Consider the following 57,671-nt stretch of genomic DNA (forward strand, 5'->3'; position numbering starts at 1 on the left):
CCCGTCGGAAATGTCCTGCAGGAAATCAGGCCATGCGGCGTCGCCGAAGTATTCGTACGTCAGATCGAAACCAGGGAACTTGATCACCAGCGTGGCACGACTGCAATGCCCCGGACGCCAGCGGAATGCCGCCTGTTCGCTGAAGTTCATGCTATTGAGCTTCCACTGTTGCTCATCGCAGAACAGCGTCAACTGAGTGCCCACCGGCATTAGCCGCGCACCGCCGGGAATGGTGGCAGGCAGGCTTTTAAGCGTCAGTTCCAGCGGTTTTGCTTCCAGTGCCGCCATTTGAGCCTCCAGATCGGCCTGCTCATCTTTCAGGGCGGCCAGCGCATCGTCATTGCGGGTATTTTCACGTTCCGGCATCGCCAGCACGTCATCCGGACGCAACACGTGATTGACCATTCGCAGAAATTCCGGTGTCAGACCCGGTGTCTGCCCGTTGAATTCGCCCGCTTTTGGCCCGTTATCTTCAACCACCAGCACACTTTTTGCCGGTCCACGGATAAAGTCAGACAGGTATTGCCACGCCAGATCCTGTTGGTCGTCGTACTCCAGACGGCTGGCATTATTTTCCATTGGCCACAACACCCGGCTCTGCCATTGCTGTTCAAGCCAGCAGGCAGAACGCTGCATGGCATGCGCCACCAGCCAGTGCGCATCATTCTGATACAACGCCCACACCGCGTTGGAGGCAAAATCATCGCGTTCCGCCGACAGGCTCTTACGCAGCACGTTAAAACGGCTGTCGAGTAATTGCAGTGGATTGCTGTCGCCCGCCGCGCCGGTCTGGAACAGTCCGCGCGTCAGACGATCGCTGCTTTTCGGCGTAGCAAACACGTCCGAAACCGCCGCATGCAGACTGTTTTTCCAGGCATTCCAGTTTTTCACATTGAGATCGGAAAGCACGGGTGTCAGGGTTTTGCTGTCGATTTTCAGCAGTGCTGAAATTTTCTTCTGAAAAGACTGCTGGACCTTGCTGATACGCGGTATCAGCGCACCGGGTACCGACATAGCCTGTAACTGATTCAACCGGCGCAGCTCGCGCAACCAGGGCTCGGCATCCTGAGCACGGATGTCTTCTAGTTGTTCATTGACGTAACGGGAAAATTTCATTGATGGGCTGTTACCCTGATCGAGCGTAATCAGCGCGGTTTGCCACTCTTCGCTGGTCAGCTCCGGGGCGGGTTGCTGGTTCATCGCCAGCATCATCGTCATCCATTGCGTCTGGCGCAGCGCAGGCCAGTGCTGTTCAAAAGCCACTAGCGCAGGCATCGGGACCTGTTCACCTCCTGCGCGACGAATTTCCTTCAACCAGCCCTGAATTTGTGCGGTGCCCTGTAGCGTCCACAGACCACTGACCTGCGTTTTATCCTCAGACGAGGGCATGAAATCCGTCAGATTCACTGGCGTCAGATCGCCTGAAGGAGCCACCAGCCATGCCATCTGCGGATCACTGTTGACCAAACGTCCGAGCAATTCGCGCAGTACCACAAGTTGCTTGCCGCCTTCCGGCAACTGTAACAGCGCGCGTTGCAACACCACATCCTGTTGATAGGGTAAGGACACGGTGGCCCCGGTCATGCTCAGCGCCGCCGGAACCGGCGCCTGTTTTATCAGCTCACTGACCGGCTGTTTTTCCCACATGGCCTGTTTAGTGATAAGCGTGCTTGCCAGGTTCAGAATCAACTCGCGTTTTTGCTGTGGATCGGCGTCGGTGAACAGCTGCTGGTAGTTATCTGCTATCTCCCGCAGGTTCACCTTATCGCGTGGGGATGCAGCAAGAATGCTGGCCTCAAGCTGCGCATGGCGATGGTTGAGAACGGGAACAAAAGGTAAATATTTCAGCGGATGTGCATTCCAGTGTTCAATGTTCTCAAGCTGCTGAACCTGCGCCGTGACATCCATTTGCGCGGGCGAGCCCCCGGTGAGGCGGTTGGTGAAATAACCGGAAAACAGCACATAGGTTATTGCCAGCACACTGAAGGTCATCGCCCCCCATTTATGCAGATAGCGACGGCCAAACCCGACAGGCTCAATTTCACGCTGGCGGCTTAGTTCAGGCAGTAATCGGGCCATCAGGTCATGGATAAAGAAAGCCTGACGCGAAGCACTGTTTTTGCTGACAGGTTCAGTGGCGGTAAACCAGATACCACCCAGTGCTGCGGGCTGAAAGTAAGCGTCCGGCTCACACAGGGCGGCCAGATAACGTTGCAGTGCAGGTTGCAATTTCGGTAGCTGTTCAGGGAAATCCATCAACGCCAGCGTGTCGCCATCCGGTTCGCCGCCCGAAAGCATGCTGACACGCACTTTATCCAGCCCGTCTTTCACGCACGTAAACAGCGGATCCAGCAAGGCCGGATCTTTCCCGTCGACGACAGGCGAACGGCGCCAGTAGTAACCCAGCGGTTGCTGGCGCTGTTCGGCGGAGAGATTATTGGCCCAGTGGCTGAAACCGGGCACCCGGTCACAACAAGTGATAAACAGATACACCGGCAGACGGCGTTTGACTTTACTGACCAGCGGTTCGATCTGCGTGCGGATATGCCGCGCATGCAGATGCAGTTCCGCGTCATCTTTTTCGAGCAACTCACTGACCGACACGCACACCACGATGCCACCCGGCGCAGGCAGACGGGCACACCAGTTCACCAGACGCAACCAGCCGCGCTCGAAGGCCGGGGTTTTATTCAGAAAATGGCTGGAGAGGTCGAGAAAACCTGCGGAACGAAAAAACCACCAGCGTAAGGTTCGGGTCGGCACAACCAGAGAACTTTCCGGTTCATTAGAAAACAGCGGTAATCCTGCACCGGCCATCAGCGTCGTTTTACCACTTCGCCCGCCAGTGAGTATAAACCAGGGTATTGGCTGTTTGCGTCTTCTGATGCGCTTAATTACCGCAGCCCCGGTTTTCCAGTGTTCGAATAAAACATATTCCAGCCGGGTGAGTTTAAATCTTGCCTTCAGGGAGGAGATATATTTCGCCTGCGCCATACCGGAAACAGATCCCCAGACAAACCGGGAAAATAAAACGGCGAGGATCAATATCAGCCACAAAATTAATGCATGCAGGAGTGTTTGTTCGAAAACAACAGACATGACAATACAAACAATAAGTAACAGGCACAGAAATAGTGTCCATGCGACAAAGGAAAGTAATTTTTTAAACATGATAGGTTACCTGAAAAATATCCCTAAGCCGGTGGACAAAATCACTAAATAGACGACAACAGGCAGTGCCAGTAACAGCCCTTTACGCTGGCGTAGTTTTTTCACCACCGTTTTATTTTTTTCGCCGCCGCCTGCGTCCTGTTCAACCAGCAAGGCATTGTTCGGCCAGTGACGCCAGGCTTGTGGCAAGCATTGCCGCTCATCCTCGATGCGCTGTTGCAAAAGCTGCGCATCCTGTGAGGTATATTTTCCGTGGAAGCCCATCAGCAGACAGAACAGATACACCATTCTCAGTTGTGTATTGGTTTTATCGGTTTGATCCAGCCGGTCGAAAAATGCCTCGCCGCCGACAGAAATATCAAAATAATATTTCTGCAACAGATTGCTTCGCCATTCTTTCACCCACTCCGCGCGGGATCTTAATACCCGCTCATCTACCCACAGCACCACCGCGAAATAAGCATCATCGCACTCTGCTTTTTCATGATGACGTTCTGACTCAAGCAGCGCCTGCTGTAATAAAGTAATAATTTTTTCGCGAAACTCTCTGTAATCAGAATATTCCTGCGGATTAATAAAAAACGCCGTCACATAGCGAAACAGCGGTAAATAACAATTGAGCAAACTCATCATGAAGGCACCACAAATATAATTTGCACCTGAAGATCTTCCGGCATGTCTGGCCAGTAGAAGGAAATGCTGCTGTGCTGCCGGGCTTTGTTCCACAATTCGCTATCCTGCTCGACAAGGAAATAATGCGAATCTCTGCGGTTTGGTACACCCCGCGGTGGCTGTGGACAACGAACTACCGGAATGCCCGGCAGAGCATGCTGGATCAGTGGTTCGATCATTCTTGGTGAAGCCAGTTTGATGCCACCCGGATTTTTTATCTGACGATTTTCCATCGGCATGCTGGCGGAACGTAACAGCAGCAGTACCGTTTCGGGATTTTTACTCTGCGCGCTGTCAAAGCTTCCGGTGAACACGCCCTGAAGATCGTTTTCCAGCGTGATATACGTATTGTCCTCAAGCACAAGACTGTTCAACAAGGTAATCAGCGTCTTACGGGCGCTTTCGAAACAACTCAGCAATTCATTGTGGTTGTAGGTTTGCAGTGAATTTTCACCGTCGTGCCACTCACCAAGGAAGGTGCAGCTGTCATTGAATGAGGAAAGATCGCCCACCAGCTGGCACAACACGTTGTAGACTTGCCATGGATGAACCTGGCGCGCCTGACAGAAATTTTTCAGTTGTGGCAACACACGGTTGAGAGAACGCATCGCTAACAACTGTGTCACCTGGTCGCCACGGTCGGCATCACTGACCAGTCGCTCTGAGCGTTTGTATTCTTCAAGCTTCCTGGCCCGCGCACTCAGTTCAAAATAAATAGTGTCAATCAGCTTGCCGAGGCTGAATGATCCAAAAAGTGTCACGGAAGGTGGCGAGAATGTCGGATCGAGGATCACCCGTTCGTTTTCATAACGCAGTCGGGTGAGTGGAATGCATTCGCAGTCAACCGCATCGTCTTTTTCAACGTCCGTCAGCAACCTGACGTTGTAGCACAGGCGTGCCACTGCAGCATCCGGCGCATGATCATAGACATCTTTCATCACCCGCTCTTCGCTGGTGTTGATCCAGCGCGTGACGGCGCGATCATGCTCTTTTTCCAGCGTGGTGACATTACTGTGCAGCGGATCAAAGCGACGTAAAGCCAGCCAGATGGTCAGCGGCTGATCGCGCTGTTTCCAGAGGTCACGGAAGTTGCGTTGTTCAACACGGCTGTTGCCGGGCAGTGAGAGCAAGGTACCGCCGGGCAAAATACAACGGATCTGCTCAACGCTGATCACGTAGTCGCTCAGTGCTGCTTCATTAATACTCACCTCAATCAGCCCGTGATTATAGGGCTGCGCCAGCCGCAAATGCTGCGCGAGGTTCCATTCATAATGCAGGTCAAGTGACTGAAAGTGCTGCGGCTGCAGATAAAGCCCGGAATGCCAGTAAATTTGCTGTTGTTCTGGATACATTATTTTTTCTCTCCGGCAACAGGGACATCTGCACTGACAATACTTTCACTGCCTAAGGTGACAGAAAGAGTGACCGGCGCTAAATGCGCCTGCCAGACAGGCTCCCACCAGCCAGTGCTCTCAGACTCTACCGGCACCAGTGCGCTGACCATGTGTTTCTTTACCGGGAACGGATAGTAGCCTGCGACCAGCGCCACATTGCGGGTATCTCGGGCGCGATCAATATGCACCGTGTTGGTTTGTCCCGGCATCATGACGTAACGATCCACCTGCAAAACGTCTCCTTCGCTGCCGGCACCGGCAAACAAGCTTTTCAGCGTCGCGGGATTACCCAGTATTTTATCCAGCGTCGGTTTATCCTTGGCTTGTAGCAGTAATACAGTACAGCTGTTGGGCATGTCGTTCAGGCTGTTCAGCCCCGGCTCAGCCCGCAGTTGCAGAGTGATAGCCCCATTCGCGAAAGGCGCAGCCACTTCGCTGATCGCCTTCTGACGGCTTTGCCCATCATCTGACGCGCAACCTGCCAGCAGCATGACACTCAGTATCAGCCCGGTCAGTCCCCTTTTCCCCCTCATTCTCTGCCGTGTCCTTTCAATACTTTGTTGATATCGCGCATACTGCTGTCATCCTGCAACATCTCTTCCAGCCATTCGGTCAACGTCATAGCCGCCCAGCGCGCCGCACGCTCCATCAGAAAAGGGACGGGGCTTGACGGTTCGGTCTGGCGGAAAAAATGGGCAATGGTCAGCATCTGGCTGATGGCCAGATCCCGTGACATCGTTTGTTTTTTGGTGTTATTCATCAGTGAACTGACGTCATTGGCTTGCTCATCTTCGTCAGGCATTAATACGTTAAGGGTCATCACGTCGTCATATGCCGGTGCCGCACGGTCAAACAGGCGTTTCACAAATTCCTGCATTTCGGCGACGGCACTACGCATCTGCCCCATTGCCAGAGAATCAGCCTGCGGATTCAGCTGACCATAGAGGGTTTCAAGCGTATCCAGCATAGTCATCAGTTGAGTTAACGCCTCGTTCTGTGCGGCAACTTTCTGCGGATCCAGTGTGGCAGCCCAACGGTTGAAGGTATCCATCGAGAAATCATCGTCACTGCCCCGTTCCGCAGCGCTGTCAGGTTTCATCGTCACCCGGTGCTCATAAGCGAGCACCTTGCGCCAGTGATCCAGCGTGCTTTCCGGCTGTCCAAACAGAGGATGACAATGCAGCATTTGCGCCAACTGGCGGTCCAGACGATTAATCATGCCATGGCGGATTATGACGCCGTCCTCATCCAGCTCCGGCCAGCCGGTTTGCCAGTAAGTTTGTATAAACGGTATCAGAAAACCGGTACCGTCCAGCAGGCCGCGGATCCCGTGCTGCTGGCTCAACCCTTCGATCAGCCAGCAAGCCACCTGCAAATCTTTGCTTTCTGCCTGCAAAACCTTCGCGCTTAAGCGAACGACTTTGCTCCAGTCGGCTTTACGCAATTCAGTGGCCCATTCGCCCTGCGGCAAATAGTCAGGATCGCTTTCCCGCGCCTCACGGATTTCGTTATAGACCGGCTCATATTCCATGTTGCGCCCGACAGGATGATCGCCGCTGAACGGGGCAAGCAAGGGCTCAAAATTCATTATCATTTCAATACACTCTATGAAATCAGTACGGTCGGGCAACCCGCAACAATGGTTCCGCCATGCGCTGTGCTGTCGCCCATCCGCGCTGCGGGTTTACCGCCAATCAGCACTTTCGTGCTGCCCATGATGACCGAATCCGGTGGTCCGACGCACACTGCCATCGAGCCCATAGTCGCGGCAGGCATACCTCCGATAAGTACGGTCGGCGTACCGGGAGTGGTCACCGGTCCGCCAACGTGTGGGATCGGGGGTAAGCCGGGTGTCACCATCGGGCAAACATGCATATCGCCAACGCGAGCAGCGGGCTGTCCCATCAGTAACCTCCCCCGGCAGCGTGCCACTCAGAAAGCAATGTCTGTGCTCCCTTAAGTGGTGCGTCTTCCGCCGCGATCGCCACGCTGAGCAATTTCAACGCACAATGAAGCATCAGACGGGACAAATGGGGTTCTGGGTACACCGCATCGAACTCTGCGGGTGTCATGCTGCCTTGCATCCAGAACAGTGACAGGCCGAGCGCGCCAACGGGGGTATCAAACCCGAGCTGTTCTGCCTGCTGGAAAATACGGAAACGCCGGTCATCATCAGGATTTGCCAGCCACTGATGGATTTCACTGGCACATTGCTGCATCGCGGGTTCCTGTGATTCAGGGCGGGCCAGCGCCTTTTGCAGGGTCCATGCCAACAGTTTCTCCTGCACAGAATCAGCCGCCACGCTTGCCAGCGCATCTTCCCAGCGTTCTGCGATCATCAGTTGCGCTGCGTTTTCAGCGCCGTTTTGCAGCGGGTTGTAAGCAGCAAGCGCTTCCGGCGTGAGTAGTTTTTCTTTCATGTTATTCATTTCCTCAGCCAATCATCGTCACGCCGCCCTTGATCTGGGTCATACCACTACCCTGAACAGTGACCATCGCACCTTTAAGTTCTGCCGTGCCCTTCCCTTCAATTTTGATCGTGGTGCCGCTCAGCGTAATGCCGGAAGGAGAAAGAGTAATTTTGCTGCTACCGACTTTTAATTCGATAGACTGGGTCGATTCAATAACGCAGGCTTTGTCCGCTTTGACCGTGCTACCGCCACCACTGATGTTTAGCTGATGGTTACCGCTGGTCAGGCTTTCCTGCAAATTGCCTTTAATATCCAGGGCATAATCACCCTGTTTGAGCGTCAGGCTTTCATTACCTTTGGTTAACTCGGTCGTGCGGTTCTCACCAATGGTTTCAGTGACGTTTTTGGTAATACGGGTGGTGACGTCGTTTTTCACCGTCAGCAGCAGATCTTTTTGCGAGGTGATGACCAGACGCTCTTCGCCTTTTTTATCGTCGAAGCGCAACTCATGGCCTTCTTCAACATTGCCGTTGAGGGAGCTGCGTGAAACGAATCCGGCGTGATTTTTCTCCTCAGGCAGGCTCAGCGGCGGTTTGTTTTGCCCGTTGTATACCGAGCCGGTCACCAGAGGATAATCAGGGTTGCCATGCACAAAGCTGACCGTAACTTCGCTGTTGACACGAGGCAGGAACATGGCGCCGAAACGGCCACCCGCCCACGGCTGCGAAACCCGCACCCAGCAGGAACTGCCATCGTCATGTTTGTTTTCGCGATCCCACGGGAACTGAATTTTGATGCGGCCATATTCGTCCGTGTGGACTTCTTCTGATTTTGGCCCGACAACGATGGCGGTCAGAATACCGGCGATTTCAGGTTGTCTGGTGAGGCACGGCGGACGCCAGGAAAGGCTGTCTTTCAACACAGTGAGCGCGTAGCCAAAATCAGGCTGCCCGTCATCAATGTTGCTTGATGCATGCATATGAACCGACTTGATTCGGTAGTTTCCCCGACAGGAAGGATGCCCGCTCAGAAGGAATTTATCGCCACAGCCTAGCCACCACACGCTGGCTTCGGCGTAAAACTGCTGGTTATCGGCCTCAAGCTGTTCCATCTTCAGCCGGGCTTCTGATTGCAGTAATTCGCGTTTTTCATGGCCGTGCGCGTCCACGTAGCTGACACCCGGCACGGAATATTCCGCTTCCACGGCTTTCGATTCGCCCTCCACACTGGCTGCCTGCACAATGTTAAAACCTTTGAGCATCACGGAAGAGGCCGCCAGTGAAGAACTGGCCACCCAGTTCAGGATACCGACGCCATCGCCTCGCCCCTGCAGTGGCATAAAGGGTAACTCCGCCGTTTTGCCAGACTGATGGCTGGACGGATGATCGGCCAGTACCAGCGTGTGTTGCCCGGCATCATGCTGGAAGAAGTAATAGATCCCTTCCTGCTCAAGAAGGCGGCTAATGAAGTCAAAATCGGATTCGCGATACTGAATGCAGTATTCACGCGGCTGATAAGTCGCACGCAGACGCAAATCAATGTGGCTGATGTTCTGCTGGCGCAGCAGCTTGCACACTAAATCCGGTACGGTAATATTCTGGAAAACCGCCAGGTTACGTCCGAGACGCAACAATGCCATGCGCGGTTCCAGCGTACCGGTGAAGGTACTGATACCATCGACATTATTGTCTTCTTTAATCTGTGTCAGCACACCATGCACGTAGCGCTTTTGGTTGCCACGACCAATCTCACAGGCCATTTCATGCCCCAGAAAACGCCCCATCTGCGGAGTTATTAACGACGTGCGAAACTGGACCTGATAGCTGAAGGTGTCAGAGAATTGTTCATCGCCCTCGATATACATCAGCGTCAGTGAATCAGCGGCATCGCCAACGAAACGGATAAACCGGTTGTCTTGTCCTGCTACTTTCGACATTTTTTATTTTCCTTCCCGGCAGACGGGTAAACGAATTTTATGCTGGCCTGCTCCCTCGGAGGCCCCGAGACAAATATCCAGCCCGAGTTGCCCGCACCCCAACGAGGTAACGACGTTCGTGGTATTTTCGATCAGCAGATCAATATCAAAATCCAGACCCGGACCAACGTATTCACGCAGATGCGACCACAGATTTTGGTAGTGCTTGCCCTTTGGCAAAAAAAGACCGGCGTTTTTCATCGGCACCGGTCCCAGTGTCACCGTAAAATGTGATTGTCGATCCCAGTACACGCTGCCCAGCATGGGAGCAGCGGCCAGCGTATGTGACGGTTCTCCCAGCCGGCAACACTGGGCCGGGTCCATGACCTGCCATCCGCCGGTAAAAGGCGTGACTTTCGCCGCCACGGAAAAGCGGTGTTTTAACCAGGTTTCAACGTTGAGCATTGAGCGTACTGAATGCGCAAATAAATCAGCAAACTGCTCCTGCTGCAGAGATGGCGCACTGTTTGCCACGCCGGATAACGCACGGATGGCCTGACTCAGCGGCCGTGTTGCACTGAATTCTGCCATGGCGTAATAGTGATATTTCTGCCAGGCGAGATAGCGCAGGCTATGTAGCCGGTGGTTAAAAATGTCCAAAAAAGCTTTGGCAGTTTTGTCCCCATGGCGGTAATAGCGGTCGATCATCCACTCGGTGTATACCGTGGGTAACGCGCCCAGTGCCCCCGTCAGTCCCTGGGCGGCCACTTCAACTTGCCAGCGCTGCTGATCCAGCGGAGTTACCGACGTAATGTCACCTTTCGGCGCATCCAGCGAGAGCGGTGAAATGAAATCAAGTTGCGCTTCGAGCACCTGTTTGCTGTCTTTTCCCTGTGCTCTGGTCAGACTGCGTAACATCAGCCGCACCTGTTGGAAAAAGTTATGCGGACTGAGGATTTTGCTTAGATCCATGACAGCCTTCCTGCCCGCACAGGCCACGTCCGTGGAGTTTCACCCGGTGAGTCAATGCAGGTGATTACACGGGTGAAACTGTTGACCGGTGCGTACAACGCCAGGAAACAATCAATAAAGCGACACAGCAGGAAGTACTCAACTTCTTCGGCCGCTTCGCTGGCAAAGGTTATGCGGATCTCCATCCCCCGCGCCATGGAACGGGGGTCCAAAGGCGCCAGCCGGGTAACAACCGGGCCAGACTCGACATGCAGGATCAGGTTGATCAAGCGGGTAATGCCCGGATTATCGACAAAGTTGTAAAGCGCCAGTGATTCCCTGAGTACACGGGCGCCTTCCGGCCCACTGATCAACATATGGTTGAGCGAAAGCTGAGAAATCAAACGCCAGCGCGTAGCCTGCTTAGCCGGTGGCCTGACCGGCAGCGTCGGGCGTGTCAGCGCAATAATTTTCATGCCCGCAATCGGCAGCTCTGATTCGAAATCGCCTTCAGGAGCGCCGTTGCGCATGGCTGCGGGAATCTCACGATTGGTGCAGGTCAGGTTCATGCTGACAATGTCGCAACCGGGCGCTAACGGGCTTTCTCCCCGGTCAGAAAAAGCGATAAATAACGATGTGGCGACACCGTCATTTTGCATGGTTTCGCGGCGCATACATTGCCAGAACAAACCGGTTTCACCGTCACTGGCGGAATGGTCCAAACCAAACAATGGATAAACAGGCCGGGACTGTGTTTCATTGCCCAGTTTGCGCATCGCCGACACGCCGTCTACAGACCAGACTTCCATCGCATCCTGGTGACGAATGTCAGGGATAACCGGATATTCCGCCGTTTCGTGATCAGGTGAAATCGGTTCGGCCCGATGGGCGAAAAGATTAACAGCAGGCGTGCAGTTGAGCAGAAACAGGTTTTCGTTCACCGCACCAGCTATTTTCTCCAGCTGGCGCGCTATCATGCAGCGGTTGAATTTCACCACCAGTGAAAGCTCGCTTTGACTGCCCGCCACCATGCCAGCAGGCAACGGCATATCAATAAAATGAAACTTTTGCGGGAAGTAAAAATAGTCCTGCAACAGGCTGTGAGTGGGCGAAACCCGTGAATCACCCGCAAGCAAGCCTTCATTTTCACCGAAGCCTGCGGCACGTATAGTTTGCGGCGACAGCGTATGACTCTGCCCTTGCTGGAAAACTGTCAGTGACTCAACTTCGCTGCACAGCAAGGTATAAAGGATGTTGACGATGCGACTGGCGCCGCTGAGATGCAACCTCAGGGAATCCGCCGCCAGTGTGGCACCGGGCCAGACCGATAATTGTATTTTCAGACTCCAGCTCATGTCATCGGCATCCAGATGCAGGCTGACGTTATGCAGACTGACAGGTTGAAGCGTAACCGGATAAGTGGTGCGAAAACGGCAGACCTGTCCGTTCACCGGACGGGAATATAATGCTGTTCCGGCGTCAATGCGGTTACTGGCTGTCAGCGCACTGACTTTGATATCTGGCTGCATTTGTACGACGCAAACCGAAGGAAAAGGACGCAAAAATTGCGGAGCCAACACCGTCAGCAATGCATCAGTCACTTCCGGCATATCCTCATCGAGACGTTGCTGAATCTGCGCCGTGACTAGCGCAAAGGATTCAATAATTCGCTCAATATGCGGATCTTCTGACGTACCTTCTGACATTCCTAAGCGTCTGGCGACTTTTGGAAAATGGCGGGCAAACGCCTTTCCCTGAGTTTTGAGGTAAGCGAGTTCATTCTGATAATAAGAAATTAATTTTTTCGCCAACATTATAAATACTCGTTAATCACGCAGAGAAAATTGACTGATGACATCGTCCCACATTAGACGGTAGCGAACTTCACCATTGAATGTTTCAGCATTAATAATGAATGAACAAAGACTTCCCAGTTCTTCACCGGGGGTCACGCAGACGTTTTTCAATCTTGGTTCAAAGCGTTGTAATGCCATTTCAATACGTGATTGCATAATGGCATTGCGCTCAAGACGAGGCGTATCACTGGAAAAAACGTCACTGACTCCATAATTAAGTATCGACTCATTAATCAGTGGAATATTATCAATGCGGTAACTTCGGGGGCGCGAAGACAAAAGCAGCAATATTTCATCAATGAGTGTGCTGCTTTTGTCTTCTTCCTCAATAAGGTCATTTTGATCTTTTGGGTTATTGTCAGATAATTGCTGTAATAAGCTCTTCATCAATAAGCCTTAATACAGTGCACGCTTACAGCGTGCACTGTTGTTTTAAAAATTACAGCTTAGTGTTCTCAACCAGATTCCAGCCCACAGGACCTTGTTTGCTGGTTTTACCGTCTGGCTCAACCATATTAGTTTCGAATGTCATCTGACCAAATACAAAGCTCAGATTTTCACTCGGAACATCCCCTTCTGAATAAGCGTTGAAATTGTAGCTGTTCAGTACACAGTTTTTATAGGTCAGCTTGAGTGCTTCAACCAGTTTCTCACCCTGGAACAATGCTTTAACAATAACAATTTGCTTAACATTGCTGCCTTGCGCAACCATATTGGATAACTGAGTAGAGGTAGTATCCATTACTTTTGAAAATGAAATTGCATCAAAGTTGACGCCATCGCTGTTTACCTGACCGCTAGCATTATCAATTTTAGCTGAGCAGTAAACACCGAAATTCATATTCTCAACGGCAATCCAACCTTCATAACCTTTATTACTTACAGTGCCTTTAATACCATCAATTTGCATGAAAAGCGATTCAGTGGCCATTTTATATCCTTATTTTTACGATTAAGTATTTATGCACCCGTCGATGCAGGAAGTTCCGCTACCAGACGCAGCGACATGCTGAGTCCTTCAAGCTGGAAATGCGGTTTTAAATACGCAACGGCGCGATAACTGCCCGGAGAACCTGGTACATCAACAACTTCGACCACAGCCTCACGTAACGGATGGCTTGCTTTAATCGTTGGTCCTACATTATCTGAACCCACAACATATTGGTTGATCCAGTTCTGCAGGAAATTCTGGCATTCAGATTTGGACATGAAGCTGCCCACTTTATCGCGCACGATGGATTTTAGATAATGAGCAAAGCGCGACGTTGTCATAATATATTGCAACTGACTTGACAATTTGGCGTTAGCATTCGCCAGCTCAGAATCGTATTTACGCGGTTTATTGGTCGACTGCACAGCGAAGAACGCCGCGTAATCTGTACCTTTGCAATAAATGAGCGGAATAAAACCAAGCTCAGCTAACTCTTTTTCGCGACGGTCAGAAATTGCCACTTCTGTCGGGCATTGCATGACCTTTTCGCCGGTCTGCGAAATGTAATTGTAGGTCGGCAGTGACTTCACCAAACCGCCGCCTTCAACACCACGGATCGCCGCACACCAGCCGTGTTCCTCAAACGCCTCGACCATACGGCCCGCTAAATCATAAGCCGCGTTGACCCATAAATAGCTGGCTCCTTCATTATTTTCATCAATTTTTTCTTCGAAATTAAACGCGTCTACGGATACAGTTTTTGCACCGTAAGGCAGACGGCCGATAACACGTGGCAGCGTTAAGCCGACATAACGTGAGTCGTCACTCTGACGGAAGGATTTCCAGCGGGCGTAGTCAGAGGTTTCAAACAGTTTGCCCAGATCACGCGGACGCGGCATTTCGGAGAACGATCCCATCGCAAACATGCCAGGGTTCGCAGCACTCAGGAATGGCGCGTGGGCGGCGGCGGCAACATGTGAAATCTGTTCCAGCAGTTGCACATCTTCCGGCATACAGTCGAATTCAAAATCACCCACAAAAGCAGAGTAAGGGTCACCGCCAAAGGTACCGTATTCGCTTTCATAAATGCTTTTGAATAATGAAGACTGATCAAAGTCAGAGGCGGATTTAAAATCACGCAGCAGCTCTTTCTTCGTGCAGTTAAAGACACGCACTTTGGTGTTTTCCGTGACGCTGCTTTGCACCAGTTTGTGCAAACCACGCCAGGAAGATTCCATACGCTGGAATTCAGGTGCCTGAATAATTTTGCTGACCTGAGAAGACAGCAGTTCATCGATGGCGGCAATGCGTGCTTCGATGCTACCCACCAGATCATTGGAAACAATGACCGCACCTGATGCCACTTCCGACAGGAAGTTATCCAACTGGCTTTTTACTTTATTACGATCGGATTCCCGGCGGATGGCCTGAGTATTATCGATAATTTGATCGAGATAATCACCGGACTGCTCAGCTTGAGCTGAAGCATTCATGACCTGGATATCGCTCATTCTACTTCCCCTTTGGCAGGTTCTGCGTCTTTCGCCATACCCTCTAATAATTCAACCAGTTGCTCTTTCAGACGGTCATTGCTCGCAGTTCTGTTGCGCAAATCACTCAGTTGCTCGCGTAATTCAAGAAGTTTGCGCAACGGTTCCACCTGCATCGCCACGTTTTCAGGAGAGAAGTCATCCATAGAGTTGAATTCCAGTGCAATAGCCATCTGGCCTTCTTTTTCTGGCAACGTACTTTCCACCAGCATGTCCACAGCCGGCTTCATTCCTTCCATGACATTATTAAAGTTGTCTTTATCAATGTGCGTAAAACGACGGTCGCGCAGTGGCAAATCATCTTTAGCAAAATTCCCGATAACCCCCATCACCAGAGGTAATTCTTTTTTGGATTCAGCACCGCCAACTTCAACGTCGTACGTAATTTGAACGCGAGGGGGACGCGCTTTGCTCAATTTATATTGTGTATTACTCACGGATAAATCACCATAATGTTTAAAAGAGAGAATTAATATGGCCGTGATAATAAACAGTAATTATAGATTTTCACATATCCGATTGCTTACTAATACATTTACCTTTGCTAAAGTATTTTATTTTTTTCATAAAAAATAACAATATACAGGGTTATTTTAATTATTTGTAAATGAAAAAATAGAATCTATCGAGATTAGATTTCCTTATTTATAATAAGGAATGCTTGAATTTTTTATAAAAACAAGAAATACCACGAAATATTAAATGATAATTATTTTTACATTTCATTTTTGACATTCTCCATTCAACTCTTTTTTAAAGAAATAGTATGTGATAGGACCTGCAATGATAATTGTTTTCACGCCATACAAGGGTACGCATAACTTCACAACCTGTACCTGTACCTTCATCATCACATTCAGAATGCGGCGTCACTGGAGATCTTCGGCCTGGTGACGTTCTGTACTGTCCTGAAACAGTAAGATTTTCTGAATAAATCATACTCACTCTACATCGTTATGATGATTGATGTTTTTGATGCTTCTCATCGTAATTTTCATCACTTTTCGGGCATTTTGAACAAATATAGCCCGTGCTAACATTCTTAACCAACACTATAACATACTGAAAATAAAGGTTTTTCTATTTTGTTTTTTGTGGCAGACTGCGCATCTCAATTAATAAATAGCCTTTGGGATTACCGAAGGCCTGACTGGTCCGTTTTATGCAACTTTATACCATCCTCATTCTGGCGTTCGGTATGTCCATGGATGCCTTCGCAGCCGCTATTGGCAAAGGTGCCTCTCTGCACCGGCCACCGCTAAAAGAGGCGTTACGCACAGGGCTTATTTTTGGCGTAATTGAAGCGATTACACCGGTGATCGGATGGGGAATTGGTCTGGCGGCCAGCCAGTTTATTATGAGCTGGGATCACTGGGTGGCATTCACCCTGCTGCTGATCCTTGGTATCCGCATGATTGCGGAAGCCTTCAGGAAAGATAAATTGGAAGAAGATACGCAGGCACCACGTCGTCACGGTTTCTGGGTACTGGTCACTGCAGCTGTCGCGACCAGTCTGGATGCAATGGCTGTGGGCGTCGGTCTGGCCTTTCTTCAGGTGAATATTCTGGTGATGGCGCTGACTATTGGTGCCGCCACCACTATCATGGCGACATCCGGTATGTTGCTTGGCCGGTTTCTCGGTGCCGCGATGGGCAAATGGGCTGAAATTCTGGGTGGTGTGGTGCTGATTGGTATCGGTACATCAATTCTCATCGAGCATCTTGGTCTGCTCGGTTGAGTCTTCATCCAGCGAAGCTATTTTTTATAGTGCCGACTAACAGGCTACTTTTCGATTCCTCAGATAATTTATGTTTGAGATTATCTTCGCGCACAAAATCGATAAACGCCTGTAATGGCGCGGGGATCAGACGCCGGTCATTGTAGTAAAGATATGGCCCGGAAAACGACAGCCACCATGGTTGCAAGATAGCCTCCAGTTTGCCGCTGGCAATGGCAGGCCGCAGCCATTCTTCGAACAGATAGATAATACCCGCACCCGCCACCGCCGTTTCTACCGCCAGATCCACCGCGCCCCCTACACTCACCACCAGCGGGCCGCTGACCTGAACGCTGAGGCTTTCGCCCTCATGTTCGAACTCCCAGTCCGGCATAATCCCGCTGGCATAGCGACCACGCAGGCATCGGTGTTGTATCAGATCCCGCGGATGCGATGGCCGTCCATGCACATTCAGGTAATCAGGGGAGGCCGCCGCCGCATAACGCTGACGGCGCGGTCCGATGGGGATCGCCACCATGTCCTGCTCGAGACGTTCGTCGTAACGAATACCGGCATCGCAGCCATCACGAAATACATCCTGCACGTTACTTTCAGCAATGATTTCCAGCTGGATATCGGGGTAACGCCGGAGAAATTCGGGCACAAGTGCAGGCAAAACCAGCCGGGTTGCGCTGACCGGCACATTCAGCCGCAGTGTACCGCCGGGCGTATTGCGATAACGGTTGAGAGCATCGAGTGCCGCATCCACTTCATTCATGGCCGGGAGCAACCGCTCGAGCAGCGCCCTGCCCGCTTCGGTCAGCACCACCGCCCGCGTTGTGCGGTGAAATAAGCGAATGCCCAGTTGTTGTTCGGCCCGGCGCACAGCATCGCTCAGCCGGGATGCATTACTGCCTGTGACGCGTGCCGCTTCACGAAATCCTCCGGCTTTGGCCACTTCTACCACTGCGTGCAACAGCGCGATATCCATCGGCATTGTGCGTCACCCTGTACAGTTACTTCTGATTTAACCGGATAGTTGCACACTCACAACATCGCGACAATCATTTGATTGATCCCGAGTGACACACAGAGAATCGCGGTATTAATTAAACCGAAAGCTCCTCACGAAATACTAACGATCTTTAACACAATCTTTCCTTTACGCTGACGTTATGCGTGGAACTAACTTTTTAGGATTAAGTCTACCTTAGCAGTAAATTTCATTATGTCTTTATGACGGCCCTTTAATAGAACACCCGCATGATGATAATGAAGTTTATATATAATGATAAGAGTCAGGCATAAAGTTACATTCTTGATGACAGTGTATTTAATGAGGAAAGAAATGAAAATATTAATAATCAGACGGGAAAACATTGGTGATCTTATCCTTACAACCCCGCTGATTTCTATGCTGGCGAAAAATCATCACGTCGATGTGCTGGTTAATTCTTACAACAAACAGGTTCTTGAAGGTAATCCCGGCGTCAGTAAAGTTCATCATTATACTAAACTGCATCATGAAGGATCTTACACTCAAAAGATAAAAGCCATTTTACGCCGTGTAGTCACCACTTTGGCTATTCGGAAAGAAGGTTATGATGTAGCTATTGTGGCAGGGAACTGGAATAAAAGACCTTTGCGATGGGCAACATTATCACGGGCCAAACGAATCATCGCGATAGGAAGTGATTCGCCAGACTCTGTCACCGATAAAATACCTTATATGCGGGATGGCATGCATATGGTTGAACAGATGGCTGAACTCGCCAGGCCTTTAAATTGTCACGCCAAACCGGGGAAACTGGCTTTATGGGTGACAAAATCTGAAAAAGAACTGGCAGCTCACAAAATAAAAAACACTTACAATATGCCCTTATATGGTTTGCAGATCAGCGCCCGAAAAGAAAAACAACGCTGGCCCGTTGAGAATTATATCGAAATCGCGCACAGGCTGGCGCGTGACGAACCTTGCAAAATTATTCTTTTCTGGTCGCCAGGTTCAGAAGATAACTTGTGTCATCCCGGGGATGACCAGAAAGCGCAGTACATCATCAACGCCTGCAAAGATATTATTATGGTTCCTTTCGATACCGTAAATATTCGTGAACTTATGGCAGGAATGTCTCTGTGCCACCAGATAATCACCAGCGATGGCGGTGCATTGCACATTGCAGCGGGTGTGGGAAAACCAGTGGTGGCGCTTTTTGGTAACAGTGATCCGCAGGTCTGGGGGCCATGGAAAGTGCCGTGCAGAATCATTGCTGCTGCAGACGAAGAGGTTTCTCATATTTCAACCGATGAAGTTTATAACAATTTCGTTGCACTGAGAGATGAAGTGCTTACTGAAAATACAAAAAATGAGTAACAGCCTAAAACTCTATTTGTAATTTAATGGAAAAATAGTCCCTATCATCGCGTTGCGGGTAACCTGAACAGAAATGAAAGCCATCAAGATAAAAGTAATAAAGACGATATTGCATATCTATTGTTTTTTAACGAGAAGAAAAAAATATTCGCTGCAAGAGCGTGAAACATCACCGGGTAATATTGTCATTTACTCCACTACCGCGCTGGGGGACTACCTCATGAACACACCGGCAATCATGCATTTAAAGAATAGGTTTCCAGCCAGCAAAATAATACTGGTTACCAGTAAAAAAAATCACAGCCTGGTTGTGCAATATGATTGGTTTGACCATATTTATATATGGGATAATAAAGTTGTCAGAATATTACCTTTGTTATGTAAACTCAGAAAACACAAACCTGATATTTCCGTTATTTTACACGCACACTTTCCTTATGACATATTTTGTGCTGTTTTATCCGGCAGTAAAATGATTTTACGCGACCACTATGGCAGTGAGTCTCCCGAACTTAATCGTTATTTAGATCACTATTCCGGTTACTATGACGGACATACTATCCGGCGTAAATTGAAGCTACTCGAAACACTGGGAGAAAATACTGGCGACACGACAATGCATCTTCCCGTGATCAATACTCTTTTACCGCGTCAGTATTTACGCCAGCGCATTGGATTTCAGTTAGGGGCATCCAATGAGACCCGTCGCTGGCCGGTATGTTTTTTCAGTACACTCGCCTGTATGTTATTAGACAACGATCGGGATCTGGAAATCATTATCACAGGCACAACATCCGAAAAGAATCTGGCGAATGATTTCTTAAAACAATTACCCGCTCACTATCAGAACAATATATGCGTAATGTCTGGTCATACGCAGTTGACAGAATTAGTCACGCTGTTGAAAAGTCTGGATGTTCTTGTTACGGGTGACACCGGGCCGTTACATATCGCAGTGGCCGCTGGCGTAAATACAGTCAGTCTTTTTGCCACAGCCAATCCAGCCTATACCGGTCCGTGTCAGGATCCGGATAAACATATTATTTTGCACCGTCCTGATGGTGAAAAAACAGAACATCCCATGATGGCGATTCTGCCTGTTGAGGTTTACCACGCTGTCAGGGAATTGCTGGGGAGGACATATGACAGTGAATGATGTGCTGGAAGGGAAAATCATTGATTTTCTTGAACAACATAACCACCCCACCGTGTTTGGTTTTTACAATAAGGTCTGCGGGAGTGATTTTTCATTGTTAAAGCTTTCGCTGAGTGAAATACAGACGGATATCCTGATGAACGATTTTTTCATCCAGTTCAAGGTAAAACCTAAAAACTATCGCACATCCAACCATTTCCCCGAAAAAACGGGTGTTCTCGGTTCATTGATTTTTACCCTAAACCGGATGCAGGGAAAAGTGACACCCATAACCGTCAGAGCGCTGCACGATGCGGCTCTTATGGGCGTCTGGCCTGATTATCTTCAGGGCAAAAATCAATAAACAATGTCCTGTGCAGAATTCAGCGCGATAACCTTCGCCATTGTGCGCCAGTCCGTACAGTTTGTCCTGATTTCACCGGATAGTTGCACAACCTGCCCGCGGCTACAATCAGTGAACAATCACACAGGAGAATTCCATGTCACACACCTCAATGACTTACCCCCTCGGCGACAGAGAAGTGGCGCGCTTAGGTTATGGCGCAATGCAATTGGCTGGCCCCGGCGTTTTTGGCCCGATCAGCGATGAAGCACGGGGCATTCAGGTGCTGCGTGATGCCCTGGCATCTGGTGTTAATCACATCGACACCAGCGATTTTTATGGTCCGCATGAAACCAATAAGCTGATCAAAAAAGCCCTGCATCCGTATCCCGATAATCTGTGCATCGTGACAAAAGTCGGCGCACGACGTGATGAAAAAGGCGGCTGGTTACCGGCTTTCAGCCCGCAGGAACTGACGCAGGCGGTGGAAGATAACCTGCGCAATCTCGGGCTGGAGACGCTGGAAGTGGTAAATTTGCGCAGCATGCTCGATGAACGTCAGCCAAAAGAAGGATCACTGGCACCGCAGCTGGAGGCGCTGATTACGCTGAAAGAGCGCGGCCTGATCCGTCATATAGGTCTGAGCAATGTGACTGCAAAACAGGTCGCCGATGCACAGAAACTGACGACGATCGCCTGCGTTCAGAACATGTATAACCTGGCGAACCGTCACGACGACGCGCTGGTGGATAGCCTGGCTGAACAGGAAATCGCGTATGTGCCGTTCTTCCCGCTGGGCGGTTTTTCGCCATTGCAGTCAACGCAGCTTGATGAAGTGGCGGCACAATTGCAGGCGACGCCGATGCAGGTCGCGCTGGCCTGGCTGCTCAAACGCTCGCCGAATATCTTGTTGATCCCCGGCACGTCATCGCCGCAGCATCTACAGGAAAATCTGGCCAGTGCGAAGGTGATTTTGTCCGATGAAGTGATGGAAAAACTGAACGGAATAGCGGGTTAGCTCTCACACATCCCCCGGCACATCATGCGGGGGAATGGTTTCCCCGGTGGCTGAATCTTCGCCCCGTGGTATTAACGGAGTCTGGTCACTCACAGCAATTCATGGGCCTGCGCGCAGATCAGTTGTCTCAGCCATTTCTGCGCATTGCTGTCATCAGAACGCCGGTGCCACAACAGATAAAACGGGATCTCCGGCAATGCCACCGGCGGCAGGGTCATCACGATATTGGGGTGTTTCTCGCTCACTACCACGCTGCGTTTGAGCACCGTCGCGACATACCCCGTCTGCTGCACCACACCGGCAACGCCAGCCATGGTCGGCAACGTCAGACGAAGTTCACGAGCCAGCCCCATCTCCCTGAGTTGTTCATCGACCAGACCATAATGATTTCCTTCCGGCGAGACCAGAATATGGCTCATCCCGAGATAGGTTTCTAACGTCATGCCGTTGCGTGCCGCATCACTGTCGCGGCGGATAAGCGTGACAAATTCATCACTGAACAAGGGCTGCGATAAGATGCGGTTTTCCGGCCGGGTCGGGGGAATACCGATCACCACATCAACCTCACCGGCATCCAGCATCGACACGGACGCATCGCGGTCGGTGAATGTCCTCACATGCAGTGTCACTCCGGGCGCCTGTTCGCTGATCGCCCGCATAATGCCGGGCAGTAACACCATCAGCGGGTATTCGGACGTGCCAAGCGTAAAAGACATTTTTCTGTTTTCCGGCGCAAAATTGTCGTCCGGAGCCAGCAGATGACTCAGTTCGTTAAGTGCTTTTGACACATGCAAACCGATCTCTTTTGCCCTGGCGGTAGGCAGCAAACCGGAAGCACTGCGGATAAACAGCGGATCCGCAAAATGCGTTCGCAGGCGCGACAATGCCGCGCTCATCGCGGGCTGACTGACCACCGCTTTGCTGGCGGCACGGGTCACATTCCGCTCTTCCATCAGCGCATCAAATGCGACCAGCAGATTCAAATCGAGACCCTTAAAATCCATAAAACGTATATTCCTCTATATGCTTTTCTTATTTCAATTATTACTGATATGAATGTGATACTCGCTGCGTGCACCACATTAACCCTATAAAAATGCAATCAGCCAGAGGAATTTAACGATGTCAGACAACAATAGCGAGATGGCAAATCGTCTTATCGCGGAGCGTAAAGCCGTTGAAAAAATCTATCAGGCTTTTAGCCTGCATGATCCGGACTTAATGGATGAGGCAGTCACGCAGGACTGGAAAGATATTCCCCTCGCGCCAGGTCAGGCATCCGGCCCCGAAGGGTTGAAACCGATCATCCGGGGGTTCATTGAGGCTTTTCCGGATGTGAAGATCACCATCCACGACCTTCTTCAGACCCCGGGGAAGATTGCCGTGCGCGCAGAAATTACCGGTACCCATCACGGCAACTTTATGGGCATCGAACCGACCGGCAAATTTGTCAGCATCCGGCTGCATGAATTTCATGAGCTGAATGGCGAACGCGTCACCACCACCTGGCATCTGGAAGACTGGTTTGGCGCGTTCATGCAACTCGGTCAGTTCCCGCCGCAGGGTTAACAACCGGACAACAATTAAAGGCAAGCGCTGACCCGTCTGATAGATTTCATTTCGGATTGTCTGGCGGTGAGGCGGGTGCGGCGAACCAGTTATCCTGAGTTACCATGACCGCCGTTTCCGGCTGATTCACAAAATTCGGCGACATGATCTGCACATTAAATTCGTTGAATACGTCCTGAATGTGACTGTGCAATTCGCTTCTCACTGTGGCAAGAGATTCGCCCGGCTGGAGATGCACCTGCAGTTCATAAGCGATGTACCAGTCCATCAGGCTGAGCTGGCGCACCAGCGGCTTCTGCTGAAGATCAATACCTCGCGTGCGACTGGCGGCCACGACAGCCCGCAGGCAGCCGGATTGTATCTTTATGAAATTGGCACAGAAGATGCCGGGCTGACCGAATACCCCCTACCTTACGCTGAACTCCAATACCGTCCAGAAGACGTTGCGCAAACTGGCTTTCATGAGCCTGTCCGGGACTCAGCACGATGTTTAGCGGGAGACCGCTTGCGCCTGTCACCCGATGGATTTTGATGCCAAAACCACCGTGAGAGCGACCCAGCCCATTATCTCCGGTTATATAGGGATGTTTTTTTGAGCGCCGGCAGCACATTTCAGCGCCCGGATATTACTGCCATCCATCGCTGTGGCAGACCAGTCAACAAGGCCATAAAGCAACCTGTTGAAAATAAGGTTAATCACTGCCGATTTTGACCATTGGTTAAAGCGGATAAACGGTTTTCCACGGCCCCTATCGTTTAGATAAATCGCGCCATAGGGCACCTGAACACAACACCCAGAACATGCCGTTGATGATCATGCGGTGCTGTGCCCATGGCCGTCCGCCCCGTGGCGTAGCAGGCTCAAGAGGCAACAAGGACTGGATGATGGTCCATGCTTCGCCGGGAAGGTCGTAGCGAGGCATAGTTTACTATGTCTTGAAAACAGATAGTTACTATAGCCCGGATGATTAAGGGACACAGCTTAGCTGCAGGTCACCTGCAGCCAGGCCTTAATTCATTTACGGTGAAGGTTTTTCAGGCCCATCGTCGCGCAGTTATCTAACGTTACTCTTCGCCTTCATAAGCCTGACGATAGAGTTCAATGACCTGCTCTTTAGTCGCTTTGCGCGGGTTCGTTAACTGGCAGACATCTTTTTTCGCATTCTCGGCCATGATGGCAAAATCTTCAGGTTTGACGCCCAGGCTTTTCAGATCGCGAGGAATGCCAACCTGCCTGCTCAGGCGGCGGATGGCGTTAATGGCTTTAACCGCAGCTTCATCGGTAGAGAGCCCGGCCACGTTTTCCCCCATGGCCTCTGCAATATCGCGGAAGCGATTAAGGTTGCCAATCAAGTTAAAGTACTCAACATAAGGCAGCAGAATGGCATTACATACCCCATGGGGAAGGTTATAGAACCCGCCCAACTGATGCGCCATCGCATGGACATAGCCCAGAGAAGCGTTGTTAAAGGCAATCCCGGCGAGGTACTGCGCGTAGGCCATATTATCCCTTGCCTTCATATATTCGCCGTTTGCCACAGCTTTGGGAAGGTACTGGGTGATCATCCTGATCGCTTGCAGCGCGGCGGCATCAGTCAGCGGGTTCGCCATGGTAGACACGTACGCTTCGATGGCGTGAGTTAACGCATCCATGCCGGTCGCGGCGGTCAGTGAAGGTGGCATCCCGACCATGAGCTCCGGGTCGTTAATCGAGATTTGAGGCGTCACGCGCCAGTCAACAATCGCCATTTTAACTTTACGTGCTGTATCAGTGATGATGCAGAAACGGGTAATTTCTGAAGCGGTACCTGCGGTGGTGTTGATTGCCATTAATGGGATCATATCGTTGCTGGATTTATCAATACCCTCAAAGTCGTGAATATTTCCTCCATTGGCTGCGACTAATCCAATACCTTTCGCACAGTCATGGGAGGAACCGCCACCGAGTGAAACAATACCATTGCAGCCATGTTCCCGGTAAAAACTAATCCCCGCCTCTACGTTTTTATCTGTGGGGTTAGGTTCCGCGCCACCAAATATACGCGCTTCAATACCGGCTTCTTCATAAATTTTAGCGACTTTGTCCGCCATGCCACTTTTTGCCAGGAAAGCGTCCGTGACAATCATGATTTTTTTTACATCTAACGTTTTTGCCAGCGTACCGGCTTCCTGAACACTGCCTTCGCCAAATACATTTCGTGTTGGCAGAAAATAATATGTCGACATTGAGCTTCCCCTGTTCATAAATGTGATTGTTAATGTGTCCATGACTGCTTTTGAGCGGTAGACAAAATGCATCAAGCACGGAGCGGGTGATGCGAACAAAAGCGCGGACCGAACATATCCACGACAATGGTAAGGGATTACTGGTAAAGAACAGAGAACAACCTCACAAAAGCAAGGGTCTTTATAACAAAAAGAATTATCTTTTTTCACATTGCATGTCTGGTTGGTCGTTGACCTGGTCGATTCAGGTTACCGCTGGAGATTTCACGCCGGCCAATACACAAATGTTGTTGCAAATCTTGCGACGTCTGCGGCAGAGGGAAGCGGCGAAAATAATCGGGTGAGCCATACACGGCGGCGATGAAGGGGCCTGTCTCCGATCTTCGTACGAATACATAAACAATTTCCTGACAGTCCAATAAATCGTCCGCACCACCTCGCAGGATACAAACACATCGCTGGACAGCCTATTTGTTTCGGCCTATTTTTAATCAATCGATTGATTAACTCTTTTATGAGGCAATATGCCGACCTCTCAACCTCCCATAACTTCTCGTGGCGAACAGGCTAAAAATAGCCTTATTAAAGCTGCCATCGCTCAGTTTGGTGAATATGGCTTGCAGGCGACCACCCGTGATATCGCGGCTCTTGCCGGGCAAAATATTGCGGCTATCACCTATTATTTCGGCTCAAAAGAAGAGCTGTATATTGCTTCTGCTGGGTGGATTGCTGATTTTATCAACGACAATTTTCTTGAGCACATGCAGTGCGCCGAAGAGGTTATGAGTCAGTCGCCATCAGACAAAGCGCAAATCCGCCAGCTAATTCATACGGCATGTGAGCAAATGATAAGGCTGCTCACCTCCGATGAAACTCTGAATCTCAGCAAATTTATCTCTCGCGAACAGCTTTCGCCAACACCCGCTTATCAGCTCATCCACGATCGTGTGATAGCACCGATGCACAGCCACCTGACTTCCCTTGTGGGCCGTTACACTGGACGTGATCCCCTGGATACCGAAACCATTTTGCATACTCACGCTTTGCTCGGACAGATTCTGGCCTTCCGACTGGGGCGGGAAACTATTTTACTACGCACCGGTTGGACAAACTTTGATAAGGCCAACCGGCAGCAAATCAGTAGCGTTGTGTTAACCCACGTCGATTTCATCCTGCTGGGATTGTCTGTTAATTAAGGAAGATCGTGCCATGAAAAATAAAAAGCCCATGGTTGTGCTCGTTGTTATTGCGTTGCTGGTCAGCTGTTTTGGCGGCTGGATGTGGTATCAAAGCGAGCAGGAAAAGCCATTAACGCTCTACGGGAATGTGGATATTCGCACAGTGAACATGAGCTTTCGCGTCGGTGGTCGCCTCGCTACGTTGCAGGTCGATGAAGGCGATTCAATCAAGGCTGGGGAAACGCTCGGGGAACTGGACAAAGGCCCGTATCAAAACGCCTTGCAACAGGCGGAAGCAAACGTTGCAGCGACACAAGCGAAATTTGATTTGATTATTGCCGGCTACCGTGACGAAGAAATTGCCCAGGTGGCCGCGCAGGTGAATCAGGCGCAGGCTGCCTATGACTATGCCCAGAATTTTTACCAGCGCCAACAAGGGCTGTGGGCCAGACGCATGATTGCTGCAAATGAGCTGGAAAATTCCCGTTCATCAAGCGATCAGGCAAAAGCTACGCTGAAAGCCGCGCGCGATAAGCTCAGTCAGTACCACAACGGTAACCGCCCGCAAGAGATTGCCCAGGCACAGGCCAGTCTGCAACAGGCTAAAGCACAGCTCTCCCAGGCGCAGCTGGATTTACAGGACACCACGCTTACCGCCCCATCCGCCGGCACATTGCTTACTCGCGCTGTTGAACCAGGGAGCATGCTCAGCGCGGGTAGCACGGTATTAACGCTTTCCCTTACACGCCCGGTGTGGGTACGTGCTTATGTGAATGAAGTGAGTCTTTACAATGTACAGCCGGGTACGGAAGTGCAGATTTATACCGACGGGCGTCCCGAAAAGCCCTATCACGGCAAAATTGGCTTTGTTTCTCCTACCGCGGAGTTCACCCCTAAAACGGTTGAGACGCCCGATCTGCGCACCGATTTGGTCTATCGCCTGCGCATTATCGTGACCGATGCCGACGATTCGCTGCGTCAGGGTATGCCGGTCACCGTAAGTTTTAACAATGGTGCCCAGCATGACCCGCTATGACAGCGGCATCATCCGCTTGCAGGGGCTGATGAAAAACTTCCCTGAACTGGGTAAACCCGCGGTAGCAAGCCTCGAATGTGAAATCCACCCGGGGGAAGTCACCGGGTTGGTGGGGCCTGACGGCGCAGGGAAAACCACGCTAATGCGTATGCTGGCAGGCTTGATGAAACCTAGCGGGGGAAGTGCACAGGTCATAGGCCTCGACCCAATCAAAGATGGCAGTGCCCTACACGCCGTAGTAGGGTACATGCCGCAAAAATTCGGGCTGTATGAAGATCTGACGGTAATGGAAAATCTCACTCTGTACGCAGACCTGCGTGGAGTGACGGCCGAGGAACGTAAAAAAACATTTGCGCGGCTGCTAGAATTTACTTCCCTCGGTCCCTTTACCTCGCGCCTCGCCGGCAAACTTTCCGGCGGTATGAAGCAGAAGCTAGGCCTCGCCTGTACACTGGTCGGCCAACCTAAGGTTCTGCTGCTCGATGAGCCCGGCGTCGGCGTAGACCCCATTTCGCGACGCGAGCTGTGGCAGATGGTGCACGAACTGGCAGGTGAAGGGATGCTGATCCTATGGAGTACTTCGTACCTCGACGAAGCCGAACAGTGCCGCGAGGTGCTACTGCTAAACGAAGGCGAGCTGCTGTATCACGGAGCACCAAAAGAGCTGACGCAGAAAATGGCCGGGCGTTCGCTGCTGGTGAGTCATGGGGGAGAAAACAACCGCAAGCTGCTTCAGCGGGCGCTAAAATTGCCGCAGGTGAGCGACGGTGTGATTCAGGGGCGTTCCGTACGTCTGATACTGGCAAAAGACGCCACTATAGAAGAGCTGGCACAAGCATTGGATCTGTCTCTGGAGCAAATAACGCGTACCGTCCCGCGTTTTGAAGATGCGTTTATCGAACTGCTGGGAGGCACCGGCACGAAGGAATCACCGCTAGGAAAAATACTGCATACGGTGGAAGGCAGTTCCGAAGAAACGGTGATTGAAGCCAAACAGCTCACAAAGAAATTTGGTGATTTCACAGCGACTGACCAGGTCAATTTTACCGTACAGCGCGGCGAGATCTTCGGGCTGCTTGGGCCGAACGGCGCGGGTAAATCCACGACGTTTAAAATGATGTGCGGGCTGCTAGTGCCGACCTCTGGCAAGGCGCTGGTGTTGGATATGGATCTGAAAACCAGCTCCGGTAAGGCCCGTCAGCATCTGGGATATATGGCACAGAAGTTTTCGTTGTACGGCAACCTGACGGTTGCACAAAATCTGCGTTTCTTCTCAGGTGTGTACGGGCTGCACGGCAAGGCGCAGGACGACAAAATTTCCCGTATGAGCGAAGCGTTTAACCTCCAGCCGATATTTAACAGCCCGACAGATTCCCTGCCACTCGGCTTCAAGCAGCGCCTGGCGTTGGCCTGCTCACTGATGCATGAGCCGGATATTCTGTTCCTTGATGAACCCACGTCTGGCGTTGACCCGATTACACGGCGCGAATTCTGGTTGCACATCAACGACATGGTTGAAAAAGGCGTAACCGTGATGGTCACCACACACTTTATGGACGAGGCGGAATATTGCGACCGTATCGGGCTGGTATATCGTGGCAAGCTTATCGCCAGCGGCACGCCGGACGATCTCAAACAGCAGGCGGCAGACGACGAGCAGGTCGACCCAACCATGGAACAGGCATTTATCACGCTGATAAACAAGTGGGATAAGGAGCACACGCATGAGTGAGCATAAAATAGTCTCATGGAGGCGAGTACGCGCCCTCTGCGTGAAGGAAACGCGCCAGATTGCGCGTGACCCGAGCAGTTGGTTGATTGCTGTGGTGATCCCCCTGCTGCTGCTTTTTATTTTCGGCTTTGGCATCAACCTGGATTCAAGCCGCCTGCACGTGGGGATTCTGCTGGAACAGCAAAGCGAAGAAGCGCTGAGTTTCGCTCATACCATCAGCGCTTCGCCCTACATTCAGCCGACCATCAGCGATAACCGCCAAGAACTGATTCAGCTCATGCAGGCGGGAAAAATCCGCGGCATAGTGGTTATCCCTACAGACTTTGCGCAGAACATGGCGCGCGCCGGGGCTACAGCGCCGGTTCAGGTGATTACCGACGGCAGCGAACCGAACACCGCAAACTTTGTGCAGGGCTATGTCGAAGGGATCTGGCAGGTATGGCAACAGCAGCGCTCGAAGAGCCGGGGTGAAAGCGTCGAGCCACTGATTGACGTGCAACTGCGTTACTGGTTTAACCCTGCTGCTATCAGTCAGCATTTCATTATTCCGGGGGCGATAACCATCATTATGACGGTTATCGGTGCCATTCTGACATCGCTGGTCGTGGCGCGTGAGTGGGAACGAGGCACTATGGAAGCCCTGCTTTCAACGCAGATAACGCGTACCGAGTTGTTGCTGTGCAAGTTGCTCCCCTACTATGTGCTCGGCATGCTGGCAATGCTACTGTGTATGGTGGTTTCGGTATTTATTCTCGGCGTACCCTATCGCGGTTCGCTGCTACTGTTATTTTTGATTACCAGTCTGTTTTTGCTCAGTACGCTTGGTATGGGTCTGCTGATTTCGACTATCACTCGCAACCAGTTTAACGCCGCTCAAGTGGCGCTGAACGCTGCATTTTTACCTTCCATCATGCTCTCGGGCTTTATCTTCCAGATCGACAGCATGCCAGCGATTATCCGCGCAGTGACTTATATCATACCGGCGCGCTACTTCGTGAATACCCTGCAAACCCTGTTTCTCGCGGGAAATATCTCCACGGTGCTGATAGTTAACGTACTGTGTCTCATTGTCTCGGCGGTGATGTTTATCGGCCTGACGGCGTTGAAGACCAAACGTCGTCTGGATTAAGGGAAAGTTATGTATCATCGACTCTGGACATTAATTCGCAAAGAACTGCAATCCCTGCTGCGCGAGCCGCAAACCCGTACCATTTTGATTTTGCCGGTGGTGTTGCAGGTGATTCTGTTCCCGTTTGCCGCCACGCTTGAGGTCACTAACGCCACCATCGCGATTTACAGCCAAGACAATGGCAGCCATTCCGTGGAACTGACGCAACGTTTTGCACACGCCAAAGCTTTTAGCCATCTGCTGCTGTTAAAAAGCCCGCAGGAAATCCAGCCAACCCTCGATAAACAAAAAGCGCTGCTGCTGATCCACTTCCCTGCGGATTTCTCGCGAAATTTGGCAAGCAATCAGCCAGCTAAACTGCAAATTATTCTTGACGGTCGTAACTCGAACAGTGCGCAGATTGCCGCCAATTACCTGCAGCAAATCGTGAAAAACTACCAACTAGAACTCATGACTGGTCAACCGAAGTCGAATAACAGTGAGCTGGTAATACGCAATTGGTATAACCCAAACCTGAACTACAAATGGTTTGTGGTGCCGTCGCTTATCGCCATGATAACGACCATCGGCGTAATGATTGTGACTTCACTGTCCGTTGCTCGTGAACGTGAACAAGGCACGCTCGACCAGCTCCTGGTGTCGCCGCTTGCCACCTGGCAGATATTTGTTGGTAAAGCCGTACCCGCGCAGATTGTCGCCATTGCGCAGGCCACTATTGTGCTCGGTGTGGGAATATGGGGTTATCAAATCCCCTTCTCTGGTTCGGTCTTACTGTTCTACTTCACCATGTTGATTTACGGGCTTTCGCTGGTGGGATTCGGGCTGCTGATTTCTGCACTTAGTTCGACGCAGCAGCAGGCATTTATTGGCGTATTTGTCTTTATGATGCCGGCGATTCTGCTTTCCGGCTATGTCTCACCGGTAGAGAACATGCCCGTGTGGTTGCAAAATCTGACGTGGATAAATCCTATCCGGCACTTCACGGACATCACAAAACAAATTTACCTGAAAGATGCGAGTCTGGACATTGTATGGGGAAGCCTGTGGCCGCTACTGGTGATTGCAGCGATAACAGGCTCAGCGGCGTACTGGATGTTTCGCCGCAAAGTGGCCTGATCTGTCAATCAAATTCTTCGCCAGGGGTTGTCACGCACATTGATGACTTTACGCAGATGAGCTACATCCTTCAGCATGGCAGCCACACGTTGAAATTGCTGTCATAGACCACTCTTGTTAAAAAATAGTGTTATTTTTGACCAGAAAGCTCCGTTGTACGACGTACCGCAGCCAGAACGCTGCTTTGCAGACCAGCGGCGAAATTAATTTTATTCAACTCATATAAACCATTAATGCCAACCCCTGCCGGAGAGTTATTAATATCCATCAACTGGCGCGGATGGCGCCCGGATAACTTAAGCATTTCAACCGCGCCCACCAGGTTTTCCCATACCACTTGTGTTGACTGAGTCCGGGTTAATCCGGCAAGGACACCGGCGTCCGCCAGCGCTTCGACAAAATAATAGACATAGTTGACACCAGCGACAGCAAAACCGGTGAAGACGTCAATCAACCGTTCTTCCAGCACCATCACCTTGCCGAAACTTTCCAGAAACGGCATTACGGACGCGCTGTTAACATAAGCATTAAACGCCACGCCGCTGTAGCCCAGCCCGGTATCCGTCAGCGTATTCGGGATGATACGCGTAATCGGGCGTGACTCGCCCAGCATCAAAGACAACTGGGTCAGCGTTACGCCAGCAATAATAGAAATGACCGACGTCTGTGGCGCGGCATACTGCTTAATCAGTTGTGCGACATCAGCAATATTATCCTGCGGACGTACCCCAATCACGATGTGATCCGCTGCGGCCAGCGCGTTTGGCAAATCTTGTGTATTGCTCAACTCATAGCGCGCTTTCAGCGTTTCAATTCGCTCTGGATCAATATCCGATAAGCTGACCTCGTCCGGATTTAATGCGCCGCGTTTTAAGGCGGCGCGCAGAATCGCTTCGGTCATTTGACCAGCACCAATAAAGTGGATATGGCTCATAGTTAATCCTCAGAAGTAACAGAAACAGGACCCAATGACCTCTCCACCAGCGATACCCAAAGACCGATGCCAGGTGCGATAAGTTGGTCATTAAAATCATAATGCGGGTTATGTAATGCCGCGCCCGGCGTTGGGCCATCGGCCCCCAGCCACAAATAAGCGCCCGGACAGGCTTCCAGAAAATAGGCGAAATCTTCTGCCGCCATTGAGGGTGATAACTGTGTGTGGACCTGCGTGATCCCCTCGACGTGGCGTGCGGCATCCGCCAGAATTTTTGCCTGTTGCGCATGGTTGACGGTTACCGGGTAACCGTATTCCCAGCGAATGCTGCCACTGACGCCAAATGGCCCGACGAGCTGTTCGACATACTCCGCCATCAGAATCTGGCAGCGCGCTCTGGCCGTCTGGCTCAGGCAACGCAGCGTGCCGGACAATTGCATTGTCTGCGGGACGACATTTATTGCTTCCCCGGCCTGGAGTTGCGTCACGCTGATCACGGCGCTGTCCAGCGGAGAGAGTCGGCGCGTCATGATCGTTTGCAACGCGGTAATCAGGTGTGCGCCGGCCAGCACCGGATCGGCCCCTTTTTCCGGCATCGCCGCATGGCATCCCACGCCAGTCAGCGTGATAAAAAAATTGTCCTGCGAAGCCATCATTGGGCCTGTGCTAACGGCCACCTCCCCCACTGGCAGCCCCGGCCAGTTGTGCAGCGCATAAACCGCAGAAACGGGAAAGCGCGTAAAGATTCCTTCTTCCACCATTAAACGCCCGCCGCCGGCATTCTCTTCCGCAGGCTGAAAAATAAAGTACACCGTCCCGTTGAACGCTCTGGTCTGGCTGAGATAGCGCGCCGCCCCCAGTAAAATGGCGGTATGCCCGTCATGTCCACAGGCGTGCATCATGCCTGGCGAGGAAGAGCACCATGCAACAGCGTTGTTTTCCTGAATGGGTAATGCATCAATATCAGCGCGAAGGGCTATAGACGGCCCCTCGCCATTGCGAAGAACACCCATCACGCCAGTGCCCGCAATGCCGGTATGCACTTCAAGATCATATTGGCGCAGCAGGCTGCTGATTTTCGCGGAAGTATGAAATTCTTGTAAGCCAATCTCCGGGCGCGTGTGGATCTCACGTCGCCAGATAATCGCCTGTTGAATAATCTCTTCGGGAATGGAGCGCATATATCCTCTACATTTTCCCGGCACAATGCCGCAGCATGACGCTGTGAATGAATTACCGGAACGCGTAATGCCCTCTGGTAGCTGATTAAATTATCGTTTTGGACCTAATGAAAAGAGTGGCTCAGGGCTTCCCAAAATAAATCCTGGCAAGCCCTTCTTTTGTGACTTCAACCGCGTGCTCGGCACTCAATGAAATATGTTGCTCAATCAGCACCACGCCTTTTTCGATATCCCGCTGGCGTAATGCTGCGATAATTTCGACATGCTCGTCATAGGCATTGTTCCTGCGCACGGGCGTTTCGAGATCGATACGCCGGAAAAAGCGGCTCAGCGAATTCAGGCTATCGAGCATTTCATAGAGCCGACTATTATGGGAAATACGGGCTATTTCCATGTGGAAACGCTCATCAATTTCCGCAATCTTCGCCCAATCCTGTTCAGTTTGCGCCGGGCGATGCTGGCTCACTTCTTCCCAGATAGCCGTGGTCGTAGCGATCTCTTCATCTGTTGCCCGCAGGCAGGCGAAACGAAAGGTCGATTGCTCTATAACCATTCGCACCTCATAAAGTTCGCGGACACCTTCCGGCGTCAGGTCACGGGAGTAAAAACCCCGGTTGGGTACAAAATTCATAAAGCCGTCTTTTGCCAGACGGTTCAGCGCTTCCCGCACCGGCGTACGCGAGACCCCCAGTTGTGCCGCAAGCTCAACTTCATTCACCCGTTCGCCGGGACGAAAGTAGTAATCAATCGCCATGCCTTTCACTTTCTCGTAGACCTTTTCCACACTGTCAGCGCTACGGGATTTCTTTTTTATGATAACCACATTAACCCCTTAATTTACCGCATGCTCAGCACGAAAATAAAAATGCGGCAAAGATTATTTCACGTAATGTTTTTATAGATAGCACAGCAAAAAAAAACAACTCAACACAAAAGTGAATACACTTTTCTTTAATTAAAAAATTACTCATTTATAAGCATTTTTCATCTTATTTATTCTTATGGATTTTCCCCGCACCATTTTACGGCAGTATTGCACTAAAATGATTCAAAGTGTATTCACTTATGCACACAGATATTTTTATTGGCCATGATAAAAATGAAAACGAAAGTTTTTTAGATGTTTTCGATTCCTTTGTATTTATTCATGAATTTGCATTCGTTTAACCTGAAATAAGCACTTGATACCGGGAACGTCCTGTTATCTGGCATCGTCTTTGCTTAATACACAAGTGTATGCACTTATATATTCACTTTAGTGCGCTCTTTTTCGGCATTACCAGGCAGGCTTGTGCACATTTGCGCAGGCGACAAAACACCGGCCTCAGAAGCCGGCAACAGCAAACCGGAGAACCAACATGAAAAATCGTTTCGGGCAAGGCATGATGCTGTCAACACTGGCAGGTATGACGTTGTTTGGTCTGGCGCGCACGGCGCAGGCCGATGTGAACATGGGTGCAATTTTGCCCTTAACCGGCACCAGCGCCAGCATTGGTGAAGATCAGCGTCGTGGTATTGAACTGGCGGTTGAACAGGTTAATGCCCAGGGCGGCGTTAATGGTCAGCCATTACATGTGATCGTGGAAGATTCCGCCGAAAGCCCGGTTACAGGCCTGAATGCCGTACGTAAGTTAACTCAGGTTAACCATGTCCCTTTAGTGATGGGCAGTTTTTCCTCTGGTGTCACCATTCCGGTTGGGCAATATCTGGTGAAGAACAATCTGCTGCACATCAATATTTCCGGTACCAGCACCGATATCCGCAAAATCGGCGCTACCTCCTGGAGCGTTATTGGCCTGGATTCTCTTTCCGCAAGCTTCTCGGCAGAAGATGTGCGCCAGCTCGGTTACAGCAAAGTGGCCTTTATCGCCCCGGATGGTGCTTACGGTCAGGGTATGGCGAAGCAGTTCACCAACGCGTTTGAAAAAGCCGGGGGCAAAGTGGTCGCCAAAGTGCTCTATGCCAGCGGTCAGCCTTCTTATCGCCGCGAGCTGGAACAAATTTCTCGCGCTCATCCGCAAGCCTACGTTTACACCAGCTACGGCCAGGATGCCATTGTGCTGAACCGTGAGGCCTGGGAGCTGGGTCTGAATAAAACGCCCTGGTATGGCATGTATTTAACCATGGCCGTTGAAGGTTCCCCGGCGCAGTACACCAACGGGCAGGTTGGTATGGAAGTCGCAGGTATTGACCAGAAAACGTCGGGTGGTCACGGCGTAAATTATGCTGAGCTGTACCAGAAAAAATTCCATGAGAAACCTCGCTCTGTGTACGGTAGCTATGCCTGGGATAGCGTAATGCTGGCGGCGGCAGCTATCGACAAAGCGCACAGTGCCGATCCGGCAGCCATGATCGCGGCAATGAAAACCGTTGCGCCTGGCTTTACCGGCATTACCGGTACATTAAATCTGGATGCCGATAACCAGCGTATGTCTCAGCCCTACCTGAAAGTGAAAGCGTTTAATGGCGTACCGGTTCCCCGGTAACGAGCCGCTTTATCTTGCCAGTTCACGCTACATCATCGGGGAAAAACCATGCTGCAGTTTTTGATTGATACATTGATTCGCACTGCGGATTTGTCGCTGGTCGCGCTGGGATTAAGCCTGGTTTACGGGCTGGTACGGTTCGCCAACATCGCTCATATGCAATATGCCATGGTCGGTTCATTTATCACCGCCGCCGGGCTTCGTCTTGGCATGCCGTTGGCTCTGGCAATCGTGTTTTCTGCATTGGTCTGCGGCATGCTGTCCATGATTTTGCATCACTGGGTTTATCAGCCACTGCTGAAAAGCGGTACCGCTAACGCCATGATCGGATCGCTTGCGGTATCGATGGTGCTGATCGCACTGGTTCTCGGGGTTGAGGGGTCGGCCCCGGTGAATTATTCCCTGCCTGTGGGTGCGCTCTTGCAGGTTGGGGACACCCGAATCTCCTCTGACGAACTCTGGGGTCTTGGCGTCACGATTTCGCTGGTGGTGGTGTTCAGCCTGTTGCTGTTTCGTACGCCGCAAGGTCGCGCTATCCGTGCGCTGGCAAGTAACCGGGATCTGGCAGCAGCCTCCGGGTTAAATGCCAGCGCAATTATCCACACCGTCAACCTGTTGGCTGGAATGCTGGCCGCTGTGGGAGGCAGTATGCTGGCGATGAATGCCAGCGCATGGGTCAATCAGGGCAATGATCTGATGTTGCCGGTGCTCGCTGCCGCCATTCTCGGCGGGCTGGGAAATCCAATGGGCGCCATTTTTGGTGCACTTCTTATCGCTGCAACCGAAACCCTCGTGACCAACATCGACTGGAGCTGGCTGTTCGGCGGCGACTTATTGTTTATCCCGGTGACCTGGGTGAACGCCTCATCGTTTGTCATTCTGCTGCTGGCGCTGTTACTGCGTCCTTATGGCCTGTTTAACCGGGAGGTCCGCCGTGTCTGAGTTTTTACTGCATATCCTTTGCCTTGCCGGGATCTATGCCATTATCGCGCTTGCCCTGAATTTACAGGCAGGTTACGCCGGTTTGCTGAATTTCGGTCACATTGTGTTTGTCGGAACCGGCGCTTATGCCGTCGGTCTGGGAAACAATTTTGGGTTGCCGCTGTGGGTGGTGATCCCGGCCGGGTTACTGTGTGCCATTGTTATCAGCGCGCTGATGGCGTTGCTGGGGCGTCAGCTAACGGCGGACTACTGGGGCATTGCCACGTTGGCGCTGGCTGAAATCATCCGCATTGCCGTCGTCAATGAAGACGCACTGACGGGCGGCGCGCAGGGGATTGGCGGCCTGTCTTCGCCCTGGTCAACCGGTGATACCGTCACCGATACGCGTATCTTCGCGATCATTATTCTGTTCAGCGTCATCGTCGCCACGCTCGCCAGCCTGCGTATCGGCGCCAGCCGGTTTGGGCGGGCGCTGCGCCTGATGCGCGAACAACCTCAGTTAGCGATCTGCATGGGCTATGCGCTGCCGTGGCTGAAATGCCGGGCGTTGATGAGCAGTGCTGTGATGTGCTGTCTGGCCGGTATGTTACTGGCCTGGTACACCGATTATGTCAGCCCGGATTACCTGCTTTCGTCGGAAACCTTTCTTATCTGGAGCATGGTGATGATCGGTGGTCTTGGCAATGTGCGCGGCGTGTTGCTGGGCGTGTTGCTGGTGGAAGGGCTGTATAACTTTATCCCCTTTGCAAAAGACTATTTCCACATCAGTTCAGACCTGACTGGCGCGCTACGCCTGGGGTTGGTGGGTCTGGCTTTATTACTGTGTCTGCTCACACGACCAGGTGGTCTGTTACCGGAAAAATTAAGGACTTTCTCATGAGCCGTTTGCTTGAAGTGGCTGACATCAGCAAATCCTTTGGCGGCAACCAGGTACTGACATCCGTATCATTTACGCTGGAAAAGGGGGAGATTCTTGGCCTGCTCGGGCCGAATGGTTCCGGTAAAAGTACGCTGCTCAACACCATTTCCGGGTTTAACCGGCCGGATGGCGGCAGCATTACATTCGATGGACAGTCCATTACTCGTCAGCCCAGCCACCGGATCATCCAGGCTGGCATTGCACGCACCTTCCAGCTCCCCGTCATGCCGGAAAAGATGAGCGTTATGGAAGTCGTGATGACTGCCGGTACTCGTCAGCACGGGTTATTCAACGGTCTGCTGGGGCTGGCTTCCGGGCGTAAAGCCGAACAGGAAGACAGGACCCGCGCCAGCGAATTACTGGATACCTTGCTGTTAACCAAAGTTAAAGATCTGCCTGCTGCGGCGCTTTCCGGCGGACAGAAAAAATTACTGGGTATTGCCTGTGCGCTGATGGGTAAACCGACGCTGCTGATGCTGGATGAGCCTATGGCCGGTGTGCACCCGAAATTACGCCAGGAGCTGGTGGAAACGTTGGTCAACCTGAGCCGTCAGGGTATTTCACTTTTGGTTATTGAACACGATATGCATTTTATAAACACCCTGTGCCAGCGCTGCATCGTGCTGGATCGCGGACAGATTGTCGCCAGTTGCCGCCCGGATGAACTGGCGCAGAACCAGCAAGTACTGGATGCCTATTTAGGGCAAAGCACCGCAACATTGCAGGAGGCCGTATGATTACCCTCGAAAACGTGGTCGCCGGTTATACCCCGGGGATTGATATTCTGCACGGTATTTCATTGCATGTTGAACAGGCGGAAATCGTGACGCTGCTGGGGCCAAATGGCTGCGGCAAATCCACCTTGCTGAAATCGATTGCCGGATTTGTCTCCCCGCGCGAAGGACGGGTTGAAATCGATGGATGCGAAACGGCAAAAATTCCGGTGCACCGGAAAATCCGTGAATGCTCACTCGGGTTTGTCCCACAACTGGACAACGTCTTCAACAATCTGACCGTGGCAGAAAATCTGCAAACCGGGGGACAATTTTTACCGCCAGGCCAACGTAAGCAGCGAATGGCGCAACTGGCGGAAAATTACCCGGTGTTACATAAAAAATGGCAATCACCCGCGTCAGCGCTTTCCGGCGGCGAGCGACAAATCCTCGCGCTGGCAAGGGCTCTGATGCCTGAACCCGCAGTACTGCTGCTCGATGAACCTTCGGCCGGGCTGTCACCGAAAATGCTTACGGAAGTTTTTAGCGCCATACAAACCATTCGCCGCCAGGAAAAAGTGACCATTTTAATGGTCGAGCAGAATGCTATGGAGGCACTGCACATTTCCGACCGGGTCTATGTTCTGGCGCTGGGGAAAGTGGCGATGGAGGGCAGCGCGCAGGACCTGCTACACGACCCCCGTATGCGCGAACTCTATTTTGGCGGTCGTGCCGCCTGACAGGATCAGTAAAAAGAACAGAAGGAAGACACCATGCCGATTACCCCGGTTATCGATCACGCGGTGATTAATGTCGATGAAGAACTGGATCAGGCGCAAGGCCTGTTCCAGCGGATGGGATTTCAGCTCAGTACACGGGGGCACCATTCGATGGGCTCCAGTAACCATCTGGCCGTCTTTGCAGATAACTATCTGGAACTTTTAGGTTATGAGCCTGCCAGTCAGACAGACTCGCGAGGATTGTGGAACGTTGCGCCAGGCCTTGCCGGACTGGTCTGGAAAACCCGGGATGCGCATGCGGTATGGCAGCACCTCCGGCAATGTCAACTCGATGGCGAACCGCCGACCCGCTTCTCACGCCCGGTGATATTGCCGGACGGCAGCCAGACTGAGGCCCGGTTCTGCATCTCGCGGATCCGCGCCAGCGCCCTGGCATACGGCTTCAGTTTTTTCTGCGAACATCAAACGCCGCAGGCCGTTTGGCAGCCCGCCTGGCGGGTACATCCTAATGGCGTGCAAGCGCTGTCTGCCTTCGTTATTGCCTCGCCTCAACCTGAACAGACGCTGGCGCTGTATCACCAGTTGTTCAGTGTGGAGGCCCGCGCGGAGGCCAACGGTGGTTATGTGCTTGATTCAGGGACCTGCTGCCTGCGTATTATCACTCATCAACAAGCACGTCTGGAATTCGCGCTTCCGCCTGTCGCTGCGCAGGCACCGGCGAAAATGGTGGCGCTCTGTTTCCAGGTAGCATCACTGGAGCAGCTCAGGCGCTGTCTTAGCCAGGGGGATATTCAGTGGCGCGAGCAAGATGATCAACTGTTGGTGACGCAGCAGCATGCTCAGTGGCTGGCGATGCGCTTTAAGGATAAATAGCGGTGAAGCTCCGCCAGTTACTGTTGGTAAATCTCACTTAATTTCCATTTGTTCATCCCTGAAGTGGAAGTTAACGCCCACAGCAGCACTGAGATTATTACTGTCAGGAGCTTCGAATTTTAAGTCATTGACATCCTGTTCTATAAAGTATTAAAAAAGTCGGCTGATATTTAATTTTATAAATTATAAAGAGCTATACATGATTAAATATATTGTGTCATTTTCAATTATGATTGTCGTTCTCATTATTTTTTTGCTTAGCCGATTATATGATTTCGATCTTTCAGGGTACGGGCAACAACGTTCTATATCTTTTAAGCATAATAACGATGTTCTGATGGGGACGTTGATTATGCCTCCAGGTAAGGTTTCTCCTCCGTTTGTGCTTTTAGTTCATGGAGACGGACCTCAGGACCGCTGGTCAGAAGGTGGATATATTCCATTGGTTAAATTCCTTGTTTCACAGGGAATTGCCGTTTTTTCATGGGATAAACCTGGTGTGGATAAAAGTACAGGTAACTGGCTGGCACAGACAATGTCAGATCGCGCAGAGGAGGCGGTTTTGGCGTTAAAAAAACTGAGAGAACAGCCGGAACTGAAAAAAAGTCGCGGAGGTTATCTTGGGTTCTCGCAGGCAGGTTGGGTTGTACCGCAGGCGAGCCAACTGACAACAACTGAGTTTGTTGTGCTGATAGGTGCGGCGATAAACTGGCGTAATCAGGGCATATACTATACAGGACAAAGGCTTAAAGTCGAAGGTCGCTCCCTGAATGATATTCAGGATGCTAAAAAACATGAAGCCGTGGCTTTTGACCGCCAGTTTACAGAAGAAGCAGCTGTTCTCCCCTGCCACTCCCAATGTACGCGCCAGGACTTCGAACGCAGGAATTCCCTGGCTGATGCGACGAAAGATATTTCCGGTACACATACTCCGGTATTAATTCTGATGGGCCAGGATGACCGGAATGTAGACGCTGATGAAACAGCCGCGGTCTGGGCCAAAGCACTACCAGCGGGCACTCCCCGCTGTATCAGGCAGTTGCCGGGGGCAACTCACGGACTTTTACGAAGCGAATGGTTTGATTATCAGCTTGCTTCTCAGTGGCCTTTGTGGAAACAGGGACTTTTTCTGCTGTCAGGGAGATACTCATATTCGCCCGGGGCGCTCAGGACTGTCTCATCATGGATCCTGAATCAGAACTGTGTGGACTGAACTGCATTCTTATTACGTGCCGAAAGCCAGTTCTTCATCGAAGAGCAGGGACCGAGGTGACTTACCGTCAGAGTGCTACGGTTTCGCTGAACTGAGTTTAAGTCAGGCAACAAAACTATATTGGATACCACACAAACTAAATTAACAGACACTTCAAGCACTTTCAGGAATCGCTTCACAAGTTTCTTGATCCTTAGCTGCATTCAGCAATACTGTATATAAACACAGTATATCGGGATCAACATCATGCAGCTCATTCGACCAACTGAGGCTTCTCAACCAGTCATGCTTCCTCTCTTCTCTGAGAAAGTGCCCTGTGGCTTTCCGAGCCCAGCGCAGGACTATGTCGAGGACAGACTGGATCTCAACAAATTGCTGATAAGACATCCGAGTGCCACTTACTTCATAAAAGTTAGCGGGGAGTCTATGCATGGCGCCGGCATCAGTGATGGGGATCTTTTAGTGGTTGATCGCTCGCTTTCAGCCGTACATGGCGATATTGTTATTGCTGCTGTTTCAGGTGAATTCACCGTGAAAGAACTTCGTACTCATCCTTATCTACAGCTAGTACCTCACAACGATGATTATTCTTCGATTTCATTTCAAAATGCAGAAGAATTAGAAATATTCGGAGTGGTCATTTTTAGTATTAAGGCGCATAAATAATTATGTTCGCTCTCATCGACGTAAATAGTTTTTATACTTCTTGCGAAACTGTTTTTCGGCCAGACTTGCAGGGGAAGCCTGTTGTCGTCGTTTCCAATAATGATGGCTGTATTATTTCTCGCTCAGCCGAGGCAAAATCCCTTGGTATTAAAATGGGTGAGCCATTTTTTAAAATAAAAAACAATACATATAGCTCCAGGGTTTATGTATTCAGTTCTAATTATGCACTTTATGCCGATCTAAGTGAGCGAGTTATGCAGACGCTAACTGAAATGTCTCCTTCGATCGAAGTTTACTCAATAGACGAAGCCTTCGTTAATTTATCTGGGGTAATAAATTGCATGCCCCTAAATTGCTTCGGTCATGAAATGAAAAATAGAGTATTTAAAAATACAGGATTAACTGTGGGGGTTGGTATTGCACAAACAAAGACATTAGCAAAGTTAGCTAACCATGCAGCCAAGAAATGGCGTGGCACTGGTGGCATTGTCGACTTATCGAATATTGAACGTCAGCGCAGGCTACTGGCAATTATCTCTGTTGAGGATGTCTGGGGTATTGGCCGGAGAATTAGTAAGAAACTTAATTCAATGGGTATTAATACAGCACTTGACCTGGCTGAAAGCTCATTATGGGTAATAAGAAAACACTTCAATGTTGTTCTCGAAAGGACTGTTCGTGAACTTCGAGGTGAACAATGTCTTGAACCGGAAGAGTTTGCACCAGAAAAACAACAGATCATCTGCAGTAGATCTTTTGGCAACCGCATAACTCAGTATTCGGATATGCATCAAGCCATTTGTGACTATGCTGAGCGAGCATCAGAAAAACTACGTAGTGAGCGCCAGTTCTGCCGTTTCGTTAGTGTTTTCCTTCATACCAGCCCACACGCACATAATGAAACATACTATGGAAATCAAGCATCCATGAAGCTACTGACCCCTTCTAATGATACTCGTGACATTATAAATTCGGCCACAAACTCCCTGAAGAGAATATGGGTTGATGGCCATCAATATATGAAGGCTGGCGTTATGTTGGCTGATTTTTTCAGTAATGGAGTAGCGCAGCTAAATTTATTTGACGATAACGCTCCACGAAAAAACAGTGCAGCGTTAATGGAGGCTATCGATAAATTAAATAACTCCGGGAAAGGAAAGATCTGGTTTGCAGGACAGGGTATTGAAAAAAACTGGGCGATGAAACGGGAGATGCTTTCTCCCGCTTACACAACCCGATATTCAGACTTACCAGTGGCGAGGTGAAATTATTCATGCAAGCCACGAGGAAAGGAAACAGCCTCTGATGAATGCCACTCACGTTCGCCACGCTCACGAAAATCAGCGCCAGCGTCTTCGATGACTTGCTGACTTAAGGTCGGTGAAAACAGTCCGGCTATCACCCGGACTGTTTTCAAACCTGGCGGGGGAATATCAGCTGATATCTGTGCCGTTCGTCTCGATCACTTTCTGATACCAGTGGAACGATTTCTTCCTGTAACGGTTACCGGTGCCGGAAATCTTATCGTCGAGGTCGACATAAATCAGACCGTAGCGTTTACTCATCTCACCGGTAGACATACTCACCAGATCAATACATCCCCACGGGGTATAACCCATCAGTTCCACGCCGTCGTCAATGGCTTCAGCCATCGCCTGAATATGCTGGCGCAGATAGTTGATACGGTAATCATCGGCAATAAAGTGGTTTTCATCCGGCTTATCGACGGCGCCCAGCCCGTTCTCGACAATAAACAACGGCTTTTCATAGCGATCGTACAGTTGATTGAGGGCAATACGCAGGCCGACCGGATCGATTTCCCAGCCCCATTCACTGGCTTCGAGGAACGGATTGCGCGCGCCGCCAAGCAAGTTGCCCTGCGCCGAAACCGCGTCAGGATTGGTTTTGTTGATGGTTGAAGACATGTAGTAGCTGAAACCAATGTAATCCACCGTATGTTCTTTAATCAGCGCTAAATCACCCGGCTGAATATCCAGTTCAACACCCTGAGACTTCCACAAACTTTTGGCGTAATACGGATATTTACCACCGGCCTGCACGTCGGCGCAGTAGAAATTAAACGCCTGCGTCTCTTTCAGGGTTTCCAGTTGATTAACCGGATTACAGTCATAAGCGTAGTTGGTGGCAAACAGGATCATGCAACCAATCTGAATCTGTGCGTTGGTTTCATGGGCGATTTTGACCGCCAGACTGCTGGCGACAAACTGGTTATGCCACGCCTGGAATTTCGCCTGCGCCTCAAGTGCGCCGGTTTTTACCGTCAGCCCCTGACTCATGATCGGGAAATGCGCCGCGCTGTTGATCTCGTTGAAAGTCATCCAGTACTTCACTTTATGCCCAAAGCGGGTCAGCACCGTGCGGGCAAAACGCTCAAAGTGACCAATCAGTTCACGGTTTTTCCAGCCGCCAAACGCGGTAGCCAGATGGAGCGGCATCTCATAATGGGAAATGGTGATCACCGGTTCGATGCCGTGCGCAATACAGGCATCAATCACCTGATCATAATGCTTCAGCCCCGCTTCGTTAGGTTCCTGCTCAATACCGTTCGGGTAGATGCGGGTCCAGGCGATAGAAAAGCGGTAACATTTGAATCCCATTTCCGCGAACAGCGCGATATCTTCCTGAAAGCGATGATAGTGATCGATGCCTTTATGATTGGGATACGTGTAGTTTGCAGTATCAAGGGTGAAATCAAACTCCGGTGAGGAAACGATGTTCAGACGCGCTTTGCCACCCGGAATCGCATCGACAATCGACAGCCCTTTGCCATCCTGATCGTAAGCACCTTCAACCTGATTGGCCGCCGTTGCCCCGCCCCACATAAAGCCTTGCGGAAACTTACCTTTCATAAAAACTCCCTGAATGTGTTGATTGATCCCTCGGATCATTTAGCAAATGAATAATTTACCTGTCAAAACACGGCTCTGCCACAAAAGTTACGCCGATGCCCGGGCTTTCAGGCATAACCGGTGCAGTGATCTAAATCACAGATTTTGCTGCATTAATCGCTCCCTGAACCGCTTATTCCGCGTAATAACCGCTTATCTCCCTCTGTGACCGCTTACCAAGTTTCCCCCCTGCGCGCCTGCGAATTTGGCACCCTATGCGGGCAGTAAAGTGTGTAACAAAACAGGTCCCTGCCTCTCTGAAAGCGGTCCTTAATAAAGAAAACAGAGACGGGTATTTCGTGAGTCTTTTAAAATAACCGGGTTATTTATGAATAAAAAAGCATTATTCAAGCACATACCGTGGATGATTGTGGCTCTCCTCGGTGCCTGCTGTCTGGGTGTGGTTGCCCTGCGGCGGGGTGAACATATCAGCGCCTTATGGATAGTCGTGGCCTCTGTCTCGGTTTATCTGGTGGCCTATCGCTATTACAGCCTGTATATCGCGCAAAAGGTCATGAAACTCGACCCTTCGCGCTCGACGCCTGCGGTAATCAACAATGACGGCCTGAACTATGTGCCGACCAACCGCAACGTACTGTTCGGCCACCATTTTGCCGCTATCGCCGGGGCGGGTCCGTTAGTCGGACCTGTGCTCGCCGCGCAAATGGGGTATCTGCCGGGCGTTCTGTGGTTGCTGGCCGGTGTGGTTCTGGCCGGTGCGGTGCAGGACTTCATGGTGCTGTTCATCTCTTCACGCCGTAACGGCGCGTCCCTGGGCGAGATGATCAAAGAAGAGATGGGGCCGGTGCCGGGCACTATCGCCCTGTTCGGCTGTTTCCTGATCATGATTATTATTCTGGCGGTGCTGGCCTTAATCGTGGTGAAAGCACTGGCTGAAAGCCCGTGGGGCGTGTTTACCGTGTGTTCTACGGTGCCGATTGCCCTGTTTATGGGCATCTACATGCGCTTTATCCGCCCGGGTCGCGTGGGTGAGATCTCGGTGATTGGCGTGATCCTGCTTGTCGCGGCTATCTGGTTCGGTGGCGTTATCGCCAGCGATCCTTACTGGGGTCCGGCGCTGACCTTCAAAGACACCACCATTACCTTTACCCTGATTGGTTATGCGTTTGTCTCCGCTCTGTTGCCGGTGTGGCTGATTCTGGCGCCGCGTGATTATCTGGCAACGTTCCTGAAAATCGGCGTTATCGTCGGGCTGGCGATCGGTATCGTGATCCTCAATCCGGAACTGAAAATGCCTGCCCTGACCCAGTACATCGACGGCACAGGTCCGTTGTGGAAAGGTGCGCTGTTCCCGTTCCTGTTTATTACCATCGCCTGCGGTGCGGTGTCTGGTTTCCACGCACTGATCGCCTCCGGCACCACGCCTAAACTGCTGGCCTGCGAAACCGATGCACGGTTTATCGGTTACGGCGCAATGCTGATGGAATCCTTCGTGGCAGTGATGGCGCTGGTCGCGGCATCAATCATCGAGCCGGGTTTGTACTTCGCCATGAATACCCCGCCAGCCGGTCTGGGCATCACCATGCCAAACCTGCACGAACTGGGCGGTGATCATGCGCCGATGATTCTGGCGCAACTGAAAGACGTCACGGCGCACGCTGCAGCAACCGTCAGTTCATGGGGATTTGTGATCTCGCCTGAGCAGATTATGCAAACGGCGAAAGACATCGGCGAACCCTCAGTGCTGAACCGCGCAGGTGGTGCACCCACGCTGGCCGTCGGGATTGCGCACGTGTTCCACAAAATTATGCCGCTGGCCGATATGGGCTTCTGGTATCACTTCGGCATTCTGTTTGAAGCGCTGTTCATCCTGACCGCACTGGATGCGGGCACCCGTTCCGGCCGCTTTATGTTGCAGGATCTGCTGGGTAACTTTATCCCGTTCCTGAAAAAAACCGATTCACTGATCGCCGGGATTATCGGCACCGCAGGCTGTGTCGGGCTGTGGGGTTATCTGCTGTATCAGGGCGTGGTCGATCCGCTGGGTGGCGTGAAAAGTCTGTGGCCGCTGTTCGGTATCTCAAACCAGATGCTGGCCGCCGTCGCGCTGATCCTCGCCACCGTCGTTCTGGTGAAAATGAAACGTACGAAGTACATCTGGGTCACCATGCTGCCAGCCATCTGGCTGCTTATCTGCACCACCTGGGCGCTGGGTCTGAAACTGTTCAGCACCAATGCACAGATGGAAGGCTTCTTCTACATGGCCGGTCAGTATAAAGAACGCATTGCCACTGGCGGCGCGAACCTGACACCAGAACAAGTCAGCAATATGCACCATATTGTCATCAACAACTACACCAACGCCGGGCTGAGTGTTCTGTTCCTGATTGTGGTGTACAGCATCATTTTCTACGGTATCCGCGCCTGCCTGCAGGCACGTAAAACCGACAAACGTACCGATAAGGAAACGCCTTATGTGCCGGTTCCTGCGGAAGGGATAAAAATCGCCTCCGGGCACTGACCGTTTACCTCAAAGCCCCGCACCCGCGGGGCTTTTCAGCATAAATTCAAAGGAGTACGTATGTTTGACAACTTAGGTGCGGCGAAGAAATACCTCGGTCAGGCCGCACGTATGCTGGTGGGCATACCGGATTACGACACCTACGTCCTGCATATGCAGACCAACCACCCGGATACGCCGCCAATGACCTACGAGGAGTTTTTCCGCGAGCGTCAGCAGGCGCGTTACGGCGGAGATGGTAAAGGCGGAATGCGCTGTTGTTAAGGGGAATAAAATTATGACGCCAATTGCAGTGACAGTATTAACAGGCTTCCTGGGTGCCGGGAAAACCACGCTTTTACGCCAGATCTTGCATACCCAGCACGAGATGAAAATTGCGGTGATCGAGAATGAATTTGGCGAGATGCCCATCGATAACCAGCTGATTGGCGACCGTGCCACACGGATCACCACTTTATCCAACGGCTGCATCTGCTGTACCCGTTCGGGCGAGCTGGAATCGGCGCTGCTGGATTTGCTCGACAGCGTAGATAAAGGCGAGGTGCAGTTTGACCGGCTGATAATCGAATGCACCGGCATGGCCGATCCCGGCCCGATCCTTCAGGCGTTTTTCGCGCATGAAGTCATCTGTGAAAGATATGTGTTAGATGGCGTTATCACGCTGGTGGATGCCGTGCATGCCATGTCTCAGTTGGATCAGTTCCCGCTGGCGCAGTCGCAGATTGGTTATGCCGACCGCATCCTGCTGACTAAAACTGATGTGTCCGGTGAATGTTCTGAGCTGACGGAGCGGCTGCAACGCATTAATGCCCGTGCACCGGTTTATAAAACAGTTCAGGGGGATATCGATCCGGCGCTGCTGTTTGATACCCGCGGATTTATGCTGGAGGAAGACGTGGTCGCCGCCAGACCGCTGTTCCATCGCCTCGCGCCACAGCAAAACACCGTTTCCTCGATTGTGGTAGAACTGGATTATCCGGTGGCGCTGACCGCGATATCGAAGGTGATGGAAGAACTGCTGGCCAGTTTTGCCGATAACCTGATGCGTTATAAAGGGATGTTATGGATAGCCGATCACCCGTGCCGCCTGCTGTTTCAGGGCGTACAGCGCCTCTACAGCGCCGACTGGGATCGCGAGTGGCTGCCGGACGAAACGCCGCGCAGTGCGTTAGTTTTCATTGGCATGCAGTTGCCCGAAACCGAAATCCGCGCGGCCTTTGCCCGGCTGCGTCCGGCCAGCCCTGTCTGACCCATGTGTCCAAAAGAAAAGCGGCGGGGTTTACAGCCCCACCGTCTCTTTCAGTGATTTCAGATAGCGGCGGCTGACCGGCACAATCTGACCATCACGCAGCAGCAGTTCCGCCTGGTTCTTATCCTCCAGACGGATCTCCTTCAGATAATCCATATTCACCAGATATTGCCGGTGACAACGTAACAACGGCGTACGAACTTCCAGCGTGCGCAGGGTCAGTTCGGTGAATGTCTCTTTGCCGTCCTGTCCGGTGACATACACCCCGCCGACCCGGCTGCTGACAAAAGCCACATCTTCAAGCTGCAACAACCAGATACGGTTACTGCTGATACAGGGGATAAACTTCAGCGGCTGCTGATATTGCGGTAACTGTGAGACATCCTGCTCCTGATAGCCCAGTCGTAATCTCGCCAGCGTTTTCTGAAGCCGCGCCGCCTGGATGGGTTTGAGTAAGTAGTCAAACGCGCACTGTTCAAACGCCTGCACCGCATATTCCTCGAACGCGGTGAGGAAAACGATGTGCGGGCGATGTTGCTGATCGAGCATACCGACCATTTCCAGCCCGCTGATGCGCGGCATCTGAATATCGAGAAAGACAATGTCAGGACGGATTTTGTGGATCACGCCAATCGCTTCAATGGCGTTGGTACATTCACCGACAATTTCAATATCGCTTTCATCCTGAAGCTGTAAGCGTAAATTTTCCAGCGCCAGCGGCTCATCATCGACAATCAGCACTCTTAACATGGCGCACCCTCCGCAGGCAGCCGTAACGTGACGCGGGTGAAATCATCCGGTTTACAACTGACCGTAATGCCATAATCATCGCCAAAGCGCGCCCGCAGACGTTTATCGACCAGGCTCATACCTAACCCGTCGCTGCTTTCTTCCGGCTGATATAACCCGGCGTTATCTTCCACTTCGATGATCACCATTTCGCCCTCACTGTAAGCGCGGATCACAATATTGCCATTGCTCAGCAACTGAGAAGTGCCATGTTTGATGGCATTTTCCACTAACGGTTGCAGGGTGAAAGCAGGCAGGCTCTGATCAGAAAAGGCCTCCGGCACCTGTAAATCCACCTTCAGTTGCGTCGGAAATCTTGCCAGCTCGATTTGCAGATAGGCATTCACATGCTCCAGTTCATCCGCCAGCGTAACGACTTCAGAAGAGCGTTTGAGATTCTTGCGAAAGAAGGTCGACAGGTACTGCACCAGTTGACCGGCTTTATCACTGTCGTGGCGGATCACCGCCATTAACGTATTGAGGGCGTTGAATAAGAAATGCGGATTAACCTGAGCATGCAACAGCTTGATTTCAGACTGTGCCAGCAACGCTTTTTGTTGCTCAAATTTACCGGCGAGGATCTGCGCCGACAGCAACTGGGCAATCCCCTCGCCCAATGTGCGGTTGATGGAGCTGAACAGACGGTTGCGAACTTCATACAATTTGATCGTGCCAATCACCCGCTGATTTTCACCCCGCAGCGGGATCACCAGGGTTGAACCCAGCTTGCAGCTGGGATGCAGTGAACAGCGGTAAGGCATCTCGTTGCCGTCGGCATACACCACTTCATCGTTCTCGATAGCACGCCAGGTATATTGTGATGCGATGGGTTTGCCCACCAGATGGTGATCGTCGCCGATACCGGTAAAGGCCAGCAATTTCTCACGATCGGTAATCGCCACAGCCCCGATATCCAGCTCTTTCAGCAGCACCTGTGCCACTTTCATGCTGTTCTCTTCGTTGAACCCGCGTCGCAAAATGCCTTCTGTCGAGGCGGCCACTTTCAGCGCGGTGGCCGAAAACGCCGAGGTATATTTTTCGAACATTGCCCGCTTATCCAGCAGGATACGCATAAACATCGCGGCCCCGAGGGTATTCGTCACCATCATCGGTGCGGCAATGCTGCCGACCAGATTAAGCGCATCGTGAAACGGGCGGGCAATAAGCAGGATGATTAGCATTTGCAGTATTTCTGCAACAAAGGTGACACCGGCCGCTACCAGCGGATTAAATAACTTATCGATACGTCCACGCTTGATCAAAACACTGTGTACCAGACCCCCTAATAATCCCTCGGCGATGGTTGAAATCATGCAGCTCAGCGCCGTCATACCGCCCATCGAATAACGGTGGATCCCGCCGGTCAGCCCCACTAACCCCCCGACCACCGGGCCGCCGAGCAACCCGCCCATCACGGCGCCAATCGCGCGGGTATTGGCAATAGAGTCCTCGATATGCAGGCCAAAGTAGGTTCCCATAATGCAAAAAATGGAAAATGTGATGTAACACAATAACTTATGTGGCAGCCGAACCGACACCTGAACCAGCGGAATAAATAACCGCGTTTTACTCATCAGCCAGGCAATCACCAAAAACACGCACATTTGTTGTAACAGCAGCAATATCAAATTGAATTCGTACATTCCCGGGCATCCAAAATACGACAAGCTGAAAATATATCGTGCTCAGATAAAATTTACCTTGAACCCGCCAGAAGAATGGGAATATTTTTATTGACGAATTAAATTTAATATTCTTCTAAATGAAATATCAGAAAACTATTTAAAGATGCCGTTCAGCAAACGGTAATATGTATTATGCAGCCACCGCGACCCGCTATTAATGAATCAGAAAGTCGCATGCCTCTTCGATAAAATCATGACTGACTGCTATTGATATCCCCCGCCTTAGCAGATCTCTGCATCAGCCGGCTCAGTATCAGACAGAAAGCCTCACTTGCAGGGTTATAGCGGTGTTCGTTCACACGTAGCAGACAATCCACCGACGGCAACGGCATCCTCTGTTCAAGTTCGCAAAGATCGCTAACCGGTTTTGCGATGCTGAATTCATTCATTATTCCCACCCCAAGGCCTGCATTTATCGCCGCAAGCATACCTGCCACTGAAGGGCACTCCAGCATCACCATAAAGGTAATATCAGCCTGATTCAGTTTCTCCTCAGCCATACGGCGATAAAAACAATCTGTCCCCCAGGTGATCAGTTTAAGGCGATTACCGGATGCATACCGCCACGAAGGAGGTGCACACCAGTATAATTTTTCTGTCCAGAGTACCTTGTCTTCGCCGCTGGCCATGCCCGTGAAATCCTGGTGTAAAATGATGTCCAGTCCCCCCTCAGAAAAATGCTGACGCAGGAGATGGCTTTGCTCAACAACCAGCTGGACATCCACCTCAGGATGATGGTGAGTGAACAGAGCAATAACTGAACATACTTCTGTCAGAGAAATGTGTTCAGTTACCCCAACACGGAGCTTTCCGCGCAATGCCGAAGGTGAAAAATAGGCCACAGCGTTATCGTGTTCGCTGAGTATTTTCACCGCATGCTGGAGTAACACGCTGCCCTTTTCAGTCGGGCAGGCTTTCCCTGCGTGACGTGTCAGGAGCTGACACTGAAGCTGATCTTCAAGTCGCCTGAGTTTCCAGCTCACAGCAGACTGACTCAGGCTGAGGAGTGAAGCCGTTTTGCTCATACTGCCGGTTTGAACGACGGTTCTGAACACCCTGAGCGAATCAACGGAGAGGCGTTTATTCATTTTATTATGACAAAAGTGGGTTACCAGAGGGAAAGAATGTCACTGGCGTCATATTCAGTCAACGGATAGCCTGCTCAGACTGAATAAAAGCGGAGCAAACTATGCCAGGTTGTAATCCATTACTGACTCAACACGTTGTGATAAAGGGTTGTCGCATTGCGACGGGGGTCCACGGCTCAGGCACGCCACTGATTCTGGTTCATGGCACGCCTGCGCATTCTGTCATCTGGCAGACACTCGTCCCGATATTTGTCGACGCAGGCTTTCGTGTTCATCTGTATGACCTTCCAGGGTTCGGCGCATCCGAACGCCCGGTGAAAACGGATACATCGGTAGCCTCACAGGTGACTTTTCTGCTACGACTGCTTGAATACTGGCAACTGGATAAAGCACACTTTTTGGGTCACGACATCGGTGGGGCAATTTCACTTCGGCTGGCATTCGATTACCCGGACCGCCTCCAGACACTCACCCTCGCCGATATTCCAAGCTACGACTCCTGGCCATCGCCTACATGGAAAGACATGCGGGATAATTATGCGGAATATGCATTGATACCGGCCAGCCAACATTGTATTGCGATGTCACGCCAGCTAAAGATGGCCGTTTTTAAAAAGGAAGTGATGACAGGGGAACGGCTGGAGAGTTATCTCGCGCCACTTTGTGGCGTGGTGGAGCAGGCCTCATTTTATCAGCATCAGGTCGCTCACTATAATTCCTGTTACACGGCAGACTTTGCGGAGAAGCTCCCTCTTCTGAATCTGCCCGTACAGATCTTATGGGGGAAAGAAGATGAATGGCAGCCCGTTGAATATAGCCAGCGTCTGCAACGCGATATTTCGTCTTCCACGCTGCATATCTATGAGCAGGCCGGACACTTTTTGATGGAAGATGCTCCACTGCCTGTAGCCAGACAGGTAGTCGAATTTATTAACAAAAATGAGGTGAGGTAACACTATGGTTCTGATCGGAATGCTGGATTCGCCCTATGTCAGACGCGTGGCTATCTGTATGAAAGTGTTGGGTATTGATTTCGAACATCGTCCGCTCTCGGTGTTTGCCGATTTTGAGACACTGGTGAAAATTAACCCGGCGGTCAAAGTCCCCACGCTTATCACGCAAGACAATCAGGTACTGATGGACTCAACCTTAATCATCAGCTATCTGGAGAAACTGTCCACCCGCTCTCTTGGCAATCCCCCCGAGTCCGGGCCGGAAGGCCTGCGGGAATTATGCCTCACGGGACTTGCTCTGACAGCCTGTGAAAAAGCGGTGCAACTCGTTTACGAACGACGCCTCAGGCCGGAGGAAAAGCAACATCAGCCCTGGGTTGATCGGGTGACCCGACAGCTCCGGGGGACATGGCAAATGCTTGATGACAGCCTGCAGGAAAGCGCCCCTGATATACTGACTGTAGCCGGTATCAGCATCGCCGTTGCCTGGAGTTTTACGGTATCGATGCTGCCAGATATCATGAACGCCGACCAGTATGCGCAAGCGAACAGCTTCACACAGCGGGCCGAACAGCGACCGCAATTTCTGGCAACACCCAGGGTGTAAGTACACCGATCCCTTTCAAAGAGAGCAAATGGATTGAAAGGGATCGATTAACAGGAAAATCCACGATCAGTGTGGTTTCTCACTGGCCGATAACGCAAAGGTTCCCACCGGCATGACAGGCAGGTATTTTTTATAATAATCGTGATAGTTTTTCACCGGATCAATATCCCTGAATAAATCAGGATAAAGGGACTTGGCGATAAACTGCACCATGGTGAAATCCACCAGCGTCCGTGATGCCCCCTGATAAACCCCGAAGAGTTTGTCGTTTTTAATTGCCGGTAATGAACTCCAGCCGTCACGGTGAGCAAATCCGTTGAGTTTTGCTCTTGCTGTGGCTTCATTGACCCCGATGCCCATTTCTAACGCCGTATCGACTTTATTGTTCTCCCTGCCGGAAATAAAAATGACATCCGGTTTGGCAACCAGCAACTGCTCAGGGTTAATTTCGCCCCACTGTTTAACGAAAGGTGCCGCAATATTTTCACCACCTGCGAGACGCAGCATCACACCCCACATATTTTCACCATAGGTAAATGAATACTCCGCCGGACCTTTATTGCCAAACTCAATATAGACTTTTGGCTTCGGCAGATTCGCCTGTCTGATCCTGTCTTCAATCAGCGTGATGTTATTTTTATAAAGCCGGGCAAGCTCATTCGCGCGATCAGTCTGGCCGGTTAATATCCCGATAATTTCCGTGGATTTCACATGATTTTCCACCGTCTGATCATTGTAATCGAGCACGACAACCGGGATATTCAGGCTCTGAAGCTGCGTGACTTCATACTTCAGGGCGGCGTACTGCCAGCTGGCTAAAATAACCACATCCGGTTTCAGGCTAATCACTTTTTCCAGCGACACGTTGTGCAGGTCGATTTCGCCGATATCCGGAATGTTGGCGATGGACGGACGGTATTTAATATACATATCCCAGTTCGCAGGGACTTTGCCATGCCAGGCTTCGCGGGAGATACCGACAATATGATCAAATGCCTGTTCACCACCGACCGCCATATAATCTTCAAAATAGAAACCTAATACCGCTCTTTTCACCGGGGTTTCTAAGGTTATTTTATTTCCCAGAACATCAGTCAGTGTCGTTGTTGCGGCACCGGACTGTCCGGTGATGACGACTGACAGCATAAAAAGCAAACCATGAAGTAACTTCATTTAATTCCCTTAGGTATTGTGTGATTATTATCTGAGGCTGAAAATTATTTTTATAGCAACCGGTTTATTGCACGGTTTATTTAACTTAAGTCGCCGTAACCCGGTAATGCCGCCATGCCCTCATCGCGGCGGGATATTATACGTTTGGTCGGCTGCATCAGTACAGTCACAACTGCATGTTGCCGCAGGTCGGGCAAAAGGGAGCGCCTGAGATGAGTTCGGGTGATAACTGTTAATATGAAGCGGAAAACGCTTCTCAGATGCTGAGCTATAATTAAAATTTACTGATGAGAAGGATACTTATATGGCTCCAGTCGCGAGTATATCAGGTGGCGTAATATTTATTATCATTGGCATCGTGATGCTGTGGTTATTAATCAAGGCTTATAAAGCCAATCAGAACAAGAAGTTCTTCACGCCGAGCAAATGCATGCTGCTCATCGGGACCCTCGTCTCTTTCATTATCTCTCTGGTTTTTTTCACCTCCTCTTCCTGATGCCAGCATAATTTTTCCGTGAATGCCCCGGCCTCTGTGCCGGGGTTTAATATCCCACAGGATCGCCCTCTTTTTCATCCTCGACTATGATTATTATTCGTTGGCTAACGGCCGGTTAACGCGACTATTTTGCGAGGTAAAGTGATGCAACGCGATGCATTGACGACAAGCTGGGGGGCCAGTTTCATTTCCGCCGGGACAGTTCGCTTTCGGGTCCGGGCGCCGGGTCAGGCCAACATGACGCTGAGACTTTCCGGCGAAGACAGAGAAATGCAGCCGACGGAAAACGGCTGGTTCGAGTTTGTGGCAACCGGTGTTTCTGCCGGTCAGGAGTACCAGTTTATTCTGGCCGATGGCATGCCGGTTCCTGATCCTGCCTCGCGCGCCCAGCTGGCAGGCGTCAACGGTCCTTCCCTGGTCACCTCATCATCGGGCTATGCATGGCGAAATCACCACTGGAAAGGCCGCCCGTGGGAAGAAACCGTCGTCTATGAAATGCATATCGGCACCTTCACACCCGAAGGCACTTTCAGCGCCGCGCAGGCAAAACTCGCTTATCTGGCAGAAACCGGCATCACCATGATTGAAGTGCTGCCGCTCTCACAATTTGGGGGGCAACGCGGCTGGGGTTATGACGGTGTTTTGCTGTACGCGCCTCACTCCGCTTATGGCTCGCCGGATGATTTCAAGGCGTTTGTCGATGCGGCGCACGGTGTCGGCATCTCCGTGGTGCTGGACATCGTGCTCAACCACTTTGGTCCGGAAGGCAATTATCTGCCACTGCTCGCGCCGGATTTCTTCGATGCTCAACGCATGACGGCCTGGGGTGCGGGCATCGATTATCAAAACGAAGCGGCCCGCTGCTATATCGTGGAAGCACCGCTGTACTGGCTAAAAGAATACCGGCTTGACGGCCTGCGCTTTGATGCCATCGATCAGATGAAAGACACCTCTTCCCCGCATATTCTGATTGAAATCGCCGAACGAATTCGCGAAGCGATCACCGATCGCCCGGTGCATCTGACCACCGAAGACAGCCGCAACGTCATCTTTTTACACCCGCGTAATGCCGACGGCACCGTGCCACTGTTTACCGCCGAATGGAATGACGATTTCCATAACGCCATCCATGTTCTCAGCACCGGTGAAACCCACGCCTACTATCAGGATTTCGCGCAGAACCCTGAGAAACTGGCGGCACGCGCGTTAGCGGAAGGTTTCGCGTATCAGGGCGAAAAATCACCGCAAACCGCTAAACCGCGCGGTACGGTCAGCCGCAGACAGCCGCCGGTAGCCTTTGTCGATTTCATTCAAAATCACGACCAGATTGGTAACCGTGCGCACGGCGACCGGCTGATCACGCTGGCTGGCGCTGAACGTACGCGCGTTCTGTTCGCCGCCTTATTGTTATCGCCGCATATTCCGCTGATGTTTATGGGCGAAGAATACGGCGAAACCAATCCGTTTCTGTTCTTCACCGATTTTGAAGGTGAGCTGGCGCAGGCGGTTCGCGAGGGGCGCGCCCGTGAATTTGAAGGACACAACGGTTACGGCAACGACGCGGTCCCCGATCCTAACGCTCTCAGCACGTTCGAAAATTCGAAACTTGACTGGCAGAAACTGACACATCCCGAAGGCGAAAACACCCTGGCGCTGACCCGCAAGCTGCTGGCGCTGCGCCGGAAATACATCGTGCCCTTACTGACGCCTGCGAAAGGAGAAGTCGGCCAGATTGTCGAAACCTCAACCGGTTTTCTCGCCGTTAAATGGACATTCCCCCGTGGCACGCTTTCGCTGGTACTCAACGTTGGCCAGGACACGCATCCGCTTCCTGAACTGCCAGGAGAAACGATCTTTGCCTGGCCGCAGGATGCCGCGACGTCGGTGCCCGCTTCCCTTATTGTCCGTTTTGCGCCAGGAGTCTTACTGTGAAAATCCCCACCGCGACTTACCGCATTCAGTTCCGTAATGGACTGAACTTTGACACCGCGACAGGGCTTATCCCCTATTTAAAACAACTTGGGATCAGCCATTTTTATGCTTCCCCGGTGTTTACAGCGACGTCTGGTTCCACGCACGGCTACGATGTTACCAACGCCAACGAAATTGACCCGACGATTGGCGGGCGTGAAGGTTTCGACCGTATGGTACA

The 57,671-nt window shown here is 51.2% G+C and carries 54 protein-coding genes and 2 pseudogenes (2 of these 56 cut by a window edge); 28 read left to right on the top strand and 28 right to left on the bottom strand.

From position 1 onward, the window contains the following. The 14 genes in view from UC14_RS04870 to tssB are tightly spaced (at most 52 nt apart) and all read right to left on the bottom strand, a layout consistent with a single transcriptional unit that may run on beyond the window. Positions 1-3,171, bottom strand: partial view of a type VI secretion protein IcmF/TssM N-terminal domain-containing protein gene (locus UC14_RS04870; protein WP_112197333.1) — the 5' portion only. The gene continues 267 nt to the left of window position 1, outside the view; only the first 3,171 of its 3,438 coding nucleotides appear in the window; the start codon lies at positions 3,169-3,171; its stop codon lies beyond the left edge, outside the window. 6 nt (positions 3,172-3,177) lie between these two features. Continuing rightward, on the bottom strand, positions 3,178-3,804 hold the full coding sequence (locus tag UC14_RS04875) for a DotU family type IV/VI secretion system protein (RefSeq protein ID WP_112197334.1): 627 nt from the start codon (positions 3,802-3,804) through the stop codon (positions 3,178-3,180). Beyond that, complete coding sequence (gene tssK / locus UC14_RS04880; protein WP_013578184.1) at positions 3,801-5,195, bottom strand: type VI secretion system baseplate subunit TssK; 1,395 nt, start codon at positions 5,193-5,195, stop codon at positions 3,801-3,803. The genes UC14_RS04875 and tssK overlap by 4 nt, the downstream gene beginning before the upstream one ends. Continuing rightward, on the bottom strand, positions 5,195-5,770 hold the full coding sequence (locus UC14_RS04885; RefSeq protein ID WP_013578183.1) for a type VI secretion lipoprotein TssJ: 576 nt from the start codon (positions 5,768-5,770) through the stop codon (positions 5,195-5,197). Before UC14_RS04885 ends, tssK begins: the two co-directional genes overlap by 1 nt. Continuing rightward, positions 5,767-6,831 carry a type VI secretion system protein TssA gene (tssA, locus tag UC14_RS04890; protein ID WP_013578182.1) on the bottom strand — a complete coding sequence of 355 codons (1,065 nt, stop codon included), beginning with the start codon at positions 6,829-6,831 and terminating at the stop codon, positions 5,767-5,769. The genes UC14_RS04885 and tssA overlap by 4 nt, the downstream gene beginning before the upstream one ends. Before the next feature lie 11 nt (positions 6,832-6,842). Beyond that, positions 6,843-7,142, bottom strand: coding sequence for a PAAR domain-containing protein (locus UC14_RS04895; RefSeq protein ID WP_013578181.1), 300 nt, complete (start codon positions 7,140-7,142; stop codon positions 6,843-6,845). Then, positions 7,142-7,657, bottom strand: coding sequence for a hypothetical protein (locus tag UC14_RS04900; RefSeq protein ID WP_013578180.1), 516 nt, complete (start codon positions 7,655-7,657; stop codon positions 7,142-7,144). The genes UC14_RS04895 and UC14_RS04900 overlap by 1 nt, the downstream gene beginning before the upstream one ends. 13 nt (positions 7,658-7,670) lie before the next feature. Next, the gene (locus tag UC14_RS04905) at positions 7,671-9,584 is read right to left on the bottom strand and encodes a type VI secretion system Vgr family protein (protein WP_037032869.1); all 1,914 of its coding nucleotides are present in this window, start codon (positions 9,582-9,584) and stop codon (positions 7,671-7,673) included. A 3-nt stretch (positions 9,585-9,587) separates the two neighbouring features. Then, positions 9,588-10,535 carry a type VI secretion system baseplate subunit TssG gene (tssG, locus tag UC14_RS04910; protein WP_013578178.1) on the bottom strand — a complete coding sequence of 316 codons (948 nt, stop codon included), beginning with the start codon at positions 10,533-10,535 and terminating at the stop codon, positions 9,588-9,590. Beyond that, entirely contained in the window at positions 10,526-12,328 is a 1,803-nt protein-coding gene (gene tssF, locus UC14_RS04915) for a type VI secretion system baseplate subunit TssF (RefSeq protein WP_112151403.1), read from the bottom strand. The genes tssG and tssF overlap by 10 nt, the downstream gene beginning before the upstream one ends. A 12-nt stretch (positions 12,329-12,340) precedes the next feature. Next, on the bottom strand, positions 12,341-12,757 hold the full coding sequence (locus UC14_RS04920) for a GPW/gp25 family protein (RefSeq protein ID WP_013578176.1): 417 nt from the start codon (positions 12,755-12,757) through the stop codon (positions 12,341-12,343). A 52-nt stretch (positions 12,758-12,809) separates the two neighbouring features. After that, positions 12,810-13,301: a type VI secretion system tube protein Hcp gene (locus UC14_RS04925; RefSeq protein ID WP_013578175.1), complete on the bottom strand. Its 492-nt coding sequence runs from the start codon at positions 13,299-13,301 to the stop codon at positions 12,810-12,812. A 29-nt stretch (positions 13,302-13,330) separates the two neighbouring features. Next, entirely contained in the window at positions 13,331-14,812 is a 1,482-nt protein-coding gene (tssC, locus tag UC14_RS04930; protein WP_013578174.1) for a type VI secretion system contractile sheath large subunit, read from the bottom strand. After that, complete coding sequence (tssB, locus tag UC14_RS04935; RefSeq protein ID WP_013578173.1) at positions 14,809-15,288, bottom strand: type VI secretion system contractile sheath small subunit; 480 nt, start codon at positions 15,286-15,288, stop codon at positions 14,809-14,811. Before tssB ends, tssC begins: the two co-directional genes overlap by 4 nt. Before the next feature lie 725 nt (positions 15,289-16,013). Here tssB and mntP point away from each other — a divergent pair. Then, on the top strand, positions 16,014-16,589 hold the full coding sequence (gene mntP / locus UC14_RS04945; RefSeq protein ID WP_013578172.1) for a manganese efflux pump MntP: 576 nt from the start codon (positions 16,014-16,016) through the stop codon (positions 16,587-16,589). 4 nt (positions 16,590-16,593) lie between these two features. On the opposite strand, the gene UC14_RS04950 is transcribed toward mntP, so the two are convergent. Further along, positions 16,594-17,565, bottom strand: a complete 972-nt coding sequence (locus tag UC14_RS04950) for a LysR family transcriptional regulator (RefSeq protein ID WP_013578171.1) — start codon at positions 17,563-17,565, stop codon at positions 16,594-16,596. 351 nt (positions 17,566-17,916) lie between these two features. On the opposite strand from UC14_RS04950, the gene UC14_RS04955 reads away from it, so the two are divergent. The 4 genes from UC14_RS04955 (at position 17,917) to UC14_RS04970 (ending at position 21,435) form a co-directional block, all read left to right on the top strand. Next, the gene (locus UC14_RS04955; protein WP_112197335.1) at positions 17,917-18,939 is read left to right on the top strand and encodes a glycosyltransferase family 9 protein; all 1,023 of its coding nucleotides are present in this window, start codon (positions 17,917-17,919) and stop codon (positions 18,937-18,939) included. 73 nt (positions 18,940-19,012) lie between these two features. Then, complete coding sequence (locus UC14_RS04960; protein WP_013578169.1) at positions 19,013-20,095, top strand: glycosyltransferase family 9 protein; 1,083 nt, start codon at positions 19,013-19,015, stop codon at positions 20,093-20,095. Continuing rightward, the gene (locus UC14_RS04965; RefSeq protein WP_013578168.1) at positions 20,082-20,438 is read left to right on the top strand and encodes a DUF1493 family protein; all 357 of its coding nucleotides are present in this window, start codon (positions 20,082-20,084) and stop codon (positions 20,436-20,438) included. The genes UC14_RS04960 and UC14_RS04965 overlap by 14 nt, the downstream gene beginning before the upstream one ends. A 136-nt stretch (positions 20,439-20,574) precedes the next feature. Continuing rightward, positions 20,575-21,435 carry an aldo/keto reductase family oxidoreductase gene (locus UC14_RS04970; RefSeq protein WP_013578167.1) on the top strand — a complete coding sequence of 287 codons (861 nt, stop codon included), beginning with the start codon at positions 20,575-20,577 and terminating at the stop codon, positions 21,433-21,435. 89 nt (positions 21,436-21,524) lie between these two features. Here the strand turns inward: UC14_RS04970 and UC14_RS04975 are convergent, their stop codons facing one another. Beyond that, positions 21,525-22,439 (bottom strand): LysR family transcriptional regulator, encoded by a 915-nt coding sequence (locus UC14_RS04975; protein ID WP_112151406.1) that lies wholly within the window; start codon positions 22,437-22,439, stop codon positions 21,525-21,527. Positions 22,440-22,557: 118 nt separating this feature from the next. Here UC14_RS04975 and UC14_RS04980 point away from each other — a divergent pair, with 118 nt between their 5' ends. Then, entirely contained in the window at positions 22,558-23,004 is a 447-nt protein-coding gene (locus UC14_RS04980; RefSeq protein ID WP_112151407.1) for an ester cyclase, read from the top strand. 46 nt (positions 23,005-23,050) lie between these two features. On the opposite strand, the pseudogene UC14_RS04985 reads toward UC14_RS04980, so the two are convergent. From UC14_RS04985 to UC14_RS04995, 3 genes and pseudogenes are all read right to left on the bottom strand, one after another. After that, positions 23,051-23,338, bottom strand: a pseudogene (locus UC14_RS04985) (mechanosensitive ion channel protein MscS); the annotation flags it as partial. A gap of 49 nt (positions 23,339-23,387) precedes the next feature. Beyond that, positions 23,388-23,927: pseudogene (locus UC14_RS04990) on the bottom strand (IS5 family transposase); the annotation flags it as partial. A gap of 142 nt (positions 23,928-24,069) precedes the next feature. Then, positions 24,070-25,230, bottom strand: coding sequence for an iron-containing alcohol dehydrogenase (locus UC14_RS04995; protein WP_013578164.1), 1,161 nt, complete (start codon positions 25,228-25,230; stop codon positions 24,070-24,072). A gap of 89 nt (positions 25,231-25,319) precedes the next feature. On the opposite strand from UC14_RS04995, the gene UC14_RS27340 reads away from it, so the two are divergent. From UC14_RS27340 to UC14_RS05025, 6 genes are all read left to right on the top strand, one after another. After that, the gene (locus tag UC14_RS27340) at positions 25,320-25,574 is read left to right on the top strand and encodes a hypothetical protein (protein ID WP_112151408.1); all 255 of its coding nucleotides are present in this window, start codon (positions 25,320-25,322) and stop codon (positions 25,572-25,574) included. A gap of 180 nt (positions 25,575-25,754) precedes the next feature. Then, a complete protein-coding gene (cecR, locus tag UC14_RS05005; protein ID WP_013578163.1) occupies positions 25,755-26,426 on the top strand; it encodes a transcriptional regulator CecR in 672 nt (223 codons plus the stop codon). Positions 26,427-26,439: 13 nt separating this feature from the next. Next, positions 26,440-27,444, top strand: coding sequence for a secretion protein HlyD (hlyD, locus tag UC14_RS05010; RefSeq protein ID WP_013578162.1), 1,005 nt, complete (start codon positions 26,440-26,442; stop codon positions 27,442-27,444). Then, positions 27,431-29,176: an ATP-binding cassette domain-containing protein gene (locus tag UC14_RS05015; protein ID WP_013578161.1), complete on the top strand. Its 1,746-nt coding sequence runs from the start codon at positions 27,431-27,433 to the stop codon at positions 29,174-29,176. Before hlyD ends, UC14_RS05015 begins: the two co-directional genes overlap by 14 nt. After that, positions 29,169-30,305, top strand: a complete 1,137-nt coding sequence (locus UC14_RS05020; protein WP_112151411.1) for an ABC transporter permease — start codon at positions 29,169-29,171, stop codon at positions 30,303-30,305. The genes UC14_RS05015 and UC14_RS05020 overlap by 8 nt, the downstream gene beginning before the upstream one ends. A gap of 9 nt (positions 30,306-30,314) precedes the next feature. After that, a complete protein-coding gene (locus tag UC14_RS05025) occupies positions 30,315-31,421 on the top strand; it encodes an ABC transporter permease (RefSeq protein ID WP_112197336.1) in 1,107 nt (368 codons plus the stop codon). A gap of 130 nt (positions 31,422-31,551) precedes the next feature. On the opposite strand, the gene UC14_RS05030 is transcribed toward UC14_RS05025, so the two are convergent. The 3 genes from UC14_RS05030 to UC14_RS05040 all read right to left on the bottom strand — a co-directional run bounded on the left by UC14_RS05030 (position 31,552) and on the right by UC14_RS05040 (position 34,359). Then, entirely contained in the window at positions 31,552-32,355 is an 804-nt protein-coding gene (locus tag UC14_RS05030; protein WP_014416682.1) for a pyrroline-5-carboxylate reductase, read from the bottom strand. 2 nt (positions 32,356-32,357) lie between these two features. Then, the gene (locus UC14_RS05035) at positions 32,358-33,536 is read right to left on the bottom strand and encodes a M20 aminoacylase family protein (RefSeq protein WP_112197337.1); all 1,179 of its coding nucleotides are present in this window, start codon (positions 33,534-33,536) and stop codon (positions 32,358-32,360) included. A gap of 121 nt (positions 33,537-33,657) precedes the next feature. Next, entirely contained in the window at positions 33,658-34,359 is a 702-nt protein-coding gene (locus tag UC14_RS05040; RefSeq protein ID WP_112197338.1) for a GntR family transcriptional regulator, read from the bottom strand. 535 nt (positions 34,360-34,894) lie between these two features. On the opposite strand from UC14_RS05040, the gene UC14_RS05045 reads away from it, so the two are divergent. From UC14_RS05045 to umuC, 9 genes are all read left to right on the top strand, one after another. Then, positions 34,895-36,022, top strand: a complete 1,128-nt coding sequence (locus UC14_RS05045; RefSeq protein ID WP_013578155.1) for an ABC transporter substrate-binding protein — start codon at positions 34,895-34,897, stop codon at positions 36,020-36,022. 48 nt (positions 36,023-36,070) lie between these two features. Then, positions 36,071-36,964 carry a branched-chain amino acid ABC transporter permease gene (locus tag UC14_RS05050; RefSeq protein WP_013578154.1) on the top strand — a complete coding sequence of 298 codons (894 nt, stop codon included), beginning with the start codon at positions 36,071-36,073 and terminating at the stop codon, positions 36,962-36,964. Then, entirely contained in the window at positions 36,957-37,844 is an 888-nt protein-coding gene (locus UC14_RS05055; protein WP_112197339.1) for a branched-chain amino acid ABC transporter permease, read from the top strand. Before UC14_RS05050 ends, UC14_RS05055 begins: the two co-directional genes overlap by 8 nt. Beyond that, positions 37,841-38,620 (top strand): ABC transporter ATP-binding protein, encoded by a 780-nt coding sequence (locus UC14_RS05060; protein WP_014416680.1) that lies wholly within the window; start codon positions 37,841-37,843, stop codon positions 38,618-38,620. The genes UC14_RS05055 and UC14_RS05060 overlap by 4 nt, the downstream gene beginning before the upstream one ends. Then, the gene (locus tag UC14_RS05065; protein ID WP_013578151.1) at positions 38,617-39,336 is read left to right on the top strand and encodes an ABC transporter ATP-binding protein; all 720 of its coding nucleotides are present in this window, start codon (positions 38,617-38,619) and stop codon (positions 39,334-39,336) included. Before UC14_RS05060 ends, UC14_RS05065 begins: the two co-directional genes overlap by 4 nt. A 33-nt stretch (positions 39,337-39,369) precedes the next feature. After that, positions 39,370-40,209 (top strand): VOC family protein, encoded by an 840-nt coding sequence (locus tag UC14_RS05070; protein WP_014416678.1) that lies wholly within the window; start codon positions 39,370-39,372, stop codon positions 40,207-40,209. Positions 40,210-40,408: 199 nt separating this feature from the next. Beyond that, the gene (locus UC14_RS05075) at positions 40,409-41,422 is read left to right on the top strand and encodes a S9 family peptidase (RefSeq protein ID WP_013578149.1); all 1,014 of its coding nucleotides are present in this window, start codon (positions 40,409-40,411) and stop codon (positions 41,420-41,422) included. A 246-nt stretch (positions 41,423-41,668) separates the two neighbouring features. Beyond that, on the top strand, positions 41,669-42,088 hold the full coding sequence (umuD, locus tag UC14_RS05080) for a translesion error-prone DNA polymerase V autoproteolytic subunit (protein WP_013578148.1): 420 nt from the start codon (positions 41,669-41,671) through the stop codon (positions 42,086-42,088). 2 nt (positions 42,089-42,090) lie between these two features. Further along, positions 42,091-43,353, top strand: a complete 1,263-nt coding sequence (umuC, locus tag UC14_RS05085) for a translesion error-prone DNA polymerase V subunit UmuC (RefSeq protein WP_014416677.1) — start codon at positions 42,091-42,093, stop codon at positions 43,351-43,353. A 168-nt stretch (positions 43,354-43,521) separates the two neighbouring features. On the opposite strand, the gene UC14_RS05090 is transcribed toward umuC, so the two are convergent. Beyond that, entirely contained in the window at positions 43,522-44,958 is a 1,437-nt protein-coding gene (locus UC14_RS05090) for a glycoside hydrolase family 1 protein (RefSeq protein ID WP_112197340.1), read from the bottom strand. A 367-nt stretch (positions 44,959-45,325) separates the two neighbouring features. Between UC14_RS05090 and UC14_RS05095 the strand changes: the two genes are divergently transcribed. The 3 genes from UC14_RS05095 to yjiA are packed head-to-tail and all read left to right on the top strand — an operon-like array spanning position 45,326 to position 48,728. Further along, entirely contained in the window at positions 45,326-47,479 is a 2,154-nt protein-coding gene (locus UC14_RS05095) for a carbon starvation CstA family protein (RefSeq protein WP_112197341.1), read from the top strand. Positions 47,480-47,539: 60 nt separating this feature from the next. Then, complete coding sequence (locus tag UC14_RS05100; RefSeq protein ID WP_013578144.1) at positions 47,540-47,743, top strand: YbdD/YjiX family protein; 204 nt, start codon at positions 47,540-47,542, stop codon at positions 47,741-47,743. Positions 47,744-47,756: 13 nt separating this feature from the next. After that, complete coding sequence (gene yjiA / locus UC14_RS05105; protein ID WP_112197342.1) at positions 47,757-48,728, top strand: GTPase; 972 nt, start codon at positions 47,757-47,759, stop codon at positions 48,726-48,728. Between the two features lie 30 nt (positions 48,729-48,758). Here the strand turns inward: yjiA and btsR are convergent, their stop codons facing one another. From btsR to UC14_RS05120, 3 genes are all read right to left on the bottom strand, one after another. Further along, positions 48,759-49,478 carry a two-component system response regulator BtsR gene (gene btsR, locus UC14_RS05110; protein WP_013578142.1) on the bottom strand — a complete coding sequence of 240 codons (720 nt, stop codon included), beginning with the start codon at positions 49,476-49,478 and terminating at the stop codon, positions 48,759-48,761. Further along, the gene (locus UC14_RS05115) at positions 49,472-51,160 is read right to left on the bottom strand and encodes a sensor histidine kinase (protein ID WP_013578141.1); all 1,689 of its coding nucleotides are present in this window, start codon (positions 51,158-51,160) and stop codon (positions 49,472-49,474) included. Before UC14_RS05115 ends, btsR begins: the two co-directional genes overlap by 7 nt. Positions 51,161-51,393: 233 nt before the next feature. Beyond that, positions 51,394-52,290 (bottom strand): LysR family transcriptional regulator, encoded by an 897-nt coding sequence (locus tag UC14_RS05120; RefSeq protein ID WP_013578140.1) that lies wholly within the window; start codon positions 52,288-52,290, stop codon positions 51,394-51,396. A gap of 101 nt (positions 52,291-52,391) precedes the next feature. Here UC14_RS05120 and UC14_RS05125 point away from each other — a divergent pair, with 101 nt between their 5' ends. After that, complete coding sequence (locus UC14_RS05125; protein WP_014416672.1) at positions 52,392-53,243, top strand: alpha/beta fold hydrolase; 852 nt, start codon at positions 52,392-52,394, stop codon at positions 53,241-53,243. Between the two features lie 4 nt (positions 53,244-53,247). Beyond that, positions 53,248-53,850 (top strand): glutathione S-transferase, encoded by a 603-nt coding sequence (locus tag UC14_RS05130; protein ID WP_013578138.1) that lies wholly within the window; start codon positions 53,248-53,250, stop codon positions 53,848-53,850. Between the two features lie 66 nt (positions 53,851-53,916). Here the strand turns inward: UC14_RS05130 and UC14_RS05135 are convergent, their stop codons facing one another. Together UC14_RS05135 and UC14_RS27275 are read right to left on the bottom strand one after the other, a co-directional pair. Further along, positions 53,917-55,023, bottom strand: coding sequence for an ABC transporter substrate-binding protein (locus UC14_RS05135; RefSeq protein ID WP_013578137.1), 1,107 nt, complete (start codon positions 55,021-55,023; stop codon positions 53,917-53,919). A 373-nt stretch (positions 55,024-55,396) separates the two neighbouring features. Then, positions 55,397-55,528, bottom strand: a complete 132-nt coding sequence (locus UC14_RS27275; RefSeq protein ID WP_255563053.1) for a hypothetical protein — start codon at positions 55,526-55,528, stop codon at positions 55,397-55,399. Between the two features lie 135 nt (positions 55,529-55,663). On the opposite strand from UC14_RS27275, the gene treZ reads away from it, so the two are divergent. Continuing rightward, positions 55,664-57,451 (top strand): malto-oligosyltrehalose trehalohydrolase, encoded by a 1,788-nt coding sequence (gene treZ / locus UC14_RS05145; protein WP_014416670.1) that lies wholly within the window; start codon positions 55,664-55,666, stop codon positions 57,449-57,451. Next, a protein-coding gene (treY, locus tag UC14_RS05150; protein ID WP_112197343.1) for a malto-oligosyltrehalose synthase crosses the window boundary here: on the top strand, positions 57,448-57,671 show its 5' portion. It continues 2,287 nt past the right edge of the window; the window shows 224 of its 2,511 coding nt (coding positions 1-224); the start codon lies at positions 57,448-57,450; its stop codon lies off the right edge, out of view. The genes treZ and treY overlap by 4 nt, the downstream gene beginning before the upstream one ends.

Source organism: Rahnella sp. NRRL B-41462 (genome assembly GCF_003263525.1).
In the GTDB taxonomy this organism is placed as follows: domain Bacteria; phylum Pseudomonadota; class Gammaproteobacteria; order Enterobacterales; family Enterobacteriaceae; genus Rahnella; species Rahnella aceris.

What these genes read in the sequence shown, in the direction of transcription:
- UC14_RS04875 (WP_112197334.1), bottom strand. Translation starts at nt 3,804, where the DNA reads ATGATGAGTTTGCTCAATTGTTATTTACCGCTGTTTCGCTATGTGACG.
- tssK (WP_013578184.1), bottom strand. Translation starts at nt 5,195, where the DNA reads ATGTATCCAGAACAACAGCAAATTTACTGGCATTCCGGGCTTTATCTG.
- UC14_RS04885 (WP_013578183.1), bottom strand. Translation starts at nt 5,770, where the DNA reads ATGAGGGGGAAAAGGGGACTGACCGGGCTGATACTGAGTGTCATGCTG.
- tssA (WP_013578182.1), bottom strand. Translation starts at nt 6,831, where the DNA reads ATGATAATGAATTTTGAGCCCTTGCTTGCCCCGTTCAGCGGCGATCAT.
- UC14_RS04895 (WP_013578181.1), bottom strand. Translation starts at nt 7,142, where the DNA reads ATGGGACAGCCCGCTGCTCGCGTTGGCGATATGCATGTTTGCCCGATG.
- UC14_RS04900 (WP_013578180.1), bottom strand. Translation starts at nt 7,657, where the DNA reads ATGAAAGAAAAACTACTCACGCCGGAAGCGCTTGCTGCTTACAACCCG.
- UC14_RS04905 (WP_037032869.1), bottom strand. Translation starts at nt 9,584, where the DNA reads ATGTCGAAAGTAGCAGGACAAGACAACCGGTTTATCCGTTTCGTTGGC.
- tssG (WP_013578178.1), bottom strand. Translation starts at nt 10,535, where the DNA reads ATGGATCTAAGCAAAATCCTCAGTCCGCATAACTTTTTCCAACAGGTG.
- tssF (WP_112151403.1), bottom strand. Translation starts at nt 12,328, where the DNA reads ATGTTGGCGAAAAAATTAATTTCTTATTATCAGAATGAACTCGCTTAC.
- UC14_RS04920 (WP_013578176.1), bottom strand. Translation starts at nt 12,757, where the DNA reads ATGAAGAGCTTATTACAGCAATTATCTGACAATAACCCAAAAGATCAA.
- UC14_RS04925 (WP_013578175.1), bottom strand. Translation starts at nt 13,301, where the DNA reads ATGGCCACTGAATCGCTTTTCATGCAAATTGATGGTATTAAAGGCACT.
- tssC (WP_013578174.1), bottom strand. Translation starts at nt 14,812, where the DNA reads ATGAGCGATATCCAGGTCATGAATGCTTCAGCTCAAGCTGAGCAGTCC.
- mntP (WP_013578172.1), top strand. Translation starts at nt 16,014, where the DNA reads ATGCAACTTTATACCATCCTCATTCTGGCGTTCGGTATGTCCATGGAT.
- UC14_RS04950 (WP_013578171.1), bottom strand. Translation starts at nt 17,565, where the DNA reads ATGCCGATGGATATCGCGCTGTTGCACGCAGTGGTAGAAGTGGCCAAA.
- UC14_RS04955 (WP_112197335.1), top strand. Translation starts at nt 17,917, where the DNA reads ATGAAAATATTAATAATCAGACGGGAAAACATTGGTGATCTTATCCTT.
- UC14_RS04960 (WP_013578169.1), top strand. Translation starts at nt 19,013, where the DNA reads ATGAAAGCCATCAAGATAAAAGTAATAAAGACGATATTGCATATCTAT.
- UC14_RS04965 (WP_013578168.1), top strand. Translation starts at nt 20,082, where the DNA reads ATGACAGTGAATGATGTGCTGGAAGGGAAAATCATTGATTTTCTTGAA.
- UC14_RS04970 (WP_013578167.1), top strand. Translation starts at nt 20,575, where the DNA reads ATGTCACACACCTCAATGACTTACCCCCTCGGCGACAGAGAAGTGGCG.
- UC14_RS04975 (WP_112151406.1), bottom strand. Translation starts at nt 22,439, where the DNA reads ATGGATTTTAAGGGTCTCGATTTGAATCTGCTGGTCGCATTTGATGCG.
- UC14_RS04980 (WP_112151407.1), top strand. Translation starts at nt 22,558, where the DNA reads ATGTCAGACAACAATAGCGAGATGGCAAATCGTCTTATCGCGGAGCGT.
- UC14_RS04995 (WP_013578164.1), bottom strand. Translation starts at nt 25,230, where the DNA reads ATGTCGACATATTATTTTCTGCCAACACGAAATGTATTTGGCGAAGGC.
- UC14_RS27340 (WP_112151408.1), top strand. Translation starts at nt 25,320, where the DNA reads ATGCGAACAAAAGCGCGGACCGAACATATCCACGACAATGGTAAGGGA.
- cecR (WP_013578163.1), top strand. Translation starts at nt 25,755, where the DNA reads ATGCCGACCTCTCAACCTCCCATAACTTCTCGTGGCGAACAGGCTAAA.
- hlyD (WP_013578162.1), top strand. Translation starts at nt 26,440, where the DNA reads ATGAAAAATAAAAAGCCCATGGTTGTGCTCGTTGTTATTGCGTTGCTG.
- UC14_RS05015 (WP_013578161.1), top strand. Translation starts at nt 27,431, where the DNA reads ATGACCCGCTATGACAGCGGCATCATCCGCTTGCAGGGGCTGATGAAA.
- UC14_RS05020 (WP_112151411.1), top strand. Translation starts at nt 29,169, where the DNA reads ATGAGTGAGCATAAAATAGTCTCATGGAGGCGAGTACGCGCCCTCTGC.
- UC14_RS05025 (WP_112197336.1), top strand. Translation starts at nt 30,315, where the DNA reads ATGTATCATCGACTCTGGACATTAATTCGCAAAGAACTGCAATCCCTG.
- UC14_RS05030 (WP_014416682.1), bottom strand. Translation starts at nt 32,355, where the DNA reads ATGAGCCATATCCACTTTATTGGTGCTGGTCAAATGACCGAAGCGATT.
- UC14_RS05035 (WP_112197337.1), bottom strand. Translation starts at nt 33,536, where the DNA reads ATGCGCTCCATTCCCGAAGAGATTATTCAACAGGCGATTATCTGGCGA.
- UC14_RS05045 (WP_013578155.1), top strand. Translation starts at nt 34,895, where the DNA reads ATGAAAAATCGTTTCGGGCAAGGCATGATGCTGTCAACACTGGCAGGT.
- UC14_RS05050 (WP_013578154.1), top strand. Translation starts at nt 36,071, where the DNA reads ATGCTGCAGTTTTTGATTGATACATTGATTCGCACTGCGGATTTGTCG.
- UC14_RS05060 (WP_014416680.1), top strand. Translation starts at nt 37,841, where the DNA reads ATGAGCCGTTTGCTTGAAGTGGCTGACATCAGCAAATCCTTTGGCGGC.
- UC14_RS05065 (WP_013578151.1), top strand. Translation starts at nt 38,617, where the DNA reads ATGATTACCCTCGAAAACGTGGTCGCCGGTTATACCCCGGGGATTGAT.
- UC14_RS05070 (WP_014416678.1), top strand. Translation starts at nt 39,370, where the DNA reads ATGCCGATTACCCCGGTTATCGATCACGCGGTGATTAATGTCGATGAA.
- UC14_RS05075 (WP_013578149.1), top strand. Translation starts at nt 40,409, where the DNA reads ATGATTAAATATATTGTGTCATTTTCAATTATGATTGTCGTTCTCATT.
- umuD (WP_013578148.1), top strand. Translation starts at nt 41,669, where the DNA reads ATGCAGCTCATTCGACCAACTGAGGCTTCTCAACCAGTCATGCTTCCT.
- umuC (WP_014416677.1), top strand. Translation starts at nt 42,091, where the DNA reads ATGTTCGCTCTCATCGACGTAAATAGTTTTTATACTTCTTGCGAAACT.
- UC14_RS05090 (WP_112197340.1), bottom strand. Translation starts at nt 44,958, where the DNA reads ATGAAAGGTAAGTTTCCGCAAGGCTTTATGTGGGGCGGGGCAACGGCG.
- UC14_RS05095 (WP_112197341.1), top strand. Translation starts at nt 45,326, where the DNA reads ATGAATAAAAAAGCATTATTCAAGCACATACCGTGGATGATTGTGGCT.
- UC14_RS05100 (WP_013578144.1), top strand. Translation starts at nt 47,540, where the DNA reads ATGTTTGACAACTTAGGTGCGGCGAAGAAATACCTCGGTCAGGCCGCA.
- yjiA (WP_112197342.1), top strand. Translation starts at nt 47,757, where the DNA reads ATGACGCCAATTGCAGTGACAGTATTAACAGGCTTCCTGGGTGCCGGG.
- btsR (WP_013578142.1), bottom strand. Translation starts at nt 49,478, where the DNA reads ATGTTAAGAGTGCTGATTGTCGATGATGAGCCGCTGGCGCTGGAAAAT.
- UC14_RS05115 (WP_013578141.1), bottom strand. Translation starts at nt 51,160, where the DNA reads ATGTACGAATTCAATTTGATATTGCTGCTGTTACAACAAATGTGCGTG.
- UC14_RS05120 (WP_013578140.1), bottom strand. Translation starts at nt 52,290, where the DNA reads ATGAATAAACGCCTCTCCGTTGATTCGCTCAGGGTGTTCAGAACCGTC.
- UC14_RS05125 (WP_014416672.1), top strand. Translation starts at nt 52,392, where the DNA reads ATGCCAGGTTGTAATCCATTACTGACTCAACACGTTGTGATAAAGGGT.
- UC14_RS05130 (WP_013578138.1), top strand. Translation starts at nt 53,248, where the DNA reads ATGGTTCTGATCGGAATGCTGGATTCGCCCTATGTCAGACGCGTGGCT.
- UC14_RS05135 (WP_013578137.1), bottom strand. Translation starts at nt 55,023, where the DNA reads ATGAAGTTACTTCATGGTTTGCTTTTTATGCTGTCAGTCGTCATCACC.
- UC14_RS27275 (WP_255563053.1), bottom strand. Translation starts at nt 55,528, where the DNA reads ATGCTGGCATCAGGAAGAGGAGGTGAAAAAAACCAGAGAGATAATGAA.
- treZ (WP_014416670.1), top strand. Translation starts at nt 55,664, where the DNA reads ATGCAACGCGATGCATTGACGACAAGCTGGGGGGCCAGTTTCATTTCC.